At 51.1% G+C, this 57,671-nt stretch carries 40 protein-coding genes and 1 pseudogene (1 of these 41 running past the window's edge); 11 read left to right on the top strand and 30 right to left on the bottom strand.

The features are described 5' to 3' along the window. The 4 genes from BLQ82_RS22715 to BLQ82_RS22700 form a co-directional block, all read right to left on the bottom strand. A protein-coding gene (locus tag BLQ82_RS22715; RefSeq protein ID WP_062525352.1) for an OmpL47-type beta-barrel domain-containing protein crosses the window boundary here: on the bottom strand, window positions 1-2,447 show its 5' portion. The gene continues 2,080 nt to the left of window position 1, outside the view; the window shows 2,447 of its 4,527 coding nt (coding positions 1-2,447); the start codon lies at window positions 2,445-2,447; its stop codon lies off the left edge, out of view. A 69-nt stretch (window positions 2,448-2,516) separates the two neighbouring features. Then, entirely contained in the window at window positions 2,517-3,386 is an 870-nt protein-coding gene (locus tag BLQ82_RS22710) for a carbohydrate ABC transporter permease (RefSeq protein WP_062525354.1), read from the bottom strand. A 19-nt stretch (window positions 3,387-3,405) separates the two neighbouring features. Further along, the gene (locus tag BLQ82_RS22705; RefSeq protein ID WP_062525356.1) at window positions 3,406-4,305 is read right to left on the bottom strand and encodes an ABC transporter permease; all 900 of its coding nucleotides are present in this window, start codon (window positions 4,303-4,305) and stop codon (window positions 3,406-3,408) included. A 23-nt stretch (window positions 4,306-4,328) separates the two neighbouring features. Next, window positions 4,329-5,894: an extracellular solute-binding protein gene (locus tag BLQ82_RS22700; RefSeq protein ID WP_062525358.1), complete on the bottom strand. Its 1,566-nt coding sequence runs from the start codon at window positions 5,892-5,894 to the stop codon at window positions 4,329-4,331. 316 nt (window positions 5,895-6,210) lie between these two features. On the opposite strand from BLQ82_RS22700, the gene BLQ82_RS22695 reads away from it, so the two are divergent. Then, the gene (locus BLQ82_RS22695) at window positions 6,211-8,529 is read left to right on the top strand and encodes a helix-turn-helix domain-containing protein (RefSeq protein WP_074648520.1); all 2,319 of its coding nucleotides are present in this window, start codon (window positions 6,211-6,213) and stop codon (window positions 8,527-8,529) included. A 167-nt stretch (window positions 8,530-8,696) separates the two neighbouring features. Here the strand turns inward: BLQ82_RS22695 and aroA are convergent, their stop codons facing one another. From aroA to BLQ82_RS22665, 6 genes are all read right to left on the bottom strand, one after another. Then, on the bottom strand, window positions 8,697-10,067 hold the full coding sequence (gene aroA / locus BLQ82_RS22690) for a 3-phosphoshikimate 1-carboxyvinyltransferase (RefSeq protein WP_082722746.1): 1,371 nt from the start codon (window positions 10,065-10,067) through the stop codon (window positions 8,697-8,699). Beyond that, window positions 10,024-11,262, bottom strand: coding sequence for a Coenzyme F420 hydrogenase/dehydrogenase, beta subunit C-terminal domain (locus tag BLQ82_RS22685; RefSeq protein ID WP_062525361.1), 1,239 nt, complete (start codon window positions 11,260-11,262; stop codon window positions 10,024-10,026). The genes aroA and BLQ82_RS22685 overlap by 44 nt, the downstream gene beginning before the upstream one ends. Before the next feature lie 18 nt (window positions 11,263-11,280). Next, window positions 11,281-12,459, bottom strand: coding sequence for a glycosyltransferase family 4 protein (locus tag BLQ82_RS22680; RefSeq protein WP_062525363.1), 1,179 nt, complete (start codon window positions 12,457-12,459; stop codon window positions 11,281-11,283). A gap of 20 nt (window positions 12,460-12,479) precedes the next feature. Beyond that, on the bottom strand, window positions 12,480-12,914 hold the full coding sequence (locus BLQ82_RS22675; RefSeq protein WP_143013527.1) for an MBT domain-containing protein: 435 nt from the start codon (window positions 12,912-12,914) through the stop codon (window positions 12,480-12,482). A 188-nt stretch (window positions 12,915-13,102) separates the two neighbouring features. Continuing rightward, entirely contained in the window at window positions 13,103-14,245 is a 1,143-nt protein-coding gene (locus tag BLQ82_RS22670; RefSeq protein ID WP_062525625.1) for a DUF1611 domain-containing protein, read from the bottom strand. A 20-nt stretch (window positions 14,246-14,265) separates the two neighbouring features. Continuing rightward, complete coding sequence (locus tag BLQ82_RS22665; protein WP_062525366.1) at window positions 14,266-15,408, bottom strand: DUF1611 domain-containing protein; 1,143 nt, start codon at window positions 15,406-15,408, stop codon at window positions 14,266-14,268. Between the two features lie 198 nt (window positions 15,409-15,606). On the opposite strand from BLQ82_RS22665, the gene BLQ82_RS22660 reads away from it, so the two are divergent. Both BLQ82_RS22660 and BLQ82_RS22655 read left to right on the top strand, forming a co-directional pair. Continuing rightward, window positions 15,607-16,518 carry a LacI family DNA-binding transcriptional regulator gene (locus BLQ82_RS22660; RefSeq protein ID WP_062525368.1) on the top strand — a complete coding sequence of 304 codons (912 nt, stop codon included), beginning with the start codon at window positions 15,607-15,609 and terminating at the stop codon, window positions 16,516-16,518. A gap of 48 nt (window positions 16,519-16,566) precedes the next feature. Continuing rightward, on the top strand, window positions 16,567-17,832 hold the full coding sequence (locus BLQ82_RS22655; protein WP_062525370.1) for an MFS transporter: 1,266 nt from the start codon (window positions 16,567-16,569) through the stop codon (window positions 17,830-17,832). 600 nt (window positions 17,833-18,432) lie between these two features. Here the strand turns inward: BLQ82_RS22655 and BLQ82_RS22650 are convergent. The 5 genes from BLQ82_RS22650 to BLQ82_RS22630 all read right to left on the bottom strand — a co-directional run bounded on the left by BLQ82_RS22650 (window position 18,433) and on the right by BLQ82_RS22630 (window position 24,722). After that, on the bottom strand, window positions 18,433-19,275 hold the full coding sequence (locus tag BLQ82_RS22650) for a carbohydrate ABC transporter permease (RefSeq protein WP_062525372.1): 843 nt from the start codon (window positions 19,273-19,275) through the stop codon (window positions 18,433-18,435). 16 nt (window positions 19,276-19,291) lie between these two features. Further along, window positions 19,292-20,170, bottom strand: coding sequence for a carbohydrate ABC transporter permease (locus tag BLQ82_RS22645; protein ID WP_062525374.1), 879 nt, complete (start codon window positions 20,168-20,170; stop codon window positions 19,292-19,294). Window positions 20,171-20,243: 73 nt separating this feature from the next. Beyond that, complete coding sequence (locus tag BLQ82_RS22640) at window positions 20,244-21,563, bottom strand: ABC transporter substrate-binding protein (RefSeq protein ID WP_062525376.1); 1,320 nt, start codon at window positions 21,561-21,563, stop codon at window positions 20,244-20,246. A 233-nt stretch (window positions 21,564-21,796) separates the two neighbouring features. Then, window positions 21,797-22,906, bottom strand: coding sequence for a response regulator transcription factor (locus BLQ82_RS22635; protein ID WP_062525377.1), 1,110 nt, complete (start codon window positions 22,904-22,906; stop codon window positions 21,797-21,799). After that, window positions 22,884-24,722: a sensor histidine kinase gene (locus BLQ82_RS22630; RefSeq protein WP_062525379.1), complete on the bottom strand. Its 1,839-nt coding sequence runs from the start codon at window positions 24,720-24,722 to the stop codon at window positions 22,884-22,886. The genes BLQ82_RS22635 and BLQ82_RS22630 overlap by 23 nt, the downstream gene beginning before the upstream one ends. 190 nt (window positions 24,723-24,912) lie before the next feature. Here BLQ82_RS22630 and BLQ82_RS22625 point away from each other — a divergent pair, with 190 nt between their 5' ends. Together BLQ82_RS22625 and BLQ82_RS22620 are read left to right on the top strand one after the other, a co-directional pair. After that, a complete protein-coding gene (locus BLQ82_RS22625; RefSeq protein ID WP_062525381.1) occupies window positions 24,913-25,899 on the top strand; it encodes a LacI family DNA-binding transcriptional regulator in 987 nt (328 codons plus the stop codon). A gap of 94 nt (window positions 25,900-25,993) precedes the next feature. Then, the gene (locus BLQ82_RS22620) at window positions 25,994-28,291 is read left to right on the top strand and encodes an alpha-galactosidase (protein ID WP_074648518.1); all 2,298 of its coding nucleotides are present in this window, start codon (window positions 25,994-25,996) and stop codon (window positions 28,289-28,291) included. A 57-nt stretch (window positions 28,292-28,348) separates the two neighbouring features. Here the strand turns inward: BLQ82_RS22620 and BLQ82_RS22615 are convergent, their stop codons facing one another. Both BLQ82_RS22615 and BLQ82_RS32785 read right to left on the bottom strand, forming a co-directional pair. Next, window positions 28,349-28,696, bottom strand: coding sequence for a hypothetical protein (locus BLQ82_RS22615; RefSeq protein WP_062525385.1), 348 nt, complete (start codon window positions 28,694-28,696; stop codon window positions 28,349-28,351). A gap of 100 nt (window positions 28,697-28,796) precedes the next feature. Continuing rightward, entirely contained in the window at window positions 28,797-29,264 is a 468-nt protein-coding gene (locus tag BLQ82_RS32785) for a hypothetical protein (protein WP_244280949.1), read from the bottom strand. A gap of 113 nt (window positions 29,265-29,377) precedes the next feature. Here BLQ82_RS32785 and BLQ82_RS22605 point away from each other — a divergent pair, with 113 nt between their 5' ends. Continuing rightward, window positions 29,378-30,730, top strand: coding sequence for an outer membrane protein assembly factor BamB family protein (locus BLQ82_RS22605; RefSeq protein WP_062525390.1), 1,353 nt, complete (start codon window positions 29,378-29,380; stop codon window positions 30,728-30,730). Window positions 30,731-30,797: 67 nt separating this feature from the next. Here BLQ82_RS22605 and BLQ82_RS22600 read toward each other — a convergent pair whose 3' ends face one another. From BLQ82_RS22600 to BLQ82_RS22550, 11 genes are all read right to left on the bottom strand, one after another. Then, window positions 30,798-31,670 carry a hypothetical protein gene (locus BLQ82_RS22600; RefSeq protein ID WP_062525392.1) on the bottom strand — a complete coding sequence of 291 codons (873 nt, stop codon included), beginning with the start codon at window positions 31,668-31,670 and terminating at the stop codon, window positions 30,798-30,800. 91 nt (window positions 31,671-31,761) lie between these two features. Further along, window positions 31,762-32,895 carry a hypothetical protein gene (locus BLQ82_RS22595; RefSeq protein WP_062525393.1) on the bottom strand — a complete coding sequence of 378 codons (1,134 nt, stop codon included), beginning with the start codon at window positions 32,893-32,895 and terminating at the stop codon, window positions 31,762-31,764. Then, a complete protein-coding gene (locus tag BLQ82_RS22590) occupies window positions 32,877-33,434 on the bottom strand; it encodes an RNA polymerase sigma factor (RefSeq protein WP_244280947.1) in 558 nt (185 codons plus the stop codon). The genes BLQ82_RS22595 and BLQ82_RS22590 overlap by 19 nt, the downstream gene beginning before the upstream one ends. A 214-nt stretch (window positions 33,435-33,648) precedes the next feature. Next, a complete protein-coding gene (locus BLQ82_RS22585; RefSeq protein ID WP_062525395.1) occupies window positions 33,649-34,623 on the bottom strand; it encodes a glycosyl hydrolase in 975 nt (324 codons plus the stop codon). 112 nt (window positions 34,624-34,735) lie between these two features. Then, entirely contained in the window at window positions 34,736-38,305 is a 3,570-nt protein-coding gene (locus BLQ82_RS22580; RefSeq protein WP_074648516.1) for a glycosyl hydrolase, read from the bottom strand. Window positions 38,306-38,480: 175 nt separating this feature from the next. After that, the gene (locus tag BLQ82_RS22575; protein ID WP_062525397.1) at window positions 38,481-40,187 is read right to left on the bottom strand and encodes an ABC transporter substrate-binding protein; all 1,707 of its coding nucleotides are present in this window, start codon (window positions 40,185-40,187) and stop codon (window positions 38,481-38,483) included. A gap of 85 nt (window positions 40,188-40,272) precedes the next feature. Next, a complete protein-coding gene (locus tag BLQ82_RS22570) occupies window positions 40,273-41,211 on the bottom strand; it encodes a carbohydrate ABC transporter permease (RefSeq protein ID WP_025705256.1) in 939 nt (312 codons plus the stop codon). A gap of 14 nt (window positions 41,212-41,225) precedes the next feature. Beyond that, complete coding sequence (locus tag BLQ82_RS22565) at window positions 41,226-42,182, bottom strand: ABC transporter permease (RefSeq protein ID WP_062525399.1); 957 nt, start codon at window positions 42,180-42,182, stop codon at window positions 41,226-41,228. An 85-nt stretch (window positions 42,183-42,267) separates the two neighbouring features. After that, complete coding sequence (locus BLQ82_RS22560) at window positions 42,268-43,818, bottom strand: response regulator transcription factor (RefSeq protein WP_062525402.1); 1,551 nt, start codon at window positions 43,816-43,818, stop codon at window positions 42,268-42,270. Further along, window positions 43,811-45,595, bottom strand: a complete 1,785-nt coding sequence (locus BLQ82_RS22555; protein WP_062525404.1) for a sensor histidine kinase — start codon at window positions 45,593-45,595, stop codon at window positions 43,811-43,813. Before BLQ82_RS22555 ends, BLQ82_RS22560 begins: the two co-directional genes overlap by 8 nt. A gap of 115 nt (window positions 45,596-45,710) precedes the next feature. Beyond that, window positions 45,711-47,894: an alpha-galactosidase gene (locus BLQ82_RS22550; RefSeq protein WP_025705252.1), complete on the bottom strand. Its 2,184-nt coding sequence runs from the start codon at window positions 47,892-47,894 to the stop codon at window positions 45,711-45,713. 203 nt (window positions 47,895-48,097) lie between these two features. On the opposite strand from BLQ82_RS22550, the pseudogene BLQ82_RS32985 reads away from it, so the two are divergent. From BLQ82_RS32985 to BLQ82_RS22530, 5 genes and pseudogenes are all read left to right on the top strand, one after another. Then, a pseudogene (locus BLQ82_RS32985) lies at window positions 48,098-48,463 on the top strand (AraC family ligand binding domain-containing protein); the annotation flags it as partial. Window positions 48,464-48,472: 9 nt separating this feature from the next. Continuing rightward, the gene (locus BLQ82_RS32775; RefSeq protein WP_244280956.1) at window positions 48,473-48,994 is read left to right on the top strand and encodes a helix-turn-helix domain-containing protein; all 522 of its coding nucleotides are present in this window, start codon (window positions 48,473-48,475) and stop codon (window positions 48,992-48,994) included. Window positions 48,995-49,358: 364 nt separating this feature from the next. Continuing rightward, window positions 49,359-52,946 (top strand): M14 family metallopeptidase, encoded by a 3,588-nt coding sequence (locus tag BLQ82_RS22540; protein ID WP_062525405.1) that lies wholly within the window; start codon window positions 49,359-49,361, stop codon window positions 52,944-52,946. A gap of 294 nt (window positions 52,947-53,240) precedes the next feature. Next, window positions 53,241-53,849 carry an antiterminator LoaP gene (gene loaP / locus BLQ82_RS22535; protein WP_062525407.1) on the top strand — a complete coding sequence of 203 codons (609 nt, stop codon included), beginning with the start codon at window positions 53,241-53,243 and terminating at the stop codon, window positions 53,847-53,849. Window positions 53,850-53,928: 79 nt separating this feature from the next. Next, entirely contained in the window at window positions 53,929-54,651 is a 723-nt protein-coding gene (locus BLQ82_RS22530; protein WP_062525411.1) for a 4'-phosphopantetheinyl transferase family protein, read from the top strand. A 55-nt stretch (window positions 54,652-54,706) separates the two neighbouring features. Here BLQ82_RS22530 and BLQ82_RS22525 read toward each other — a convergent pair whose 3' ends face one another. Together BLQ82_RS22525 and BLQ82_RS22520 are read right to left on the bottom strand one after the other, a co-directional pair. Next, entirely contained in the window at window positions 54,707-55,285 is a 579-nt protein-coding gene (locus BLQ82_RS22525) for a GNAT family N-acetyltransferase (RefSeq protein ID WP_062525412.1), read from the bottom strand. A gap of 13 nt (window positions 55,286-55,298) precedes the next feature. After that, the coding region (locus BLQ82_RS22520) for a condensation domain-containing protein (RefSeq protein ID WP_244280945.1) at window positions 55,299-57,671 on the bottom strand (2,373 nt) is incomplete at its 5' end.

Here is a 57,671-nt window from a genome sequence, read left to right as displayed (position 1 = left end):
ACCGTCACCTGGACTTCGTCCTTTAATAGCGGGTTGTCTGCAGAGACTGCCGTGATGACAGCATTCCCCAGATTAACCCCCTTCAGCTTGCCGTCTGCGTCCACCTTCACTACAGAAGGATCGCTGGAGGTATACTGCAATTTATTATTTGTTGCATTCCAGGGAAGAACCGCCGAGTACAGGGTATATGATTTTCCGATCCCCAGGGTTATCGCATCCTCATACAGCACGACTCCTTTGACTGGGATCACATCCGGAGCCAGATAAGGACCGGCCTTGCCTATGATTCCCATCTCGCTGAAGGGAACCGTCTGGAAGCCGGGAATCTGCTGGAACACCTCGGCATTTGCCTTCAGGTTCAGATCGCCGCCAGCGAGGTTCACGAAGCCCGGGTCCCGGTCCGTCACCCAGTTGTTCGCGTATTGAACTAGTTTTAACTTATCGTAAGCTCCATTCTCATTTAGATTGGGCCCTCTCGTTTTGGTCGGATTGTAGATCACATTGTTCTGGAATGTGTTGGTGTCAGGATAATACCGGTTCTCCGTGAAGAAATCAGCCAGCTCCGGGTACTTGGTCAAATGCGGCATGCCGGCGAAGTTGTTGTATTTTTCGAACAAAGCATGCCACGGCTGCATATAGTTTTTGTTGATCTGCTGCTCCGGCCCGTCACCCAAGTACATATCCGAGTACTCATAAGGCACCTTGGCGTCGATAAACAGGTTGTTCTTGGTGCGGATGTGCGCGCCTCCGTTGTTCAGAATGGCGGAATTGCCCATCCGGTAGAAAATATTTTTTTCAATCGTCATCCCCATCGTGAAATTGTCCGGATAGACGCCCTGCACACCGGCTTTGCCTTCCCCGATGTTGTGGAAGTAATTCCCCCGGATAACCGAACCCCGCTCCTGCGGCGCAGCGCCCAGATTCATGTAGATAGCGCCGAGATCCGAAAAGGTTTTGCAGACATCATAGATGTTGTTGTACTCCACAACCTGGTCGTTCCCGAAGATCAGAATGCCGGGATGCGGGGCATCGTGAATTTCACTGTGGGAAATGCGGTTGCCTGCTCCCGTCAGAATCACAGCAGGGTTATACGCTTTATGGTAATAGGCAAAATCATGGATATGGCTGTTCTCCACCACATTATTGCCTGGCGCTAGCGTCAGTCTGTCCCCGCCGTTCAGAATGACTCCCGTCCCTCCGACATGATGGATATGCGTGCTGACGATCGCATGGTTAACCCCTGTGCCCTTGGCGAAGTCATTGTACAGCCAGCGGCTCTGGGTATTGATCCGTACGCCGCCTTCGGTGAAGTTGCGGATTTCGCAGTGCACCAGCCGGATACTGTCGCCGCCCATGATGACCGCCCCCGAATCCCGCCCATTCTCGAGAATCAGATCCTCAAAGGTGACAAAAGATGTATCGACCGTACTGATCATGGGGGCTTTCAGCATGGACACGGTAATTTCCGGGTTAGACGCCTGGAAGGCTGCTGTGGGCATGAAATACAGCTTGCCTTTGCTCCGGTCAATATAATACTCTCCCGGCATGTCAATCTCTTCCAGCAGGTTCTGGGCGAAATGGAAGTCCGGGTACCAGTTTTTAAAAAGTCCGCTCATTTCCCCGTAAGCCAGAGTGATGGACTTGTTCTGCGTATCAATCGAAGCGATTTTGTTATACGACCATTCCCAGCTGTAACCGAAGATCCCGTCCAGCCAGATATCATCCGCCTGGGTCCAAAGCTCAGGCCGTTCATAGGTGTACGTGAAGGTGCCTCCGCGTGTCTGCAGATCGGCATCCTTGCGGGTCGGCCCGGGATCAATAATATTGCCCATCTGGACCGTCCCTTTGTTGGGCCACCGGGCCAGGGTCATCCCTTCGCCTTCGATGTACAGCTCCATGGGCGGAGTCTGGCTAACATCGTTGGCTTTGTAATACCCATGGCGGCTCATGACCCCGTAATCGGTAATGCCGTGTCCCTTGAGGTCCACCTGCAGAACCTTGGATCTTGCATCTGTGCTGATGATCCGGTCCAGGACCGACGGGTCTGTCACCGGAGTGAACCACCCTTTCTGGAGCTGCCGGCCACCGCTCAGCCTCACGGATTCGCCCGGATAAGCCTTGTAGGTAACCGGTTTGTCTGCCGTCCCCGAATCCTGCTCCTCCAGAAGGAAGCTTCCGGTCCGGTTGTAGCTGCCGCCCCTCAGATACACGGTAACGCCGCCATTAGGCAGTCCTGAGCCCTGCTTCAGCTGGCGGATGGCATCTCTGGCCTTCTCCAGGGTAAGGAAGGGCCTATCCTTTGTCCCCGAATTGGAATCGCTTCCATTTTCAGATACGTAATAGACTGCTTCGGAACTGTGTGACTCCTCTGCTTGAATCGACGCGGCCGGGAAACATCCTACTATTAACGCAATGATCGATAAGACAATGAACGTTCTTTTCTTCATTTTATTTACATACCTCCTTATCGATTGGAGTATCTGAAAGGGAACCGTGAGGTTCCCTCGAAGCGGAGCTTACCCTTTCACTGAACCAATCATCGTTCCTTTCTCAAAGTATTTAAGCAGGAACGGGTATAACACGAGCACCGGCAAGGAGCATACGATCACTGACGCCATCTTCAGACTCTCCGGTGCAGGAGGGACCAGATTGGTTGCCGTCGTGAACGGGTCCAGCTTGTTCTCAATGAGAATCTGCCGGACAACTTGCTGCAGCACGTACTTCGACTGGTCGGTAACGTACAGCAGATTATCCATAAACGCGTTGATGTGGTGAACGAGCGACCAGAGCCCAATCGTCACCAGGGACGGGATGGAGAGCGGCAGCACAATGCGGAACAAGATCCGCATGTCCCTGGCCCCATCGATGCGGGCCGCTTCGATCAGCGCATCCGGAATAGACCGGAAGAACGACAGCATCACTAGAACCTGGAAGGCATTAGCTGCCGTAGGCAGCACATAGACCAAGCGTGAATCCAGCAGATGCAGCTCTTTGATCAGCAGATAATTTGGTACGATGCCCCCATCGAAGATCATGGTGAACAGTATTAGCATGATCAGGACACGCTTCATAGGAAAATCCGGGCGTGACAGCGGATAGGCAGCGCAGACGGTGACCAGCAGCGTCAAGAGCGTTCCCACCACCATGCGGAACACGGTATTGGCATAGCCCGACCAAATGAACGGATACTCCAGCAGCTCCCGGTATGCCCTCCATTCGAAGTCCCGCGGGAAAAAATGAAATCCGCTGCGGAGCGCCTCTCCGCGTCCGCTGAAGGAAACCGCCGTAACATGAATGAATGGGTACACGACGATCAGCGCGAGCAATGATAACACCAAATAGATGATAGCGGGTGTAATAAGATCCTGCCATTTTCTCGTCTTCATGACTGACTTCCTCCTGCTCCTACCATAATCCGTTTTCCCCTTTGCTCAGCTTCTTCACGGTCAGATTGGCACCCAGAATGAGCACAAGTCCCACAAGCGACTTGAACAAGCCGATAGCTGCTGTGTAGCTGTACTGGAATTGCTGCAGGCCGACCCGGTAGACGTAAGTATCAATGACGTCGCCCGTTTCAAAGGTGACCGGGTTAAGCAGATTGATGATTTGTTCAAAATTTGCACTTAAGAAACCGCCGAGACTCAGGATGAACATAATCGATACGGTAGGCATGATCGACGGAATATTGATCCGAATGATCCGCTGCCAGCGGTTCGCTCCGTCGATGATGGCCGATTCCTGAATTTCCGGGTTAATCCCCGACAAAGCGGCGAAATAGATGATGGAACCCCAGCCCAGGTCCTTCAGTATGGAGGAGCCTACGACGATGGACCGGAAATATTCCTTTTTGCCCATGAAGAAGATAGGCTCCTTTCCGAACCAGCCCATGATGTCAGCCATAATCCCTGTAGTCGGCGACAGAAAATAGATGAGCAGCCCCGACATGATTACCCAAGATACGAAATGGGGCAAATACATCGTCGTCTGAATGAATCTCTGGAAATACCGGGAGCGGACCTCGTTCAGCAGAATCGCCAGAATAATCGGAGCCGGAAATGCAAAGAGCAGCTGATAAAAGTTCAAAAGCAGGGTGTTTTTAAGAAGACGGTAAAAGTCGCTGCTCTGAAACAGCTCCTGGAAATGCTGAAATCCTACCCACGGACTCCCCCATATTCCATCCACGACCTTGAAATCCTTAAATGCAATGACCACGCCATATAGCGGACCATATTTAAAAACAATGAAAAACGCAAAGGCAAACAGAAACAGCGCCAATAATTCTCCATGCTTTCGTATGGTTTTCATCTTACACTCCCCTGAAACCCTATTTATTTTTTGAATTGAGCCTGGTACATCTCATTGGCTTCTTTGGTCAATTCATCGCCGCCTCTGGATTTCCATTCCGCAACGAACTTATCGAAATCTTCGAGCGGAATTTCTCCGCTGATAATTTGGGCGAAATATTTCTGCATCAGTGAAGTCAGATCATTTTTGTATTTCCCGTCGGAAGGCAGCGCCGAGAACAAGAGTGCATCGGTCTGTCTGGGAGCGGAGGAATAGGTTTTGATCGCTTCATTCAGAGCCGGATTGGAATACTTCTCGCGGTATGCCTGCGTCGTGATGTTGCCGAGCGAGAAGAGCCGGATGCCGGCCTGGTCGCGTTCCTCTGCCTTCTCGAAGCCGGCCTTAAACTGGGTGGCTCCTGAAGTGGCCCCGCTCTCCGTAAAGTCCCAATGGGTTCCCTTCACCCCGAGGCTGGTCATGTTGATGGTTTCTTCGTCCGTGCTCTCTGCCCTCAGAATCTCGAACAGTTTGTTGAGCTTCTCCGGCTGGTCCTTCACTTTGTTGCTGATCACGATAAAGTTGCTCTTCACTCCCCAATCCCACGAACCGTCGCCGCCGGGGCCCTTCGGATTCTTAGCGAACACCAGCTCCGCGCTCGGATTCAAGGACTTCATTTCCGTCACGGTCGCTGCATCCGGGAGCGCACCCTTAGCAATCTGCTCCTCGATCACGCCGATCCGGTTATTGTAGAGTTTTTTGCGGTAGGAATCCTGGGTGTCGGTGATAAATTCAGGATCAATAACCCCGTCAGCGAACCACTGCCGCAGCTTAGCCAGGGCTTCCTTCGTCTCCGGCATGACAGAGCCGTTCATGATCTCCCCGTTCTTCTCATGCCACATCGTTGGCTCTACACCGAATGCACCGAAGATGGAGTAGAAGCCGGATGACCAGGTGGAGGTTGCCGTACCTGTCAAGCCGTACGTATCTTTTTGGCCATTTCCGTCCGGATCCTTCTGTGCAAAGGCATAGATGGCCTTCTCGAACTCATCCAGCGTCTCGGGAGCCTTCGTTATGCCTACCTTATCCAGCCAATCCTTGCGCCAGAGCATTCCTAAATCATATGGTTTCAAATCGATGAACATGGGGATGGCCCATAGCTTATCGTCAATAGTCACCGTTTGGAACAGCGCATTGTTTTTTTCAATATCCGCGTAATATTCCGGCATCTTTTCCTTCAGCATGTTCTGGTCCAGGTTCATCAGGACGCCCTGGTTCTGATATGCCGTCACATTGGCGGGATCGCCAAGCATGAAGATATCGGGAACCTCACCGGAGGCAATACTGGCATCAGTTACCTTTACCGGCTTGATCTTTACATTGAACTTCTCTTCCAGCCACTTCTGGACTTGGGAGTTTTCTACAACCCCCGGAGCCTGGAGATGGATGCCCCAGGTAATTTCCATCGGAGCTTCAGCCTTTGTTCCGGCATTTGCGCCTGCGCTGGCATCCGGTGCCGCCGCATTGTTCCCGCCGTTGCCGCCGCAGCCGGCCAGCAGGCCCGCTGCCAACATTGCGGGTAGAAGGGTTTTGCTGACTTTCTTGAGTTTCATCACTGGTAGTCCCCCTATTAAAACAAGTATGTTCACCGCCATGTTCACTTCCGCCCGGCTTTGGTACGGGTGATGGTAGCGGTTACAACATTTACGATAAGCTTCTCCGCCAAAGTACACAATCCTCTGTTTCGATTCTTTTTATGTTTTTGGCCACTTCTGCGGCTGAAACCGCATTATGTTTTTCTGTTTTTTTAATGTTTTTCCGGCTTCCCCTTCCCGGAGGACACTTCTGTGATATAATCCCCGTATTGATGTTTTGTTTTTGCCGCTTGAATTTGAAAGCGTAATCATCTTAAGAAGTGGAGTGAGTGCATTGCCGGGATACCGCTCGATCAAACATAACACGATGTTCGTCAAGCTGCTTCTTTCCTTGACCGCGATTGCCGTGATCACTGTCATTCTCATCTCCACGGTCACTTATTCCATTTCGGCGGACAACAGCATCCAGAATGCCATCGCATACAACGAATCGATCCTGACACAACAGCAGGAGCTTATTCACAAGGAGCTGACCGCAATCAAATATGCCGCCTCCGGCATGATCACAACCCAGTCGTATCTGTACCATACTAATGGCAGCGGCAAGCTGAGTGTAAGCTCCATGATTGATTTATCCAATTTTGTGGAGGCGCAGAAAAAAATCAGTCCCTACATTGATTCCATCTATTTGTATTACGCTCCTTTGGAGCTTGTCCTGACATCGCGTCCCGAAATCCGGACCTCTCCTATCTCCACTTTTGCCGACCGCTCCTGGCTGGAAGTCTGGAAGCAGCAGTCCGACAACCGCACGCTCTGGTTAACCGGACGGATGGACGGCTTCGAGCCGGACCAGCCTGCCGCCAGCCTGCTGCAAAAGATGCCGTTAATCGGTCAGGTGAACGGCGCCATCGTTATGAATCTGAAGCTGCAGCTGCTGTTCGATGACTATTTGAGCCATTACCATAATAAAAAAGGCGCCACTCTTGTATTAGGGCCCCATTCTGAGCTGCTCTATTCCGATTCTGCTGACGGGGATTCCCTGCTGGCGCAGCTGGACCCTGCCCGCCTGACCGGCGGAAGCGGCTACTATATGGATGATTCCGACCGGATCGTCTCTTACACCACCTCGGAACTGACAGGCTGGAGATTCGTTGATATCACCAAACGCTCCAGCCTTCTGCAAGGGATGGACCGGATCAAGTTCATTGTCGTCACTGTTGCGGCTACCTACCTGACGGTGGCATTTGCAATTTCTTTTTATTTGTCCAGAAGATTGTACCGCCCGCTGCAGAGCGTGATCTCCTATATCGGCGGTTCCGAGGCCGGCCATAGGGGCGGATCAGGCGGCCCCCTTCCCGCCGGCGACGAAGCGGGCTTCATCCGTCATATCTATGATCAGCTGGTCCGCAACTGGGAAACCCTGATGACAGAGAAGCGGAAGGTGGATTCCCTTCTGACCGATAATCATACAGCGATCAAGGAGAAATATTTGAACGGCCTCATCCAGGGAGACAGCACGGATCAGGCAGCGGAGCTGCTGGGGCTCCGGCTGGATTTCACCCGGTTTGCCGTACTGACCCTTGAGCTGGAAGAGCCCTATCCGGTAAAAGGGCCTGACGGCATCCAGTTCTATCTGTTCCGTTACGGGCTTATGGAAGAGCTCGGAGCCGATATCGACGGCGAAATCTTCGCCAAGGATGACAAGCGGACCGTCATCCTGCTGAGCGTTCCTGCGGAGGAGGACGACTTCCCGCTGGAGCAGGCCAAGCGGCTGAAGCAGCTTCTGCTGACCCGCTACAGCCTGAACGTGACCATTGCCGTCAGCCGGAATTATAGCGGTGAGCAAAGCGTGTGCTCAGCCTACGAAGATACCCTGGAAGCACTCAATCTGAAAATGTACATCGGCAAGGGTGAAATTCTGCCATACGGCATCCTGGGCGACTGGAAGTCACAGGAAGAAGCTTATTATTATCCGTATGAGCTGGAAACGAAGCTGCTCCAGGCCTTGCTGCAGACAGACAAGGAGCAATGCTTTGGTGCCATCCGGCAAATCACCCGGACGGCGATTGACAGAAAGCTGGGGAAGGCGAATATCCAGCAGCTGTTTTTTCAGCTGAGCGGGGAGATCATGAAGACGCTTGTCCAGACCCGTGGCGACATGTCCGCCGTCTTCGGGGACAGACCGGCTTACGCAGATGTGCTGTCGCGTGCGGAAACGCTGCCGGATATGGAAGAGTGCCTGCTGGACATGTGCGGCAGAATCATCGCCTACCACAAGGAGAAACGTTCGAAGATGACGGATGTGACCCTGCAGCTGGCAACGGATTATATGGATGTCAATTTTAATAAAAATATTTCTGTAGACACGGTTGCTGAACACGTGCAGCGCAGCTCCTCCTATCTAAGCCGTATCTTCAAGGAGTCTACAGGGATGACGATTAACGATTATTTAATCCAGCTGCGGATCAAGCGGGCCATGGAGCTGCTGCAGCTCGACCTTTCCATCGAGCAGATCTGCCGGGATGTCGGGTATGCGAATGTAAGCTACTTCAACAAGATCTTCAAGGCCCGGACAGGGCAGACTCCCGGACAATACCGGCAGCAGCAGGCAGCAGACCGGCTGCTCTCCCAGGGGAAGGAACAAGCGGAATAACTGCTGGCCTGCTGGCATCACAGCCGCAGGGCTGCACCGTTCTTCACGGAACGGGCAGCTGCTTCCGGATTTCATCCTCAAGCGCCAAAAGCCCCCGGCACCGTATCTTTACAGTGCCGGGGGCTTTTCAGGCGGAATAGACGCTTTTCAAACGGAAACAGACCGCATCATTCTGCGTGCAAAACATCAATATCCGCAAACTGCGAAAGATCCTCTACGAAACCCGGATAGGAAACGTTGATGCAGCCGCAGTTGCGGATGATCGAAGGCTCATCCAGGCTGCTGGCCAATACTGCTGCGGTCATGGCGATCCGGTGATCACCACAGCTGTCTACGGTGGCAGGCGATAGACGCCGGCCGCCATGAACGATCATTTCGTCTTCACTGCAGGATGTTTCTACGCCAAAAGCTTTTAGCACCCCTGCGGTGGTCTGAATCCGGTTCGTATCCTTGTCTCTTAATTCCCTGCAATCCCTGATCACAGTGTCCCCTTCCGCAAATGCCGATACCGCAGCCAGCAAAGGAACTTCGTCAATCAGGCTCTGTATTCGCCCGTTGCCTTCAGCAACGACAGAGGACAACCGGGTTCCCGGTGTGCAATAGATATCCGCAATTGGTTCCCCGGATATTAGCTCCGTTTCCGCTTGCAGCGTCAAATGAAGTCCCATCTCTGCAAGCAGCTCGATAAATCCGCTCCGGGTTGGATTGACACCCACCCGCTTGATCAGCAGGCTGCCCTTGCGCTCCGCTCCCCGGATAGCATATGCAGCCAGCAGAAAAGCCGCCGAGGACATATCACCCGGAACCATTACATCCTTGGCGGAAAAGGCATTGCCTCCCTTCAGGAATGTAATGTCGTTGTCGGAGTGGATATCTATGCCGAAATAATGCATCAGGCGTTCGGTATGATCCCGGCTTTGACAGCGTTGCCGGTAACGTGTGATTCCCTCTGCGTATAATCCCGCGAACAGCAGGGCTGACTTTTCCTGTGCGCTGAATACAGTGGCTTCCATGTCTATGGGGGACAATGGGGAAGCTCCCTGAATCCGCAAGGGCAGGCAGCCTTTTGCCCCAAGATATTCGATCACCGCCCCCATGTCCGTCAGCGGCTGAACAACCCAGTCCATTGGCCTTGACGAGAGCAGTGCGTTCCCGGCCAGCTCCGCTGCAAAGGACTGTCCTGCCAGTATAGACAACATCAAACGGGCCGATGTGGCCGTATTCCCGATCTCAAGCCTGCCCGCGGGTGCCTGCAAGCCCCGCAGCCCTTTTCCATGCACAGACAGATCATCCCCGTTCCATGCAATCATTACACCTAATTGGCGCAGAATCGCGATGCAGCTCTCAATGTCACGGGAACGCAGCACATTGTACACCGTACCTTTGCCTTCGGCAATAGCGTTCAGGACAATGGCCCGCTGGGAGATGGATTTGTCTCCGGGAACCGAATGGAATTCGTAGGAGCACACCTCCCGCTTCGCCTTGATCTGCAAATCACATTTGGCCGGCAGGCCGACCCTGTTTCGAACCAATGCCAATTCTGATCACCTCGTCATCGGAGAGTATTTGCGAGTAATCCATATCTCTGCCGGGAGCCAGCGGAATCCGCCGGTCGCCCATCGCTGCATAGCTGCGGTACCGCTGCCGTTTCCGCTCCAGCCCAAGATTGTTATCAAAGGTGTAATCGACCAGCTTGGCCGCATTCCGGCGCACCGCAAGCTCAAGCAGGCGGGCCCCTGTCTTCGTTCGCACCATCACCGTGGATGATGCCTTGGCAGATATCCCTTCTCTGCTGGAATCAAAGATATTGGGATCTCCATCCGAAATCGAAATATCGGCGATCCCTGACCACCAATCCGGGCATGCGAGGCAGCGGAAGGTTTTGAACTTTTTGAATTCCTCCACCAGCCGGTAAAAAGGCAGATAATACTCCTGCCCCTGCCGGGTCCTGACCATGAACTGCCCCGGATATTGCCCTTCCCGGTAGCGCATCACAGCAACGTCAGCCAATTCGATCCCCAAGATCTCCGTAATCAGATGTTCGGTACCGCCCAGAGAGGTGTTGGAGGCGCAGCCCAGTTCAATCGTGAACGCTATTTTGTCTGCCAGCACAGAGGACGGCAAGTGCTCCGGCAGATTCAGCAGCTTGTTGATTCCTTGAATCTGGCAAGGCACGCCTATAATGCCGATCTTGTCATATCTGCCATCCTGCAGCAGATCCAGATTGGGGGTGATGCAATAGCTGGTCTGGGCACACTCGATAATCCGTTCCACTGAATCGGCAAGGTAAGCCTTTGGCACCCAGGGACGCTCCTCATCTCTCCCCACAACAATCACTGCGTCAGCAAGCTTCTCCTCCAGCGCAGTAACCGCCAGAATCGTTCCCGCCCCGCCGGCTGCCGCCCGGCCGAGAATTTCCGGGTCCGCCGCCGATAACTGATGGGTAGACAAGTAGATGCCAGTCCAGCGTTCAAGCTCAGAACGGTTGCGGCCGAAGATGCGCCGCTCGGATTCCATCACACCTGTATCATAACCCGGACACACCTCCGAGCAGAGATTGCAGCTTCCGCAGGTGTCCGCCGCCTGGCTCTCCAGACCCCGAAAGACCGGAAGCGAAACGGAATCGCCGTTCATCGCAAGCAGGCCTTGGGGACATACTGCGGCGCACAACCCGCAAGATGCACAAAGCGATAGATCAATAATCTCTTCCTTGAGCGTTATAAAAGATGTCATCCCGGCATCTTCCCTTCCTTATGATCTCACGCCGCTCAGCGTGGAATAGAGTTCTCCGGTTCTGTCCGCAATGGGCTGCCAATCATACCGCAGCAGAACTTCCCTCCGGGCTGCTTCCGCAAGCAGGCTTCCCTCAACAGGATCACGGAGCAGCTGCCGAATCCGGGCCGCCAGCATGCCAGGATCTCCAGGAATGCTGGTGAGTCCGGTCCGCCCATGCTCAACAATCTCGGCCAGCCCTCCCGCTTCAGACACAATTACCGGTGTACCGCTCCCCATCGCTTCCAGCGCCACAAGGCCGAAGGGCTCATACAAACTGGGAAATACACAGACATCGGCAATCTGGAGCAGATAGTTTTTCTCCAGGCTGTCCACGAAGCCGGTGAAGCGTATGCTGGTACCCAGCTCAGCCGCACTGGCCTCAAGCTCGGCGGACATCGGTCCCCGGCCTGCGATGATACAGGTGCAGTGCGGGAATTCGCGCAGCACCCCATGCATACTTTGCAGCAGCACCTGTATCCCTTTCTCCTTCACCAGTCTTCCAATGAACAAGACAATCTTCCCGCCATCCTGCGCGTAATGCTCTCTCCTGAAGGAATGTGCCGGAATCAGCTCCAATGAACGGAGGTCTATACCGCTGGGGATAATCTCCATCCTTGACTCATCAAGACCATGTACAGTGCAGACCTCCCGCTGCATATGCTGGCTGCATACAATGACCTTGCCCGACGAAGAGACCAGTTCATGTTCGATGTCATGAATCATGTGCTGCTGAGGTGTGAACAATCCCTGCTTCCTCCCGGACTCTGTAGCATGGATCGTTGTAACAAGTGGTAATTTCAGCTGCTGACGCAGCAGAAGGGCGGCATAGCCGACCAGCCAATCATGCGCGTGAATAAGATCGAGTCTTACGTTCCCGCTGAGCCGGGATGTAACGTAATCGACAATCGCCAGATTGAACTCAAGCACACAATCCTCGAAATCAGTCATGTTCTCATAAGAATTCACACGGTGCACATATACGCCGTTCTCCAGTTCCAGAACGGGCCGCCCAGGCGCGCTATTGGTGATTACATGGACCTCGGTCTGCCCGCTAGACAAATGCCTGGACAATTCATAGACATGCGGGGCCACCCCTTCAATCACTACAGGCGGATACTCCCAGGACAGGATTAAGACAGATGCTCTTGATTGCATAGGTTGTCCCTCCGAATCTCTCAATGTGCAGAAAGTGAATAACCCGTGAAGAATTCCCACCATGCATTATGCTCCAGCAGCGGAGGCGAAGCATGATATCTTTGGAAGGAGAACCAGTCCGAATACATCAGGCTCCCGTCATCACAAATAAATAACACATTAGATCTCAAAACCGGTACAAACGTTTGCACTTTTTTAATAATCCCTAAATCTGCGTAAAAGTAGCAGTTTTCCGGCCTGGGAACCCGTATTTCCAGCGTTTGCCCCAGCGGCCTGTCCACCGGGAACAGGAACTGTTCAAATTTGTTATCGGAAGAGAGGGTGGTCAGCCGGACTGCCTGCTGCAGCTCAAGCCAGCTGCTTTTGAAATGCCAGGCAATCAGTTGTCTCTTCTCTTCTTCCAGCGCAGTGTGAAAGGTCAGCTGTGTCCCGTCAAACTGCAATCTCTCATCCATATGCAGCATCCCCTTCGGACAATTGAATGGATTTTTGGCAATCTCCTTGCCACTCAACGATCATTTCGGATACCCCCTCCGCAGGCGTATGGAGGATATGAGCCTCTCCTTGCTCCAAGCGCACGATATCGCAGCCACTTCTAAGCAAAATTTTGAAATCGGTCCGGCAATCTGCCGGCAGGCTGATATCACAATACCAGGTTGGATACCGCTAGACGATTTGCTTCCTCCAGAAGAAGGTTCAGCGCAGCTTCCGCCTGTTCGATTAAGAGGACGTGAATTTGAAATTTCTGTTCCAGTTCAAGCTTCCGGGCCATTCTCCGTTCTTGGGGATAGACTTCGTATTGCCCATAAGAGGTTTCCAGCTTGTCCGGCAGCAGCAGGGCAAGCGGCCGCCTGGAGTAGATTCTTAAGATCTCAATCGCATCGTGAATGGCGCTGTCATCATCATAACCGGCAATCAGCAGAACATACTCCGGATCAAATGCCCGCAGCATCGCATATCTCAGGGAATTGAAAGCTATATTCATAGTGGGAAGAATGGAGCTTTGCCCCGCCATAATGATCCAGTCACTGCCGCTGTGCTGGGCCTGATGAATCACAGTATCGATATAATACGGATACTGCTCCAACGGGCGGTGCGCCAGGAACTTGAAGATATCCCCTTCAGGCTGCCTGAACAGGAACCCGGTTGGCTCTGTGATGAAAGCTGTCGCCGGAATACCCTGCGCTGCGAATTGCCGGTAGAGATTCATCTGCACGGTAAACTTCCCAATGCACCCCCGGGTGGCAAAAATCCCAACTCGCTTAATTGACCTGGGGCGGGAAAACATCAATGCTTCCTTTTCGAACTGTCCCAGATAGCGCTCAATATCCGTTCCGTCCGTGCCGTAGCGCTCATCCATCTCCTGAAAAAGCTGCTCCCGGGGACTGTGAACCACATCGATCCTGATCTGCTGCTCCGCCATCCAGTTCAGGGTATCCCGGTCATAAATTTCATGCACACTGACCACCCTTAAGCCCCGGCCAGAAGCAAATAAGACCAGTTTCCGCCATAATCCGGCAAGATCATGTTCGGCAAATACACCTGAATTCCCGCCAAAAGTGGTGCCCGGATCATTCAGAATCAGGGTGTCCGCGTCCTTCAGACCGTCTGCGATGGACGAATAGATCAGAATCCCCGAATGCTTCCCGTCCACCTGCGCTCCGGCATCTTGCCCGTCTTCCTCCACAAAGTCGATAACCGACACAATCTCAACGTCCAGCAGGTCACGGAAGCGCAGCAGACCCTGCGTGATTTTATTGAAGGGATACAGCACAACTCTTTCCATATTCGCCGCCTCCGCCCGGATCATAATCTGACAGTCTTCTTATAAAGAGCCAGCTTGCCTGCCAGTCTGCCAATGTCCAGCACCGATTCCACATGCCCGGCATCAAAGCGGCTGCGGATTTCTTCCTTGCGCTGCTCTATTTCTTCCGGAGTCTTCGAGATGTATTCTCCAAAATCAACCTCGTATTTATCCGGGACCAGAATGGCAAACGGCCGGCTGGCATTACCGTAAATGCGGAGAATATCGAGGCTGTCCCTGATCTGCTCATCATCATCATAGCCTGCAATCAGGATCGTCAAGTCCGGCTGCAAGGCCCGTAAATAAGAGACTTTGGTCGCTGCAATTACAAAATTCTCATTCGGGAGCAACGAGCCTTGACCTGACAGCAGGACATAATCACAGCCTTCGCTCTCCGCTTCCCGGACAGCTGCGTGAATGTAGTACGGATACTGGTTCAGCGGATTATGGGCAATAAATTTCATAATATCACCGCCCGGTTGGTTGAAGAGCGCAGCCGTAGGCTCGGTTATAATCGCCTGGACCTTCTCTCCTGCCTGCCGAAGAGCCCGGAACAATGACATTTGAGCCGTGAACTTCCCGAGGCATCCTCTTGTTGCGAATATCCCTAACTTGCATATATTGCGGTTATAAGCGGTTATTTGTGCGTCTATATCAAAATAGGATAAATAAGTGGCTACTTCATCACCAGGGGAAGGAAATACATATTCTGTATGAAGCCGGTGCTGCAGACTTGCGGGGATTTGCGGTAGAATCTCAATCGTAATTCCATTCCCAAGCAGCCAATCCAGGGTAGGGCGGTCAATAATTTCGTGCACACTGATGATCCGCAGCTTCTGCTCATGGGCAGAGGCAACCAGTAATCTCCACAGCTGACTCAGGTTATGCTCGCCATATACGCCTTCGTTATTCCCAAATGAAGTTCCGGGATCATTCAGAATCAGGGTATCCGCTATGCCGAACACCTCTTCATAATTATCCGTGATTGGGATTCCTGCCGCTTGGCCTTCCACCAGTTCAGCTGCGTCTTTACCCTTATGCAGGACAAAATCAACAACCGCCCTTACTGTAAAATCTGTTAAATCCCTGAACCTGATGATCCCTTGCGTAATCTTGTTGAAGGGATACAACACCACATTGTCCATGCATAACCGCCTCCCGTAATAGAGTAAAGGATAGACAACAATCGGTAGACTTAACCGATTAAGCTGATACTACAATAATTTACATATTATATCAATACCAAGAAATAAAAGGTTTTTTATGACATGAATTTCGAGGATTGACTCCTGGCCTAAGCTAATGTTAATCTTTAGGAAATTGACAGATAGGAGATTGAATTGTTGAAAAAAACAACTATGAAGGACATCGCTATCCGGGCCAACGTATCCGTTGCCACCGTAAGCTATGTGCTGAATCGTGTGGATAATCAGACCATTCCTGAGAAGACACGCCGCCAGATCCTGGAGCTGGCCGAAGAGCTGCACTATATTCCGAATCTGGCAGCCCGTTCACTCGCCAACCAAAAAACCGGCCTGGTAGGTGTATTGGTCCACAGATCCAAGCAGTTGCCTTACTGGAAGCTGCATGCCCAGCTCGCCTTCATTCATACTTTGGAGCAGCGGCTTACAGCAGCCGGCTATCATACGCTGCTCTATTCTCTGGATACCGACAACCCATCGCTGGATATTATTGTGGAACGCAAGCTGGAAGCCGTGTTTTTTATTGATGCACAAGACGCCTCCTTCTACTCGATTTCCAGACACTTTGTCGAGGGCATTCCCCTGATTCTGATCGACAGCATGATTGAAGATAAGCTGTTCAAGCAGGTGGTATTCAATTACCGCTCAGCGCTTGAAAAGGCTCTGCCGGATGATCTGTCGCAGGTCTGTTTGATTATGGAGGGCTTCAATAATTCACTCCTTACCCGCTATATCCGCAGCTGTGTTCCTCTGTCTGACGATGCTGTCTTCGAAATCCGCGAGCTTCAGGATCTGCTTCCGGCAATGGATCAACAACGCTTCAAGCAGGCGATTGTGATCAATGAATTCATTGGCAGCTATGTGGAGAAGTCTGGAGTCTTCGGGCATCTGTCCGTAATTTGCACCTGCAATGCTCCGCAGATGCTGGGTGAGCGTGTAGACAAGATTCTTTTTCAGGGGGACAAAGCGGAGGTTGCATTTGAACTCATGCAAGAGCTGTTGTACCATTCGGACTATTCCGAGCAAGAGAATAACTGTTATTATGTAGACTAAATTTTTTTGATGATTCACTTAAACGCTTAAGTTGAGAGGAGGATAAACATGACAGAACCCGTTATAGCCAGCCAGGCAGCGCCTGCTGCACACTCTTATCCAACACTGTGGGCCAACAAAAAATTCATGCTGCTGCTCTGCTCTTTTTCCATTTCCCTGTTCGGCAATACCTTTCACAGCATCGCTCTCAGTCTCTGGGTGCTTCAGACCACCGGCAGCGCCAAGCTGGTGGCTGTACTGACGATCATTAACCTGTTGCTGAGCTCGCTGCTCGGGTCCATTGGAGGAACGTTTGCGGACCGGACCAACCGCAGAAAAATCATGCTGGTTACAGATCTGATCAGCTGCTCACTGGTAGTGACCCTTGCCCTCGTCATCTCTGTTCCTTCCGCTTCCTTCATTATTGTTGCTGTGCTTACAGCGCTAACTACGGTGTCAGCCCTTTTCCAGTCCCCTGCCTATCAGTCCTCCATAATCACCGTTGTCGGCAAAGAGCATGTCCAGCAAGCTGTTGGCATGCTTAACCTGTCGGAGAACATTTGCCGGACGGTCGGCTTTTCTGTGGGCGGAATCTTTGTAGCGACCTTCGGGGCGGCGGATGCCATTTTATTCGATGGAGCCACGTTTCTGGTCTCCTTCCTGCTGGTTCTTGCTGTCCGTTCCCTGCCGATGCCGGCACGCGCCAATCCAGAGCCCCAGCAGAAAAAGAAATTTATTCAGGACCTTGGAGAAGGCATGCGTTATATCTGGAAATTCCCCTTTGCCAAGGCCGTCATCATTATGCTTCCAACGCTTACTTTATTCTTCATGCCCTCATTGATGCTGACCCAGGTCATGGCCGTCAACGTCTGGAAGGCCAGCCCCTTTCAGTTCGGACTCATGGAAGCCTGTATCCCGCTCGGCTATATGATCGGCTCAGGCCTGATTATGATCCTGGGTTCCAAAATCAGACGGCGGGGATTACTCATTATGACCGGCCTGCTCTGTCTGGGCCCGATGTATATCCTGTTATCCTTCATCACTTCTGCGGCCGCAGCCATTCCCGTTGTGCTGCTGATCGGATTCATGTTCTCGTTCTGCACACTCCTTATCAATATCATCCTCCGGCTGGAAATTTCGGAAGAGATCCAGGGCAGAGTCTTCGGAGTACTGGGATCGATTATGAGTGTAGCTCCATCAATCGGTCTATCCGTTGTCTCCTATCTCTCGGATCATTTCAGTCCCGGCCCTGTTATGGGGTCCATCGGACTGCTGCTGCTCCTGTTCGCCTTATATACTTCCACCAAGCTGAAGATCATACGGAGCTATAAATAAGTCATCAAGCAAAAGTAGATAGGCCCATTATAATTTCCTATACAACAACAAGTGGAAACGGCTACGCCGTCCTGGACTGGACGAGGTAGCCGTTTTGGATTTCAGTTTAGCGTCGCCTGGAGATCCCTTTTGGCATCCTTCGGTAATTCCAAGTGGAAAAAGGGGCACTAATTTGCTGGAGCACCCTGTTCTCCGCAGGTGGAGTGGAAAAGGATAACTAACTCAGCTCATTTTGCTCCTGACGAAGAAATATGAACCAATTAAGTTTCCTTTTCCACTTAAAATTCACAATTGTTGATTCTGGGGGGGGAAATAAGTTCACTTTTTCCAACTAGCACTGCTCACCCGTTTCTTCGCCAGCGCCAGTTGGAGAAAGGCTGTCGAGGCCGAGTGATCTCAACGCACCCCTTTGGGTGAATCCGCTGAATTCACGTCCACTTATCCCCCTCGGGATTACTCGAAATTACTTGGATCTCACTCAGAATTCCGCAGACTTTTATTCGTTCTGCTTAAGCCCAAAGCATATGGAGCTCAAGATTCTTCACTCCTTGAGCTCCAGGTTCTCCGTATTGGCCAGCAGAGCAGCTGCCCGGACGGCTGTCAGCCTTTTACCGCCGAGCCTACTGTCATGGCCCGCTCCACCTGATCGCTGAGAAGCAGATAGACCAGGACCATCGGAAGCGATGCAATGGTCATGACAGCCCCCATTGCTCCCCAGTCGGTGCTGTATGAGCCTTGGAAGAAAAGCAATCCGAGCGGCAGTGTCTTCATGTTCTCGTCCGAGATTAGAATGTACGCCAGAGTGAACTCATTCCAGTTGTTCAAAAACTGGAAGATGGCAATCGTTGCGATGGCCGGCAGCGCCAGCGGCAGGATGACCCCGAGAAACAACCGGTAAATGCTTGCACCATCGATGCAGGCCGCCTCTTCAATTTCCCGGGGAATGCTGACCAGGAAGCCGTAGAACACCATGGTTGAGAAGGGAAGGCCGATGGCAATGTAGGGAATGATAAGAGCTCCATACGTGTTGGTCAGATGGAAATCCCGGACCAGCAGCGCAAGCGGAATCATAATCACCTGCAGCGGCATAAACATGCCGACAAGCATATAAGTTCTGACAGCCGAGCGGAATCTCCACTGCATCCGCGCCACAGCAAAGGCGAACATAAGCGCCAGAAGCAGAATGAACAGCGTGGATATGATGGAAACGACAAAGCTGTTCCAAAAGTACCGCGGAATATTGAACTGCGTCCAGGCATTTACATAGTTTTCAAAGCGAAAATGGGTCGGCAGGCCAAACGGATTGGTGACGAAAATTTCGTCATTGTTCTTCAGGGAATAGGAAATCATCCAGAACAGCGGATAGATGGATACGGCAAAATACAGCCACAACGGAATTTGCAACAGGAACTGCCCGATGGACCGGAATGTTTTTGGGCTCATGTGGTTCTCCTTTCCATTATGCATTCTGTCCACGGTCGAACACCTTGTTGATTACAACCGTCGCTATAAGCGAGATCAGCACCAGCAATACCGATACGGCACATGCATATCCGTAGTTGCTCTCCATAAAGGCATACCGGTAAATCATGAAGGTCATTGTGTAGTTGGTGGTGCCCGGGCCTCCATTGGTCATAATCAGCATCTGTACGAACGCTCCGATCCCGGAGGTGATCGCGATGGTGAAGCAGAATTTATACGTCTCCCGCATGAGCGGCAGCGTAACATGCCAATGTGCCCGCCACTTTCCGCAGCCATCGATGGTTGCGGCCTCGAAGTAATCCTCCGGAACAGCCTTGACCCCGGCGTACAGCAGGGAAAACTGATAGCCCATAAACTGCCAGGCGTTCACAAAAGCGATAGCAATGATCGACTGCGTCGGTGAGCTCAGCCAGTTCTGCCGGTAAGGAATATTCAACAGCTCAAAAAGCTTGTTCACAAGACCGTTCGTCGGGTCGTACATGGCGATCCACAATTGGCAGACAACCGTGACCGACAGCACCACGGGGATGAAATATGCAGTCTTCAGCAGCTTGCGCCCGCGGGTCCGCGGATTGGCGCAAACGAGTGCCAGTACCGTACCGAGTCCAATCTGGAATGCAGCCAGCACCAGGGCAAAGATCAGCCCGTTTTTCAGAGAAGTGGATAGCAGCGGATCGTTAAACAGCTCACGGTAATTGGCAAATCCGGAGAAAGCCGCTGTGCTCAGCCCGTCCCAGTCGTAAAAGCTTCTTACAACGGTCTGCAGCACGGGATAGATAAGGATCACGCTATACAACAACAGGGCAGGGAGCAGAAACAGCGCCAGCGCCGATTTATTTCCCAGGTATTTATTCATGCGGTTCTTTCCCTCCTTGTTCCGTTACAGCCGAACCCCTGGGCGAAGGCCGCAGGGGCAGGGCAGATTCGGGCTACTGGTTTTCCTTGCCCAGCGTACGGTTCAGGTTCGTGATAAAGTTCTCGGTTGCAAAACCGTCCACCAGCAGGTTCTGTGTGTTGTCGTTGATGGCATTCTGAATTTGCGTATTGCTTAGCAGCTTTGCGTATTCTTTGGCGTTCGGCAGCAGTTCCGTGGCGATCCGCTGCATCATGACCGGCACGTCGGCAGCAATCGGCTTGTCCGTCTTCGGTGAAATGATCGGGCTGCCCAGTTTCGTATATTTATATTCAGCTGATTTTGCGGCGAGGAACGCTGCCACCTTCACTGCAATCTCCTTATTCTTACTGCCGGGCGAAACGGCGTAGCCCTGCGGGGATCCCGCCCCGTCGATATTATATTTGGTTTGTTCGTAGGTCGCTTCATCTTTGGCCGGCCAATACATCCAGTCAACCTGGCCGCCAAGCTTTTCTTCCGAGCTGTAGATTTCCCATTGGCCGTTGACGAACATCGCGGCCTTGCCTTGATAAAACTGGGAAGACGCCTGGTCATAGTTCGTGTTCGTCGCGTTGGCGTCGAACAATCCGGCTTCCTGAAGCTTCTTCATTTGCTCTGCTGCCGTGACAAAAGCCTGCGGCAGCTCCGTTACCCCCTGTGCCTCCAATGCGCCAAAGCCAGCAGCCTGTTCCCTGGTAACGAGACCGTTATAGAACGCGGCTGAAATCCATTTTTCTTTTCCGAAGATGGACATCGGGATGTAGCCCGCTGCCTTCAACTTTTTGGCCGCTTCAGCCAGCCCGTCAATGGTTTTGATCGGCATCGCAATGCCAACCTTGTCGAAGATCGACTTGTTATAATAAATCAGCTGAAACTCAATACCGGTATCGGGGTATGCGTACACATGGCCATCCGGGGCAATCAGACGGGATTCCACGCCCGGATTAAGACTGTCCTTGTACTGTGCGGTCGATTCATAATCGTCCAGCAGCTCTACATTTTTCGATTTGGCAAAGGTCTGCAGGGTCGGCCAGTCGGTGAAATAAACATCAGGCATATTCCCTGTGGCCGCATAAGTCTTGAGCTTCTGGTTACCATCCTGTACCGCGGAATCCAGCTCGATCTCGACATCCGGCATTTCCTTCTTCAGTTCTTCCACTGCATAGTCGAAGGGGCCTTTTGTATCTTCGTCAAAGTGCTGGGCGTAGACCTTCAGCTTGATCTTGCCGGTGTCAGGTGCCGCCGCCGGATCCTGATTTTTGTCAGAGGCTGTGTTGCCGCCGCCGCAGGCAGACAGCACCAGCATCATGGAAAGCGTTATCATTAGTGTGCTTAAACGTTTGTGTTCAATTTTCATTGTGTAGATCCCCCTCATGCGAGTATGTGTCTTTAAGCTATAACCTGCCGGCCACATTCACATTATAGCCTCCGTCCCGCCATAACATTAAGGGATAAAACGGGCATTACCCGTAAAAAACGGGACAAAACAAGTAGAAGGATAATATACGCGGAGCATACAAATTCTTATATTTAAAGCGGTCCCCGACCGGGAACCGCCTTCGTTATTGTATAGGAACTTCTGAAGCAGGGTTACTTCCTGACCAATTGCTCATATTCTGTCGGAGTTACGCCAAAACGCTTCTTGAAGCTTTTGCTGAAATAATTCGGGTCCGCATATCCGACACTCTCTGAAATATCGGCCAATTTACGGTTGCCTTCCAGCAGCAGCGCTCTGGCTTTTTTCATGCGGATATGCGTAATATGATCCACAATCGAATACCCGGACTCCTTGCGGAACACACGGCGCAGATAGCTGGGATCGACATAGACGCCGCCTGCCACCTGTTCGGCCGATAACTCTGCGTCCGCGTAATGCTGCTCAATATACTGGATAGCCGCAGCAAACAGATTAGATGCCTTCGTGGGTTTCACATCTTCTGTCAGTTGAATAACCCTGCGGTACAAGGCGATCAGCCACTCCTCAGCACCATCCCAGGACCCGCATGCCTTTAACCTCTCAAAAGGCGGCTTGTCGCCTTCGCTGTCCCACACTCTGCTGTAGGAGAAGCCCCGTTCGCCCGCAAAGGTTAACACCAGCGAGACAAGCCCCATCATCATTGCATCCGCATATTCGTCCCCCCACTTGCAGCCCCGGAGCCGGCGGATCGCCTTGCGGACTTCCTCCAGAATATCCGCATCTTTCATGCGGAGGCCAAGCACAATGACGTCGCGGATGCTGCTGAGATCCGGCGCCTCTTGTCCGGGTGGGCTTACCGGCCTGTTCCCCTCGGCCCCATCCTCCTCAGCCTCCCGCTCACGGGGCAGCTGCGGCAATTTCGGCCGGATACGGGCCAGCATTGCGGACATCTCCTCTTCGTTGAACGGCTTCAGCAGATAATCCTGTACGCCCGTCCGCACGGCTTTTTGCAAATACTCAAATTCGTTGTGTCCCGAAATGAACACAATCACGATGCGTTCAAAGCGTTCCTTCAGCTTGACCGCCAGCTCAATGCCGTCCATAAACGGCATGTTAATATCAACCAGCGCCAGATGGGGCTGATGCTTCTCCGCCTCAAGCAAGGCTTCCTGGCCGTTCCTGGCCTCGCAGCATACCCGGAAGCCTTGCCGCTGCCAGTCCATCTTAAGCCGCAGATAGTCGCGGAACAGCGGCTCATCATCAACGATCATCACCTTGTACATCCTGTTTATCCCTCTTTTCAGTTCCAAGCATAGGCAATGACAGCTCCACCACGGTTCCTTCATCAACAACGCTTCGCACAGTCAAACCATATTCTTCCCCGAAGTACAGGTTCAGCCGCTGCTGGACACTGTAGGTACCGATTGAACGGGTCTCCTCCTCCGGAGAATAACCGGACATGATGGCCTCTATCCGCTCCTCATCCATGCCAATGCCGTTGTCCGTTACTTGAACGAGCACCTTGCCGCCTGTGATGCCGGCTTGGATGCGGATGAAGCCCTTGCTCCCTTTTTTCTTCAACCCGTGATAAATAGCATTCTCAACGAGCGGCTGCAGCGACAGCTTCGGAATCGGCGTACCCGACAGCTCAGCCGGAATGTCAATCTCATAGCGGAACACATCCGGGTACCGGATCTGCATAATAGCCAGATAATCGTCTGTAATCCGCGCTTCCTTCTCCAGGATGATCAATTCCCTTCCCTTGTTGAGCACCATCCGGTAAAAATCCGCCAGCGCTTTGGTCGTATCCCGCGCCTCTTCATTGCGGTCAAGCTCATTCAGGACATATATGGTGTCTAGCGTGTTATATAAAAAATGCGGCTTGATCTGCGCGCTGATCAGGGCGAGCTCATACTCCCGCTTGCGTTTCTGCTCCTCGGTCACCTTATTTAGCAGCTCCCGCACGCGGCCGACCATGAAGTTGAAGGCCTCCGCGATCGTTCCGATCTCGTCTTCTGTTCTCGCGGCCACAACCGGGCGGAGATCACCGCTGACCACCTGCCGCATCGCTCTGGTCAGCCTCTCCAAGGGACTGGCAACCATCCGTGACAGAAAATTGGCGCCGAACAGGGAAAAGATCAGGCACAAAGCGCCTACCAGCGCGGTCAGCCGCACATTCTGCTGCACATCGGCTGTGAGCAGCTTAAGCGAAACCACGTTGATCAGCTCCCAGTCCATCGGCCCGAAACGGCTGACCGTAACCAGATTGCCGTCGTCCTTATAAGAGTAGCTGGCGGCTCTGTCCGATCTCTCACGCTCCCCGATTCTGGCTGCCATCGATGGCGCTATCGGCTGAAGCAAGCTGCTCTTATCTGCCGCCGCCACAACGCGTTTATGTTCATCCACGAAATAATAGGCCTTGGAGGCTGCGGGATCGCTGGACTGGAGAAACGCCGACAGCTGTGCTTCTTTGACCATCAGGAAAAGTGTGCCCAACGGCTCGCCGGTATCGATATTGATGACCATCTTCCCCAGTGTAAGCACAGGAGAGTCCGGATCGGAGGTCAGAACATTCCGCTTCTCCATGCCGAACCAATGCGAGTTTCCGTAGCTCCCGGCCTCCCTCACCGTATCCAGCATACCGCTTGCAGCAATGCCCTTCTCCTCTTCCTCCCCGCCGGATGTATAGGAAGAATAGACGGTTCCGTCTTTGCCGACGAACACAGCGGCATCTACCTCCCGGAAGATCGACAGGTCGATGGACAAGCGGCTCTGCATCAGGTTGGCAAAGCGGAACTGCTCCAGCGGAACCGCCTGAACAGCGGGATACGATTCGTAAAGACGGTTAATGTTGGTAACCATAATATTTGCCGCAGTCTCCGCGCTGCGGAGGATATAATCGGTACGGGAGAGGATCAGCTGAGATTCATCGGCTACGTTGCTTGTAGTCCGTTCAATCAGGGAGCGGCTGAACAAGTGGCTGGACAGGGCGCCCAAAATAAGCAGAGAAATAATCAGCAGAGGCAGAAATATCGCAATGACCTTGCTTTTGAACCGGAGCCGGCCAAACCATCTCCGGATAAGTGCTGTAAGTTTCAAGCCTGTTCCCCCCGCCCTCCTATGAATATTCAACATGGTATCACAATTGCCCGGGGTTTAGAAGCAAGCCGGGGCAGACCCTATCTGGGTGTATATTCCAAAAATATAACCACTTGAAAGTACGGAATGTGGATGGTAGGATAGAAGCGATATTTAGTAAATTTATTAACTAAAAAAAGGCGTGAGCGGCTTGCCAACGATTAAAGACATCGCCCGCGAGGCCGGCGTATCGGCCGCAACGGTATCGCGAGTGTTAAATAATGACCTGTCCCTCGCCGTCAGCGAGGTTACGCGGACCCGTGTGTTTGCCGTCGCCGAGCGGCTGGGCTACAAGCCCGCCCGGTTAAAGCAGCTAAAGCGGAATACCGAGCGGAGCGGCAAGACTGTCTCGCTCCTGCTCACATGTTCGGTCGAGGAGGAACGGGATGACCCGTATTACGGCTCCATTCGCCGGGGGATTGAGCTGCGCTCCGGGGAGCTGGGCATTTCGCTCGGGCAAACCCTGCGCGGGCATGCACAGCTTTCTGCCCTGCGGGCCTGCGACGGCCTTATCGTCGTAGGCGGTTTCGATCCCAAAGAGCTGGTGAGCCTGCATGCTGACCAGAGCACGATTGTGCTTGTCGACCAGTATGGGGAGCAGACAGACTATGATTCTGTGCGGACGCATTTTCGCCAGGCGGTCGATCAGGCGCTTGGCCATCTGATCGCTCTGGGCCACCGCGACATTGCATTTATCGGCGGCGGAGGGGACGGGGAGCGGCGGGCGCATCATTTTGAGCGGATCATGCTGGAGCGGGGCTGGTATGACGCCCGGCTGGTCCGGACGGGGGGATGGAGCAGCGCCGACGGCTACCGGATGATGAAGGAGCTGCTGGCCGGTGCGAAGCGGCCGACAGCCTGCTTCGCGGCGAGCGACCCGCTGGCGGTCGGCGCCCTGCGGGCCCTGCACGACCAAGGCGTGCGGGTGCCGGAGGAGATGGCCATCGTCGGCTTCGACGATATCGAGATGGCCGCCTACGTCCAACCGCCGCTGACAACCGTACGCGCCTATCCCGAACAGATGGGCAAGGCGGCCGTCCAGCTGCTCGTCGAGCGGTTTGAAGGCCGTGAAGCGCCTTCTCATACGATCACCGGAACGAAGCTGATCGTCAGGGAGAGCTGCGGCGGCACGCCCTGATTAAGCTGCCGCGATGCACAGATCCCTCGCATCACCTAAGCAAGGACGGTCCTCCCTAACGGACCGGATCACATTCACAAGGAGAGTAATGAGCATGAATATTTACGCAGACGAAACGCTGGGCCTGTTTCACCTTCAATCCAAAGATACCAGCTATATCATTCAGCTGGTTGAAGGCTACCCTTCTCATGTATACTGGGGCGCACGCCTCCGGCACGACAACAGCCTGGCTGGCGTGCTGGAGCTTCGCGGACGGTCCTCCTTCTCCCCAACCCCGCTGCTGTCGAACCCTTCCCTCTCTCTGGATGCTCTGCCTCAGGAGTACCCGCAGTACGGGACGGGCGATTTCAGACGGCCGGCCTATCAGGTTCTGCTGGCTGACGGCACCCGGACCACCGAACTTAAATACGCGGGCTACAGAATTACTCCCGGAAAACCTGCACTTGAAGGGCTGCCTGCACTCTATACAGAAGAGGATCACGAAGCCAAGACGCTGGAGCTTACCCTTAATGACGACTATAGCGGCCTGACCGTTAAGCTGCTGTATACAGTCTTTGCTGACCACAGCGCCATCGCCCGCTCTGTCCGGTTTGAGCATAACGGGCAGGCGCCGCTCCGGCTTGAGCAGGCACTCAGCGCCTCGGTTGATTTTGCCGATTCGGCCTACGATACGCTTCACCTGAGCGGCGCCTGGGCGAGAGAGCGCCATGTTCAGCGCCGCCGCCTTACCGCCGGGGCCGCAGTTTCGCTGGAGAGCCGCCGGGGCTCGAGCAGTCATCAGGCCAATCCCTTTCTCGCGCTTCTCCGCCCCGGAGCGGACGAAGACCAAGGAGATGTCTATGGCTTCAGCCTTGTGTACAGCGGCAGCTTCGCAGCAGTTGCAGAGGTCGAGCAGTTTAACCAGACCCGCGTGTGCATTGGCATTAACCCGTTCGATTTCTCCTGGCTGCTGGAGCCGGGCCAATCTTTCCAGACCCCTGAGGCTGTGCTCGTCTACTCCGGCGAAGGACTGGGCGGTATGTCGCGTACCTATCACCGACTTTACCGGACCCGGCTGTGCCGCGGTGTTCACCGCGACAAAACCCGTCCAATTCTCGTCAACAACTGGGAAGCGACTTACTTCGATTTTGATGCCGACAAAATCGCAGCCATCGCCAAGGAAGCGGGGCCGCTGGGCATCGAACTCTTCGTGCTCGATGACGGCTGGTTCGGCAAACGTGACAGCGACAACAGCTCGCTTGGCGACTGGTTTGAAGACCGGCGCAAGCTGCCCGGCGGACTGGCTGACCTCGCCGGCAGGGTAAACGCCGAGGGCCTTCAATTCGGACTGTGGGTCGAACCGGAAATGGTGTCACCCGAGAGCGATTTGTACCGTAAACATCCAGACTGGTGCCTGCATGCCGAAGGTCGCCGCCGTACGGAAGCGCGCAACCAGCTCATTCTGGATCTCTCCCGTCCCGAAGTATGCGATTATCTGTATGAGACATTAAGCGCTGTTTTTTCCAGTGCGCCGATTACCTATGTCAAATGGGACATGAACCGCAATATGACGGAGATTTCCTCCGCCGCGGCCAGCCCGGAGCGGCAAAAAGAAACCGCCCACCGCTATATGCTGGGCCTGTATGATTTGATGGAGCGCTTGACCTCACGTTTCCCGGACATTCTGTTCGAGAGCTGTTCCGGCGGCGGCGGCCGGTTTGACCCGGGAATGCTGTTCTATATGCCTCAGACCTGGACCAGCGACAACACCGATGCGATCGAGCGGCTGGCGATCCAATACGGCACCAGTATGGTATATCCCGCCAGCAGCATGGGCGCCCACGTCTCTGCGGTACCAAACCATCAGGTGGAACGGATCACTTCTCTCGCTATCCGCGGCGACGTGGCGATGAGCGGCAATTTTGGCTACGAGCTGGACCTTACCGCCTTCACCGGGGCAGAAAAGCGTCTGGCAGCCCGGCAGATCGCCCAGTACAAGGAAATACGCGAACTGGTGCAGCAGGGCGATATGTACCGGCTGCTGAGCCCTTTTGAAGGAAGCGGCGAAACGGCCTGGATGTTCGTGAGCGAGGACAAAACAGAGGCATTTGTGGCATATTTCCGCGTGCTCGCGAAGCCTAACGCGCCAATCTCGCGTCTTTCGCTTAAAGGGCTGGACCCTGAGCTGGATTACGTGATTGAGACAGGCGCCGGATCTGATGATGGCGCGGCGGATCACAGCGGAGCGGAAGGTTCCGCGACCGCAGAAGCCTCTGGCTCCGCTCCGTTTCAAGAAGGATACGGCGGCACGCTCCACGGCGGCGACCGCCTGATGCGTATCGGACTTGTCGTTTCCGATCTGCACGGCGATTTCGCCAGCTGCACCTACCGTCTGAGAGCCGCGCGGCGCTGATCCGGCGCTTCGTGCATTCAGCTGCGAGGGCATGCCCGCAAGGGACTGCCCTCCATCCTAAATGTTCGTGCCCCCGGTTGACACGACCCAAAAATAGCCTCCGGCTCCCACAATAAAGTGGAGCAGGAGGCTATTTTTTTCAGCCATAACGGTACCCGGAAGGCCGGTGGGCAGCCGGAATCGAACAGACGCCGCATCAGATTGGTCGGTAAGCATCGGATTGGCGGTGAGCATCAGATTGGCGGTAAGCGTGAGCTTGGCGGTGAGCATCAGATTGGCGGTAAGCGTGAGCTTGCCCGGTCCGTCACCCGTAAACCATAACCGGAGCCGCTCCGCTTTCCGTTTGGCTTCCGGTACAGCCGCCTTTGGTTTCATTCGTCGGCTATCCGTCACTTGCACATTCACCTGGCCTCTCCTTCATTTCGCTTGAAGTGGTTCCAGTGTCCATGCCACCCCTGATCAGGCGGTCGCTCCATGGCATGATTCCAGCTAGCTGCTGTGCAGCCTAATTTCTACGCCAGAACAATAACAAACCAGCCTCCGGCTCTTTAACAACGGCACTTTTGCCGTTGTTTCCGGGCACACCAGCCTCCGGCTCCTCTACAACGGCATTTCTGCCGTTGTTTCCGGGCAAACCAGTCTCCGGCTCTTCTACAACGGCATTTTTGCCGTTGTTTCCGGGCACACCAGCCTCCGGCTCTTCTACAACGGCATTTCTGCCGTTGTTTCCGGGCAAACCAGTCTTCGGCTCTTCTACAACGGCATTTCTGCCGTTGTTTCCGGGCACACCAGCCTCCGGCTCTTTAACAACGGCACTTTTGCCGTTGTTTCCGGGCACACCAGCCTCCGGCTCTTCTACAACGGCACTTTTGCCGTTGTTTCCGGGCACACCAGCCTCCGGCTCTTTAACAACGGCACTTCTGCCGTTGTTTCCGGGCAGCCGACGTTCAGGCCCGCCCCGGCGGGCTGCCAAAGTCTGAATCCTTAGCATCCCAGATGTAACTTTTTTACAAACAATGAGTCTATATAGTAGCGGTTCCAGAATATGCACCGTGGTTACAATTCATTAGAGATGGAGGATTCGCAATGGGAAAAGGACAAAACTTCAAAAAACTCAGCTGTGCCATCTGTGTTGCACTGATGCTGCCGCTCGGAGAGGGCGGAGTGACGGTCCAGGCGGAAGAAGCAGCAGTAAGCACAAGAAATCCCTATTATCAGCAGGTGGAGGCACCGGTAGTACAGCCTGCCTGGTCCCTGCCGGTCGCTAAGGCCAAGGTGGTTGATAACGTGGAGCCGGTGACAGCTGTCGCAGAGAACGGCAAGGTATTTATGTTGCAGCCAAACGGCAAGCTGGCCGCACTGAAAGCGGCAAGCGGCGCCAAGCTCTGGGAATACGGCAGCCAGCTGGCTCAGCGAATGGTGTACAACAACGGCGCCATTTACGGGATGACCACTGCGGGTGCACTTTATAAGGTCAAAGAAGACAACGGAAGCAAAGTTTGGTCTGCCGCACTCGGCTACGGGGCTGCGGATAGCATTAAGGTAACCGGGGGAACGGTGTATGTGACCCAAGGCCAAAAAATGGCTGCAGTAGACGCGGCAACCGGGAAGATCAAATGGCGGATTGCCGAAGATCCGAACAATTATTATTTTGGCTCAGAAGCGCTGGAGGCGGAGGGGGTTGTCGTTAGAAATTATGCCGTATCCGGCGCAATAACCGTCTCCCTGCTAGCTGTCTACGATAAAACGACCGGCAACAAGCTGTGGGAAGCTTCCAGACAGCTGGCTCCGCTGGCCATCAAGGATGGCGTTCTCTATTCAGAGCGTGAGTTATTCATGCTGGACGATGATCCGGTGAACCGCAAAATTCAAATCGCCGCCTTCAATCTCCGTACCGGAGCACTCAAGGGGGAACGCACTTACAGCTGGACAGACAAGGCGGCAACTGACGGAGTGTATCACGGGGGCGGCTCTTATAGCTCCGCCTTCCTGAACGGGAACGATCTGTACATTCACCAGGGTCAACGCCTGGTTCTATATGATTTCCGGAACTATGTGTCCGGTGCAGAGCCGTTGAAGAAATGGGCACAGGAGAGCTATGATCAGCGGATTCCGCTGAACCTTGTGCATCAGGACCGGATTTATTACACCGATGAGCACAGCCATGGCCTGATTGCCATGAAGCTGGCTAACGGACAATATGCACGCTTCGATCAGGGAGAGAACAATACGGTACAAGCCGCTATATTCGGCAAAGGGGTTTATGTTGGACAATCAGACGGACTGCTGCATGCCTACGATCTTATAAGCTCCAAACCTGTATTCACCGTCCGCACCGGATCACCCGAATTTGCCCCGCTGCTGAAGACTGGCGGCATGCTTTTGATTCAATCAGGCGGCAAGCTGCATGGCATTAAGCTGCCCGCTTCACTGAAATAAGGGGAGGCCACAACAAAGAGCCTGCTTATGCAGGCTCTCCTTATTAAATATATTTCTTCATCCGTCCCTAGGCCGAGGCTTCAATAATCTGCCCTGCCAAAGCAAGCAATTCCTCCTTGGACAGATGCCCGCGGGTTTCCCGGATAATGTAATTGACGCGGGTCTGCGGATTCATCCATGCTACCGACTTGTACTCCATTTTATCTATAACTGTGTACATCACCTCTTGGCCGCCCACCTCAAGCTTCTCCGACTGCGCCGTTGCCGGCTCGGATTCAACCGTCTTGTCATTGGGTCCTGCAGGTTCGGCAACGATGCCGAGAACTCCTGTTATTCCGTTCTTCTCTGTGGCCATTTTATAGATTATGTTTATAGCAGTACGCTTCTCCTGCAGCTTCTTGACATATATTTTTTTGCCTGATGCCTTCCCCTCAGCGATCACTTGCTGGTATATCTTATTCTGTTCTTTTTGCGTCATATATGGAGTAATATTTGCCATGAAAAAGTTATAGCCTTCCGGGGCCTGCTGCAGCCGCAGCGGCATGGAGGTATTGCCCGCAGCATACTTCTCCACGTATTCATTGTACGTATTATACCTAATTGAATACGTTGCACCCGAAATGGATGATCCGGCAGAACTGGCTTGATATTCCTTATCATTGATATACACATATCTGATTTCTCCGGGCTTAAACTTTTCACTTAATGCTTTCTTTTCCATATCTTTGAGATTCTTGAATTTCTTCATTTCTTGCTCCGCTTTCGCTTTCGCAGAGGCTTCGCTGGTCTGGGCTATAGTTGTGAATTCCGCCTTGATGGCGGGTTTTGCCGCAGACGGAGCACTGGAATTCTCAGCGGCAGCCTCACCCGCGGGGCCGTACCCTAAGCCAAACAGCAGGGCCGTACTGGCCATAGCGATGAGCGCTTTTCTATAATGCATATTTTTAAATACCACCTTCCTGGTTGTGTAAGTCCCTTATAGAACATATATGCTGCTGTATTCTTGACATCTTTATTTCTACCTTTGGCTCTTAGTTCATCATGCCGGCAGCAATATGGATAATCTCCTCTTTAGTCAAGGAAGACTCCGGTGAGGTAGTCAAATTGTATAACATATGTTGTTCGGGGTCCGCCCAGACAAGTTTGTATTTATAGCCCAATTTTACTTTCCCGTCTCTTGAGTGATCCATATAGATCAGTTGGGTTCCGTTGACCAGGATGTTCTCTACGATTGTATTTTTGGTCCACATCAAGCTTTCTATGATTCCGGTTTTTTCCTTGAGGCGTTTGACCGAAATATTCACTATAGCCTGACCTTTTTTATAGCTCAACCCCGAGTTATCAAAATTTATGCTACCCAGAGGCTCTTTTCTCCAGGGGACCCGGTAGCCGCCTTCCAGCTTGATTCCACCGGTCAGGGCAAGCAATTCCTTTTCTTTAATCTCAAAGTAAGGTCGAATCACCGCCTGGTCAAAAACGTACCCTTCCGGCATATACTCCGGCTGTTTCAAATCCGGTGCTTTGTACTTTTTTGCCTTGGCAACATAGCTGGAATAGTCATTAAATAACATCAGGCGGTTAACAACGCCAATCACGGGAAGCTCACCCCCGGCCTTTTCCTGTCTGAGCACGTATGAAGCGAACTCCTCGGGCAGCAGCAATTTTTCTACAGCCTTGTATGCCTCTGAATATTTTTCGCTAAACAGCTTATCTTCTTTGCTTTCCTGCCTCTGGGGAATTTTTTTCTCCGAAAGGAATATTGGTTTGTTGGATCTTACAACCTGCCCCCCTTCCTCCGTTACCACAAGCGGCTGGTAGGGCAGCACTTCATACTGGAATTTAGCGGCTTGCCCAGGGCTTTCAATAAATAAGGAATAGCTGCCTCCGAGCAAGGCAATCAGGATCAGCGCCGCTGCCCATCTCCCCATATGCCGCCTCAACGTTCGCTTGCGGTATCGCTCTGCCTCGACTACCGGTTCCATACTCTGCATAACATTTGGGGTGTTCCCCGCTTGTAGCTGAGATGCATGCTCCATCATAAGGCGGTCATTGCCAAGCCCGATGGCTTTCATTACAGAATCATGAACATCAACCAGCGGAAGCTGGGCAGAATGATCTCCCTCCTTCAGAAATAACTCGTCAGAAGTCAATTCGTCCTTGCACATAACTGTTTCTCCCTCCTCACAATGGATTCTCTCAGCTTGCTCCTTGTACGCTCGTACTGTTTCCTTACAGTAACCGTGCTTTTACCCAGAATTTCAGCAATTTCCGCAAATGATTTATCTTCAAAAATGCGCAAAATCACCAGATTCCGTTCCTCGATGCTAAGCTTCTGCAGGGCTGCGGCGACAGACTCGCTGAACAGCCGGTTCTCTACCACTTGTTCCGCGCTCTTAGCCGTTACATCCTGTCTGAGCAGCCTTCGCAGCTGATTCTGGAACTTTTGCCGCCGCAGTTGGTTTAAGCAATGATGATAGGACACCCTATAAAGCCACGAGGTAAAATTAGCCTGCAGTTTGAAATCCCAGATGTTCTGATAAGCCTTAATGAAGATGTCCTGAACCGCATCCTCCGCCTCTTCCCTGCTGTTCAGCAAACGAAAGCAGTAGACATAAATCCGTTGCTGGTAGAGTCTGATAATATCTGAAAAAAGATAGACCTCTCCCGCTTGTATCCGCTTTATCTTCTCTTCTATAGAATCCACAACTGTCTCCTTTCTGCTATCAATACAGGTATAACACTTGAGCCCCCTGTTGCGTGACATTTTTTTGTGTTTCCGTCTCCATCCTGAACAACGGGTGTATACCCCAAAAAAAACGCCGCTTCATTTCCCTTAGGAAGTGAAGCGGCAGTTTCTGAAGGGTAGAACTATGAACTTTTGTTCACCACACCCTGGTGGACTTCGGGGTTATTGTCCCTTAATACAACCGCGGCAGTTGGTCTAATGTAACTGCATAGGGGTGGTCATATGCACGCCGCAGCTCCTCATTTGTCGTCCATTCCCCGGATGCGCCGTAATCATTGGACCATATCATGTACCAAACCCAGGGAATGCGCGTCTCGGCCAGCATTGAGAGGCTCGGGACCACACCAATCTCCCCCAGTGCCGTCAGCTTATTGGCCGGCGTAATTCTCACCAACTCGTTGTATTCTATCGATAAATCAGTATGGGTATGTTTAGGAGGATACAAATCCAGGGAAATAACGTCACAGACATCGTCGCCCACATATCCTTCCGGAAGCGGAGAATTCCAGACCCATATGAGGTTATTCAAACCATGATGATTCGTATACCGCTCATACATTATACGATAGAGCTGTTTGGCAACTTCCGGCCCTTTGGCTCCCCACCAGAACCAGTCCCCCTCGGATTCGTGGAAGGGACGCCATAACACCGGAATCCGCTGCTCGCAGAAAGGTTTTAGCAATGCTGCCATATGATCCATGTCAGCAATTAGCATCTTATTCTCTTCTGTTCCTCCGATAATTGCCCGGGAAGCGTCAAACGTGGTGTTCTCAGTATAGAACCCTTTGTCCCTGCTGCCAAACGGTGAGAACCAGTGCCAGGTAAAGGTTATCAGCCCACGCTTGTTTAACGCCCAGTCCCATGCATTGTCCAGCGTATTTTTATTTTCCTCTACCTCCATTAAACAAGCTTCGCCGGCATCCCCGTAGTTGATGTTAGGGGAATATGCGAGAAGCTCAAAGCCGCATAAGGCCGGCAGTTTCCCGGTTATGTCTTTGATATACCGCAGTTCCTTCTGTACGGTAGTTTGGGTGTGTTGTCCGGTAATGATCCCCTTACCGGACAATTCGCTTAAATAACGGAGAACATTTTTGACTTCCTCAATTGCGTTTGGATTGCAGGGTGTAGCATTAATAAATTTGTTCATTTCCGAGACTCCAATCATTAAAATCACACGACTGGAACCGTATCTGGAAAGGGTGTCCCAGTCGTGTGTCATGTATTAGAACTGATAGGCAAATCATCTTGATATAGATATATTAGGAGTTTATAAAATTCAAGTAATTCAGTAAACGCTTTATCACGACGGCGGCTTGTGCGCGGTCTACCCAAACCTTGGCTGCAAACTGATCATCAGCCAAGCCCTGTACAAGCCCCGCAGCCAACGCTTCATTAACGCTATCCGCTGCCCAATTACTAATAGAAGACGAGTCATGGAACTGTCCCAGGACATCATGTGCCGCTGCCGCGTTTTGACCTGCGATTGCTGCAGCGCGAACAATCAGAACCGCCATTTGCTCACGTGTAATCAAAGCGTCCGGCCGGAAGGTCCCGTCCGAAAATCCGGTAATTAAACCCGATTCACCGGCAGCCCCAATCGCCTCCGCGTACCACTTTGTTACCGGAACATCAGAGAATTTGACTGCTCTCGATGGAGTGGTGAAACCCAGCGCTCTGGTTATTAGCATTGTAAATTCAGCCCGCGTAATTAACCGGTTCGGGGCAAAGTGATGGTCATCGGTTCCATGAACAAGCAATTTATTCGCCATGAATTCGATATCCTTCTTGGCCCAGTGGCTGCCGAGATCGTCAAACGTTCGGTTAAACTGACCTATGGTATAAATACCGCTGCCGTTCCGCTTGATCGTTACAACCGTTTTGCCATCTGGTGATGTATTGAATACAGCTGGAATAAACGACAGCTCTCCTGTGGCCGGATCGACCCTTACGGCTGTTAATCCGTTGCCCGCTACCTGGGGAATTGTAATTGTGTGGGATACATACCTGCTGCCAAAATGGTTGATTTGGACGGAGCTTGCGTCCGAAATTGCAAAGACGCTGAATTCATACATGTCACTGTCTAACCGGGCGCCTGGGCCCTTTGCCTGTATGCGGATTTCCCTGGCTTGACTGTTGGTGAGCTTCCTCAGGTTGACCAAAATATGAATTTTATCAGCCTCCGCCCCCAACCGGCCGGAAATTGCGTCAACATCGGCGAGCGTAACCGGGAGACTGTATGACCCCGTATCCGATTGAATTACAATTCTTGCTTTTGGAGTGATGGCAGCTGCTTGTGCTAGAGCCGACGCCGGGAAGCTGAACTCTGTAACTTCACTGCCGGCAGCATTAATCACAAACAACTGCGATTCAGCAGGATAGCCAATCTGTTTCTTCAGCGCGGCAATCAGTTCTGCCCCATCCACCTCGATACGCTGCGGTCCAAAACTATGCGTAATCCCGCTGTTCCCTTTGCTTCCGGAACTGCTGGCTTCGGACACGGTTTCAGCAGACGGCATAAGACGCGTTAACTTAATATAATCAATATCTGTTCCGCCTTCGGCGCTGATGATATCAACCGTATTCTCTCCTTTTTGCAGAATGTAAGGTCCGGTTACCGTATCTGTCCACTCGGCTGTATCTGCAAACGTATATTCAACCGCAGCAGCGCCATTTACCGAAATGCTATTCTTTGTCTGCACATTGTCCGTCTTATAACGAATCAGCAGTGAGTAAGTACCTGGTGACGCATTGGCTTTAATCCGCAGCCTTCCCCCTTGAGCATCCATCCCTGTAACATAACCGCTTCCCGAGTATACACCCTGCTCATCACTTATCACTAATCCTGTGAGTTCTCCTTTCTCTGCCTCATACTTTAGTGAGGAGTACAGGTCAGCCGGAAGTTCATCAAGAGTGAGGACATAGTCGTGCTTATAGATTCTCTGCAAATGTTCAGCAGAGTTGGTAGTTCCATCCTTGATAAAGTTACCGGTCCAGGTGGTGAAGAAGCTCCAGTCGGCGCCATAAGCCTGCAGCATTTCCGGATCAGGGATAGGCCCGTTTTCCGCCAGTCCGATTACCTTTTTGCCGTTCACCAGGGATACCAGCTTCTCATACTTTGCGATGCTGGGGTTATAGTCACCTGCAGGATTGTAAATATCGGCACTGGCGATATCTACCACATCATCTCCCGGATACCATTCCGGATTCTCGGAGTTCCATACCCAAACCAGGTTGTTTAGGCGGTGATAGTTGGTCAAACGGTCAACCATCAGTCTCCATAATCGCTTCGCCGGCTCAGGCCCTTTAGCTCCCCACCAGAACCAACCGCCTTCCGCCTCATGAAGCGGCCGCCATAACACCGGAACACCTGCATTCTGCAGGCGTTTTAACTGAGCTGCGATTTCATCGATATCCCGGATGAGCAAATGATAATCCTCCGAATCCGGATGGTCGAGCGCATATTCCACATCAAAGGTTGTAAACTCCGTGTAGAAGCCTCTCCACCATTCGTAACCTGGCTCCTCTCCTCCAATCCCCTTTGGCGCATTCCAGTGCCAGCACAGGGACACAATACCGCCCCGGTTGTACCAGGCGATCATTTTCTCGATTTCAGTTGACGAGGCGCCGTTCTCAACACGCGAGGGGGAATAGTCCATCAAGTCGGTGGCGAGTATTGCCGGGTATTTTCCAGTCTCCTGACCGATCCACTCTGCGTCCTCAGACGTTTGCTGCCCCGAGATAATCTTTTGGCCATACTGGCTATCCATAAAGTTCATGAGTGCCCGTGCTTCGGACGTTGCATCCGGATTAATTAATGTGCTTGCCACCTCTCGTTGCTCCGGCTTGGCGGCAGCTGTCAATTTGACGTAATCGATATTGTACCAGCCCCAGTTAGCCTGAAACACGATGGTATTATCGCCCTGATTCATCCAGGCTTTCCCGGCAGGGATTTCAATAAAGCCGGTGGTCTCCGGCAGTGTAATCTCCGAAGTATGCCCGTTCAAGACTATACTGGTCTTCTTCTCCCCGTTTGGTGCACTGTAACCTACAAAAATGTCATATGTCCCTGCCAAAGGAGTTTTGTAAGTCAAAGCAAGCGATCCCGACTGCTGAAAGGTCACGTATCCTTCACCTGAGTATCCTTCCTCTGAGGCACCTATCGAGACACCGCCGCTCATCACGCCGTCCTCTGCCTCAAGCAGGCTTCCAGCCGGCTGGTCTTTGGCCGGTTCCAGCTTGATATGCTCGATTCCATAGTAGCCCCAGCCCCGTGTAACCTTAATCGAATTTTTGCCAGCGTTCAACAGCACTTTGCTCACCATTTTTTCAGCCCGTACGGTACCTGCAGCAGGTGCATCCAACATTAGCTCCCCGGTGCCTATGCCATTAACTTGTATACCGGTTGCCTTTCCGCCATAACCTTCAGGAATATAGTAGCCTATACTCATCTTGTACAATCCGGCCTCTGCGGCATCCACCGTAAAGGTTGCATTTCCGGCTTCATCCGGAAAGGAAGCATCTTCCGCGAAAAAGAAAGAGAGATAGCCCTCGCCATCGTAGAGCCGATCCTTATCCTCATAGACAGGACCCCGTTTCTCGATGCCATACCCATTTAATACTGCCTCTGCATAAGTGACCTTTATGACGCTCATTTGATCAGTATCCGTCCGCCGATCTCCCATCATCCCTCCCTGGGAATTATAAACAATGTCTGAGATGCCTGTGAAAGCAGCAGCCTTTGCGCCGTTCGCTCCAACATTTGATAACATAGAAAACAACATAATTAAACACAGCGAGCCTAATAGACTTCTTTTGGTTTTCAACCGCATCTACTTACCTCCTAGCAAATCTTGATAGCAGTACGGTGTTTATCACAAGATAGAGCGCTTACATAACCATCGTAAATTCTCTCTCACACGTTTGTGTCTAATTATTTATTTCATTAAAAATGGGCCCGTTTCCGTTCTAAATAAAGTTGGAAACGAGCCCGCTGGAGCAAACAACCTACTTAGTGGACCACAGCTCAATACGGTTTTGGATATGCTCGGTATAAGCTTCTTCCATTTCCTTAACTCCGGCCTTATCCAGGTCTGCCATATAGGCGTCCCAAATTGCATCAAATTCCTCCGGCTTGGACATCACTGCTTCAGGTATCCGCTTCCAGGTAATATCCTTCATTTTAGCCCCCAGGATCACAGCAGGATCGTCACTGGCGAGTGACATCGTGTAGGCTGCACCGTAAGCTCTTGGTTCAAATTCCTCTTCTGCAGGAAAAAGATCTTTCCAATGTTCCGCACCGTAAGCCTTCAGGGTTTCCTTCTCCGGTTCACTGTAACTCGCTGTCAACTGCTCAGGATAACTGCGTGTGAAATAGTTCCCGGTTGAATCTTTAATCCCGTCCCCATAGTGGACCATCATATTCCAGTAAAGTCCAACACCCGCTTCTTTTTGGAAAGCCGCGTTGTCATTGTCCATGCGTTCCTGTACAGCTGGTATAACTACCCGTTTGCCGCCTTCAACCGTATAGTGTTTTCCTTCAATTCCCCAGTTGTTCAGAATTTGCCCCTCTTCCGATGCAAGGAAGTCGAGGAATTGAATGGCACGTACCGGGTCTTTACACTTGCTGGAGATCGAGATTCCGTACCCTCCGTCAAAGCCGGCCGGCCAGAAGCTGGTATCCTTGTATTCTTTACTCAGGGTAACCGGATAATGACCATAAGTCTGATCGACCTTTCCTGCAGCCTTCAGCGCATTCTGTGCGTCACCATAATCCCATTCCGGATCAGCCAAGCCGAGGACCCGGCCCGAAGCCACTTTAGCCTTGAACTGGTCGGTCTTTTGCACAAAGCTTTCCGGATCAAGCAGCCCGATGTTGTTCATGTGATTCAACCAGCGGAAATATTCTTTTTCCTCCGGACGGCGGAAATGATAAGTCGCCTGATGTGTTTCTTGATCAATGTAATATTCGCCGTCGTCAGGCCCTCCGGTTGTCTGGAATCCTGCATTAGTGACCTGGTACATATGCCAATCGTCCCCATTCAGCGAAAGCCCGACATTTTTATTGCCGTTTTCGTCCGTAGGATGCTTGGTGATATAATCCTGAATGACTTTTTCAAAATCCTTGACCGTCTTTATTTCCGGATAACCGGCCTCTTTAACGACACGGTGCTGAAGTTCAAATCCTCCGTCGGCTTTGAATTTCTTCTCATCAACGGCGGACCAGGTTGGAATGGAGTAAATCGATTGATCCTCCAGGCTGTATTTGGTCCGGACAAGCTTATCTCCTAACATTTTTTTGATATTCGGTGCGTGCTTGTCGATCAATTCCGTCAAGTCGATAACAGCTCCGGCGTCGACAAGCTTACCGACATCCGCCTTAGCGGCGATCAGATCCGGATAGTTGCCTGTCGCGGCAATCAAGGAGATTTTTTGCACCGGATCACCGACGGCAAACTCAGCATCCAGGGTCACTCCGGTTTTTTCCGTAATAATCTTTCCGACTTCATCCTTCATGTTATTCCAGTTTGTGCTGGAATCTTCCGAAAAATAAGTAAGCGTGACCGGTTTTAACTCTGTCCCGGATGAAGAATCTCCCGCATTGTTTCCCTTGCCGGCAGCAGGGCCGTTATTTCCGCTGCACCCCGCGAGTGTCGACGCTAAAGTCAGTGCCAATATGGAAGAAACAATCAACCGGTTTTTTTCTGGCTTCATGAAGCTAACCCCCTAGATTAATGAAATAGATAATAGCTTGTATGAGACAGGCTGTTCGCCTGGGCACACCATAGGCCGGGACACTCTAGCTCTTCACAGCGCCGAGCGTCATCCCTTTGACAAAGTATTTTTGCAAAAAAGGATAAACGATAAGAATCGGAACGGTGACCACAATCGTAATTGCCATTTTTACCGACTCCGGCGAAATCTGTGACATACGTTCTGCCATATTCGCAGCGTCTTGGGAATTGCTTGCGCTTGTTGTCGTACTTTGCAGAATTTTCATTAATTCATATTGCAGCGTGGTCAAAGATTCGTTCGACCCGTTAAAAAGATAAGTATCGAACCAGGAGTTCCATTGGCCTACTGCCAGGAAGAGAGCCACGGTGGCTAATGCGGGTTTGCAAAGAGGAAGAATAACGCGCCAGTATATCGTAAAATCGTTGGCGCCATCCAGCTTGGCTGATTCTTGTAATGCATAAGGAAGACCGTCTATAAAAGAACGGATCACGAAAACATTAAATGCACTTACAAGGCCTGGCAAAATGTAGACAGCAAACGTATCAATTAAATGCAGGTCCCTCATCAGAATAAAACCCGGAATCAATCCCCCGGTGACGTACATAGTGACAGCAAGAAAAATTGAAATAAATCTTCTCGCTTGAAAATCACTTCGCGCAAGCGTGTAAGCCAGCATAGAACCGCTGATTAAGCCTGCTATGGTACCAATGACGGTCCGCAAAAAGGAAATTTTGAACCCGGTAATCAGGCTTCCATAGGTAAAAATCAGACTATAGTTATCCAGCGTAAATTGCCTTGGCCAGACGGTGATTCCTCCTCTAACGGTATCTACTGAATCGTTCAGGGATATGGCCAGTACGTTTAAGAATGGATAGATCGTCAGAACGGTTACGACAGTCATTGAAAAATATACGATTACTTCAAGGATTCGATCTTGTGGCGCTTTTGCCTGAAGGGTCTGTTTTACCCGGCCGGCCGGCGCATTGCTTTTAACAACCCCCATGTCACCCTTCCTCCTTACATGATACTTTCATTTGTAAAGCGCTTAAAAATTCCGTTAGCCGCAAACAACAGCATCAGGCTTATCACCGAGTTGAAGATGTTGATTGCCGTTCCGAAGGAGTACCGTCCCATAGCCAGACCGTAATTAAGCGCATACAAATCAAGCACCTCAGAGTAATCGATGACCAGGTGATTCCCCAGCAAAAATTGTTTCTCAAAGCCCGTACCCAGCAGATGGCCAATGGACATAATCAAAAGGACGATCATTGTCGGCCGGATACCCGGCAGCGTAATATGCCATATTTGTCTCAATCTGCTCGCACCGTCCACACGTGCAGCTTCATATAATTCAGGACCAATGCCTGATATGGCAGCAAGGTATATAATCGCATTCCAGCCTGTTTCCTTCCAAATATCCGCACTGGTTACAATGCCCCAAAACAAGTGTCCTTGAGCCATAAACTGAATCGGCTGATCGATGAGATTCAGGCCAAGGAGTATATCATTCACTACTCCGCCGTCCGTCGAGAGCATTTTGGTGACAATCCCTGCAGCCACCACCCAGGATACAAAGTGTGGAAGATAAGATACGGTCTGGACGAACCTTTTCATAGCCTGTACGCGGACCTCATTTAGGAGCAGCGCAAAAACGACCGGTACGATGAAACCGGCGATCAGTCCCATAAAACTCATAGCCAGCGTGTTTCGCAGCACCTGGTAGAAGTGCTCATCCCCGAATAAGGTGCGAAAGTGATCAAAGCCTACCCATTTCTGTTCAAAAAAACCGACTCCAGGCTTATATTTCTGGAAGGCCATCGTCCAGCCCCACAAAGGCAGGTACTGGAAGACAAAGACCCAAAGAACGAACGGTATAGACATGTAGTAAAGATACTTCTGATTTTTTAACTCCTTCCAGGCACTCTTTTTTCTTTTTTTGTATGCGTTTTCCGCACTTGTTGTTATCGTTTTCATACTTCCTCCCCTCTCTCGCTTACCATCATAAATCAGAGGAGAGGCGGAACCCATCCCAAGGATTTCGGGAAAAATCATCTAATAATTATGGATTTTTATAATCGGACGGCGAACGGGCTTCATACTTTTTGAATTTGCTGAAAAAGTAATTTACGCTCGTGTAACCGACAAGCTCGGCCACTTCGTACACTTTCATCCCTTGGGCCAGCAGCTCTTTAGCTTTTTGGATACGTACCTTATCCAGGTAAGTGTTGAAGTACTCTCCTGTCTTATTTTTGAACAGCTGACCTAAATAAGGGGTACTATAGCTCAGCAGGCCAGCCAATGTTGAGAGCCTTAAGTCTTCCGCATAATGTCTATGAATAAAATCGATCATTTTCTTAATTTCCTGCTCCTTGCCCTTTGGCCCGGAGTCCTCCGCAAATTCCAACAGGAAACGGTGAGTCTCTCCCAAAAGATCCGATAGATAATCATGCTGGTAAATCCCGTTCAAGAAACGCGAAACTGTCTCCGTTTCTTTCAGATCAATACGGGATGCGGCGGCGAGTTTATGAATGATAGCATTAGAAAGAAAAAAGAAGGATTGTTTGACGGACTTCTCATCTTGTCCGGATTTGAAAAATAATGCGGCGGCTTCATTCAGCAGCGGCAGGACCATAGCTTTGTTTCCTGCCTCCAGACTGTAATACAAGCGAAAGATTAGATCCTCCAGTGTGCCTTCATAACTGGCACCCGGCTGCCGTGGAGATTCCGGCGAAGGAATACAAGCAGGTTCCGGCTCCAACAGACGATCTTTACCGCTAAAAAAAGCTAATTTTGCCGCTTCCCGGGCTTTTAAATAAGAGCTGCAAATATGTTCCGGTCCGGCAACGGCGCCCCCGGTTGCGGCAATAAATCGGATATCGCCTGCAATGTTCCGGATCCCGCCGTACAGATGTTCACGCCGCTGCGGTCCACGCAGCGGCGCGTTGAGCAGAAGAATAACATAAGGGGAGATTATGGTGACAGCCCCCATATTCCGTTTCTCTATCGCCTGTTTCAGTCCGGCCGATAGTTGATTTAATGTTTCCGGAAGATCGGCGTCGGAAACACGCGGAAAAATAACAATGACTTCGTAACTGCCCCACAGCAAATCCATTTTCTCGATCCTGCCTCTAAGCCTTGACGGGTCCTCCGTCTTCTCCTGTGGAACAAGCAGGCTGTGCAGGTACAAATCCCGGTTGATCCCCTCTGGCTGGCCCGTTCCCCCCCGAAGACGCTCTTCTTCAATCCGCTCGCGCACCAGCTTCAGGCTGGCCGACATCTCACTGATATTCACTGGTTTAAGCAGATATCCGGCAACCCCATACTTAATCGCTTGTTTGGCATATTCGAAATCCGCATATCCGCTGAGAATAATGCAATGCAAAGGTTGCCGGGCCGATCTCAAATGCTGAATCAGTTGCAGGCCGTCCATAACGGGCATGCGGATATCTGCAATTACGACTTCGGGGGTTTTTTCCTCGATGGCTTTTAATGCTTCTTTACCATTGCTTGCTGCAGCTACAACTGTAAAACCAAGACTTTCCCACGGAATCAGCGTTTGAAGTCCTTGCCGAAGCTTTGGTTCATCGTCCACGATAACTACCTTAATCATTGGTTGCACCTCCTGGAATGAAAAACGTGATGTAAGTACCTTTTCCGGGTTCGCTTCCGATACTCAAAGCACTGGATGTTCCGTACAGCATGACCAGCCGATCGTTTACATTTCTCATACCGATCCGCTGGCTTTCCTGTTCATGTACGGATACGGCAAGTTCCGCTCGAATACTGGCAAGCCGCTCCGCCGGGAACCCTGCCCCGTTGTCACATACCTTGACCTGAACTCCCTGCGGGATTCTCTTCACTTCAATTTTAATGACAGCTCCTTCTTCGCGGTTATCAAGACCATGAACGATGGAATTTTCCACTAATGGCTGAATAATAAACGGAGGGACAGGATGCTCCTCCAGACCCGGATCAACCGTCAAACGATATTCCAGACGGTCTTCATACCGGAACTTTTGCATTTCAAGATAACAGCGTACACGCTCAAGTTCTTCTCGCAATGGAATGTTGCCGTTACCGGCCTCCAGACTGCTGCGCAATAACGTGCTCAGAAGCCAAACTGCCTCCGCGATATCGTCTTGCCTGCGAATGTGGGCCTCCATGCGGATGGATTCCAAAGAGTTAAAGAGAAAGTGCGGATTAATCTGGCTCGCCAGCATTTTGAACTTGATTTCGTTTTGTCTTTGCTCTACAAGATTTTTCTGATGATTCGTTTCCTGGACTTCCTGGACCAAATCGTGCACGCTTCTGAGAAGCGCATTAAATTGCTTGGACAACAAACCTACTTCATCTTTACCGTCTATTTGGAGATACGTTTCCCAAGCTCCCGATCCCACTTTAGACATATGCTTGCTCAGACGAAGAAGCCTGCTGGATAATAGCGAAGCGGAAGCATAGATAAGCAAAACTGCAAAGATCAGGCTAACCGTTATTACAACTGCGCCGAGCCGGATCACTTGGTTGGCATCACGCGTAATCTCGGAAACAGAGAAAATGGAAATGATCCGAAGGCCATTCCAGCTATTCTCCGGATTCAGATTGGCGATAATGACTTTGGACGCTTTTCCGTTAACGACAGTGTCATAACTTCCTTCCTGACGGGAAAGTATCTTTTCATCTCCATCAATTTCGGATAGATTCTTCCCGAAAAATTCCGCTTCATTGGATCCGACCACTCGATTCCGGTCATCCACGATCAACGTAGTGAACGACTCCTGGTCCAAGATCGATCTTAGCTGCTGTTTATCTACATTAATGGCCAGAACTCCTTTCTCCCCTAAGGAGTCCACAGGAAATGAACGTATCAGACTTAACTGCTGGGAACCGTTCCGTTCATCCTTGATAAGATTCCATCCGGCAAGCCCTTTCTGCTCTATGGCCTCTTTATACCAGGCCTCGGCCATAATGGTATTGTCCGGCTGGATAAATTCCCAGTTATTAAGTGCTCCTGAATTAACGACATATACGCGAATGCTCGATATTTCCTTGTACAATTGGATGTAGTCGCGAATATCCGTATACTCCCGGTATGCCTGGATGACTTCGGCATAACTTTCATATTTTTGGGCAGCCACCATCTTCATTCGGTTATCAATGGTTAGCCGGTAGGAAATGTTAAGCGGCACCTTAATCAGTTCTTCCGTACGCTTCCGTACGCGCTCGACATTGTTAGCTAACTGTATAAAGGCGTCATTAATGACAATCTCCCGAAGCTTCCCGGTCAGAAACAAGCCGGATAACAGCAAAGGCAGAACAGCTGCAGAAATGAACGTTATCGCCAGTTTCTTTTTCATTTTCATGTCATTCATCATACGGATAAAAAACATGGATCATCCTCCCGGGCCTGTTTGGCCGCTGCTCGCAAAATGCCCCTATTCCACAGAAAGGGGCAAAGATTTGTTGAAGATATTTTCCTCTTTCGGGCGTTGACGATCCTTTACATCAAACAGTGACGGGCTTTACTGCCCGGACCCTGAACCATCCGCTTTCATAATCCTTTTGTTCATAGGCCAGGGGCAGACCCAACTGCATCAGTCTGTCTCCCCCATGGATAAGCTGTTCTCCGCTGTATCCCGAATGGATCTCGTATTCGAGTTCCGGATCAAGTCCGGCCAGACGCAAAAATCTCTGAGGCGCATTTGGTACAGCCATCACTTGGAAATAGTAGACAAGCGCTTCCTCTTTGTCTTCGGAGACAAACATCCAAGCCGACTCATTTCCTTCGAATGGGCTCTGCAAACGGAATAGATCTCCCCGCTGTACTAATCCGCGAACCTCCTTGTAGGTTAGGATTTGGCGTTTGACCCTCTCCTTGTCCTCTTCAGTAAATTTCGTCAGATCAAGCTCATAACCAAAGTTTCCGGACATAGCGACATCGCCCCGGAAATCAAGCGGGGTTATCCTTCCCACTTGATGGTTTGGCACAGCCGACACATGTGCTCCGATTGCGCTTACGGGATAAACAAGACTGGTGCCGTATTGAATCTTAAGCCGTTCCACTGCGTCGGTATTATCACTGGTCCAGGTCTGCGGCATGTAGTAGAGCATACCAGGATCAAACCGGCCTCCTCCGCTGGAGCAGCTTTCGAACAGAATGTGCGGAAATGCGGTGGTGATACGCTCTAACAGCTCATACAATCCAAGAACATAACGATGTGCGGTCTCGGATTGACGTTCCGGCGGCAGATCAGCCGAGCCTATTTCCGTCAGGCACCGGTTCATATCCCATTTCACATACGAGACTGGCACACTGGAAAAAATGGCAGAAAGCGAGTCATAGATAAAATCACGCACTTCTTGGCGGGTGTAATCCAGCACCAGCTGCCATCTAGCTTCGGTACGTCTCCGCTCTGGAACATGCAGGCACCAGTCCGGGTGCTTCCGGTACAACTCGCTGTCCGGCGAGATCATCTCGGGCTCAACCCATAGTCCGAATTTAAGGCCCAGCCGGTTGATGCGTTCCGCAACATCCTTAAGGCCGCCGGGAAGCTTCCGCCGGTCCTCAACCCAATCGCCGAGAGACGAATTGTCAGAATCCCGTTTCCCGAACCAACCGTCATCCAATACAAAAAGCTCGATCCCCAGCTTGGCTCCCTCTTCTGCTATGGATACCAGCTTATCTGCATTGAAATCAAAGTAGGTAGCCTCCCAGTTATTGACCAATATCGGCCGTTCTTCATCCCGGTATTTCCCCCGGCAAAGCCGGGTCCGGTACAAACGGTGATATGTCCGGGACATGTCCCCCAGTCCTTGTCCAGAGTAAACCATCACGGTTTCCGGTGTCTGGAAACTCTCCCCCGGACTCAGCAGCCATGCAAAATCAAAGGAATTTATACCGATGCTAAACCGCGTAGAGCCGAACGAATCCACTTCCGCAGCGGCTTCGAAGCCGCCGCTGTAGACAAGGCTAAAGCCAAAAGCCTCCCCTTGGCTTTCCGTCGTCTCCGGAGTAACCAAAGCTGCAAAAGGGTTGAGCTGATGGCTGCTCATGCCCCTTTTACTATCGATTCGGGTCTCACCCTGATGAAGCGGTGTGCGGGTAATATTACCTTCCCGCGCCCAGGCACCTGAAAGGTACGTGAGCTCAAAATCGCGTTTGCCCGGAAAATCGACACTGGTACTCAGAGCACGGCGAAGCCGTAACTTTTTTTCTCCCTGATTGCCCAGGCGGGCCGAGCGAACGATGGCGTTCCGATCCGCGAAAATGCTGTAACTCAGCACAACTTGCAGATCAGAATAGGCATCCGTTAATTCTAATTCCAGCGTATCCGCTTCGGTTTCATCCCCGGTATACACGGCTGGAAGCCCGGTTAAGGATGGCTTTCCCTTAATAAGCCGGTAACCCTTATATTTCAGCTCAGTGATACGTGTTCCATCCTCCAGTTCAACCTGGTACGCGGGATTCCGGAAGTCTCCGCTCCCGTATTGCGGGTATTCCTGCGGCAGCCGATCCAGACCGGCATTTTTCGGGGTGTGAATCAGCAGATCTGTCATGGGTTCCCGGTGTTTCAGTCTGCTCCCCCAATAGACATGTACGGGGTACCCGTCTACGATCTGAAAGATATAGCTCATGCCGGACGACTGCAGATGAAACAGCCCTGCCTGCTCTTGTACGATTATGCCCATTGCAAAATATCCCTTCCTTCTAGTTCATACTGTTCAGAATTTGCTGCGTTCAAACACAATAACATGGTTTAATACTTGATAAGTTCATACAGTATTGTAGTCAGTACTATAAAAATAATATATAAATTAAGATGAAGAGTACATGGCATGGCACTTAGCAAATATGGTATAATGCTGGATATTTTACATGAAGGAGACTTGCTGTGATTGAGTATTTACCACGTAGCAAACAGCACACGGAATTGCACCTCACCCAATTCGGCATTGAGGAATGTATACCGGGTCACTTTTTTGGGCCGGCTGTGAGAAATCACTATTTACTCCATTATGTTTTGAGCGGGGAAGGACTTTTTGAAGTCGGTGGTAACAGGTACCGGTTGCGGAAGGGGCAGGGGTTTTTAATTTTTCCCGATGTTATCACTTATTATCAAGCCGATACAGCTGATCCCTGGTCATATTGCTGGGTTGGTTTTAACGGGACAGCGGCGGAATTGCTCCTTAAGCAAGCGGGTCTAACCAATACCTCCCCAATCTTCCACTATGGCAGAGATGATATGATTTACCAGTGCTTGCAGTTGATGAATGAATCAAGAGGATTCCATAAAGCCCGGGAAACCAGACTGACGGGATTGCTGTATTTATTGTTATCGCTGCTCGTCGAGTTCGGTCCGGTGACGTCCCCTGAACTCAAAGAAACCCGGACGGAGATTTACGTTGAAAAGGTACGGGATTTTATCGAAATGAATTATCCTCAGAAAATTACCATTGAGGATATTGCGCAGTTTATCGGACTCAATCGAAGCTATTTGTGCTCGTTATTCAAACAGCGAATGCAGATCAGCATTCAGGATTATTTGATTCGTTATAGAATCAATAAAGCATGTGAAATGATGGGGAACGCGGAGCTTTCGATAGCTGACATTTCCCGGTCCGTAGGCTATAACGATGCTTTACTTTTCTCCAAAATGTTCAAAAAAGTAAAGGGCTCCGCCCCTAAGAATTACCGGGCACAGATCCAGGCCCATTTCCAGAACGACTCCGAGGAGTCCATTCTGCAAATTGAAGAAGAGCATCTGTTTTATAGCGGATTTTTGCCATGAACAGCTATCTGTATGTAATGGAACACGCAGGTTAAATAAACCTTGCGGGTTCTTCTTTTTTGTGCGGGAAAAACATTAAAGTAACCATGCTAAACTTTACTATTTTTAATGCCTGAGTCAAATATTTTTTTGAATCTAATCTATGAAAAAGCTTCCGCTTTTGAATAAAATGCTATATTATATTGTTCAAATGTATATTAAAAAATATTTATGTATATTAATTCGTTACATGTGATGTGAATCTGAGATATTCATCGTAGCATTGCGCGCGGATTTATTGGAGGGATGCATAAACTTACAGACACTGGAGCAGTCCGTTTTACTAGGAAATCTATTCATAGAGAGAACTACTGGGAGGTAAATGATGTCTAAGAAATTATTATCCTTATTAATCGCGTTAACCCTGACGCTGTCCGGAATCCTTCCGGCAGCCTATGCCGGTGAAGTTGCAGCTGAGGCACAGCCACAAGTTCAGACCGCCCCTGCATCTGCGGCTTCCGGCGCTTCGTCTACGGTTACGGCAGAAGTCTATCAACCAGCTGCACCTACAGTATCTACAGAAGTCTACCAAGCCTCGATGACCGAGGCCAGAACACTGCCCATTACGCTGGCCCTTCCTGAAGGGGTAACAGCAGACCAGCTTACCTGGAGCTTTGGCAGAACAGCGGAAGAGATGAAGCCGCTGGCACTGTGGAAAAAATGGAACAACGCTTCCAGTGTTAGAGCGTATACGGGAGATCCCTTCGTAAAAGTAAGCTATGCACCTGCTTCACCTTCTACGGTAACGGCTCTGGTATACTTCGATATGCCTTTCGGCGTCAATCTGTCGATTAGCGGCATCCGCGCCGAATATGTGAAGCTTGCAGGCGTATACAAGCTGACGGCAACCGCTCCTGACGGTCATGTGCTGGTACAGCAGCAAGTGAAGCTGAACCCTTATGATACCTATCATACATATGATGAGATCAAACCGGCGATTGATAGAATTACCGCCGGCAGCAACAATAAATACGGCCGTTATGTCGAATATCAGCAGATCGGAACGTCCACGCAAGGACGGGCGATCCACTTCTCCATCGTAGCCAAGGACAAAGCGTCCGTAGACCAATATTTGAACGAAACGCTGCCGCTGATGAACAATGACCCTGCTGCATTGCAGGAGATGATCAAAACCGGCCAGCTGCAAAATTATAAAGTGCCGGTCTGGCTGAACAACATCCATGCGGATGAAGCCAATGGTGTAGATGTAATTATTAAGTTTTTGGATACACTGATGACCCAGAAAATCGTGAACTATAAAACGACTGATGCCAAAGGCAATGTTGTTCCGGTTGCACTGGATATCGACAAGGCGCTGGACAACGTGATTTTCCTGCTTGATTATGTGGAGAATCCGGATGGCCGTGCGCTCAACACGCGTGCAACTTCGACGCTGCTTGACCCGAACCGCGACAACTCCTACCAGACACAACCGGAGACTCAGGCAGTTACAGCGCAAATTGCCAAATGGACACCGCTGAGCTTCCTGGATATGCACGGCTTCGTGAGCGGGTTCCTGATTGAGCCTTGTACACCGCCGCATGATCCGAACCTCGAATACGATCTGGTTATGGACAATATGCTTGAACAGGCCACAGCAATGGGGAATGCCGGAATCGCTAATACTAAATACAATGCGTATCACATTCCTTATCTGGAAGCCGAGAAACTGAAGAATGATCCGGATTATGCCAATCCTTACGGCAATGCTACCGGATGGGACGATGCTTCGCCGGCATACACCGCAGTCTATGCGATGCATCAAGGGGCGCTTGGACACACCATTGAGGTGCCGGAGCTGAACGAGGATTCCCTGGATGCTTTCTACTATGCAGCACTGGCTGCTACCCATTATGTGCAGGATAACAAAGAGAAGCTGTTCCTGAACCAGCTGGAAATCTTCAAACGCGGCATGAACAATGAAGACCACAAAGAGGTTGACAAGTATTTGGTAAATGCCAAATATGAATCCATCGGCCGTGAGCGTGCAACGGAAACAACGAACTTTTTCCCTGAATATTATGTGCTTCCAGTAGCCAGGGATCTGCAAAAGAACGAACTGGAAACGTACAAAATGGTGCAATACCTGCTTCGTAACGGAGTGAGGGTAGAGCAGACTACTACGCCAGTAACCGTAGATGGAGTCACTTATCCGCCAGGGACCTATGTAGTGAACATGCACCAGGCCAAACGCGGCTACGCCAACCTGGTTCTGTACGACGGGCTGGACGTATCCGACTTCAATGAAATGTATTCCGACACTGTACAAAATTTTGCCGACATGCGCGGATTCGACCGGTACATCAGCCGTACAGCCGGCGCATTTACCGGGAAGACGCAGCAGGTCAGCAGCATCGTCATTCCAACGACAGATCTGAATCAATACCGTTTTGAGCAAAATTACGTCATCCGCAACAGCAACAACGATGCAATCAAAGCGGTTAACGAATTGCTTGCGGACAAAAAAGCGGTAACCCTGCTCGCGAACGGCGGACCCGGCTATGAAAAAGGCAGCTTCCTGGTCTCCAGATCGAACCTGAAAACTGTAGCGTCCAAATATCTTTTGGACCTTGTGCCGTTCAGCGCATCAGCGGACAAAACAGGCAAGCTGCTCAAGCCGGCAAACGTAGGCATTGCCGGAGCACCTTCATTCATCCTGGCCGATCTTGGATTCAAGGTGACTACCGATACGGCTGCGGCTGATGTGCTGGTCAATGCAGGCACCAGCCTGATTGCCGGCGGTAAACCGTTCATCGGATATGGGCGTACGATGCTGAGCAGTATTAAAGCCCTGAAAATTTTGCCGGGCCTGGATTACTCCAATCCGGTCAATAAATCCAATACCCCCTCAGCACATGAGGGCTTGTTCAAAGCAACCGTCTCGCAGGACAGTGTAATTACGGCTCCTTATGGGGACAACGAATACCTGTATACCGTGTCCGCCGCTTATATTACAGCTGTGCCGGAAGGCGCTGAAGTGCTGGCGAAATACGGAACGGGCGAAGATTTCTTCAAGGCAGGCTGGTGGCCAAACAGCGATGCCGCAAAAGGCCAAGTCCTGGCCCTGAATTATCAAAAGGATAATGTCCATGTAACCTTGTTCGCAAACGATCTGCTGAACAAATATCATCCGCAGAACCAGTTCAGATTGCTGGCGAATGCGATTTATGCATCGTCTCCGGCAGCTACGGAAGCTGACGGCATGGATAACGGTGCACTTGAGCCTGAACCGGCTTCACCGTCGAATCCGGGTTCAGGTGCACCTGTTGCAACCGCAACGCCAGCGCCAACCGCAACACCGGCACCAACCGGAGCTCCTGCTTCACCGCAGCCAACCGCAACAGCTGCACCAGCTCCGGCGGTCCACTTCACGGATCTGGGCAGAGTAGCATGGGCAGCATCTGCTATCGAGGAATTGACGGCTAAAGGTATCCTTAACGGCGTTGGCGGCAATGCGTTCGCACCGCTCAAAGAAGTAACCCGTGCCGAATTCATTACTATGATTGTCCGTGCCTTTGACCTTCAGACAGCGAATGCTTCGGCAGCTTTCAGTGATGTTTCAGCAGCGGATTGGTCTTACAGCTATATTGCTGCCGGTGTCAGCAATGGCCTGATCCGCGGTGTAGGCAACGGGAAGTTCGAGCCCAAACGCTCCATCACGCGGGAAGAGATGGCGATCATCGCCGCGAACGCACTGACGAAGTTCAAAGGCAAATCGGTTACCCATGCCGATGCTGCACTTGCGCACTTCAAAGACAAATCGAGCATAGCCTCCTACGGTAAAAACGCGGTAGCGCTGCTTACCCAGGAAGGCGTTGTGAAAGGTATGACAGCTAGCACCTTTGTGCCAAAAGGTATTGCCAACCGCGCGCAAGCCGCTGTCATGATCAGCAACATCATCAACCTGCAATAATCCGAACGGATGACAGGCAGTGAACGTGAACAGGGATGCCCCCGCCGCAAAGGCTGAGGGGCATCCCTGTTTGCCGTAAAACCGGCTTCACCTTATCCATGTTTTCTTATATTAAAAATACGACACTTTTCGACATTTTAGTGCAATATGACTATTTATTGATAAATTATGATAATTATTGGAGGATATTCACTGCTTTCGACGAATTAATACCACAAGTTTATTATTTTCAAAAAATCCATTTATAGACTTTACTCATTCAGATGATCCTCTCTATACTGAAAGGAGTCGGTTATGAACTGGTACATTTTTTTTGTGAAGACAGGAGATGAACTTTGTGTAAAGGATTGGTTGAACAAAACTTTTGACAGAGAAACACTGTATTCTATCGTCCCAAAGAGAATAGTTCCCGAGAAAAAGAATGGAAAGCTTCTATACGTGGAAAAGAATTTGTTTCCAAGCTACATTTTCGTAAAGACAGTCATGGATTTCTCCACCTACTACTTAATCAAAAGGAATTCCAAAATTATTAAGATGCTAAACTATCTGAACAAAGAAGATTTAACCTGCCACAGAACAATTTCCGCACACAATAAACAGTCTGCTGTGCCTGCCACAGATACAGAGGAGCTTTACTTCAAGAAGATTCCCGAGGAAGAAATGTCGATTATTTTAAAGCTTTTGAATCAGGAGGAAGAGATTAATTTCTCCAAGGTCTACACCATCGAATCTAAGGTCTATGTGGAGTCCGGACCGTTAAAGGGACTGGAAGGCATTATCAAAAAAATTAATAAGCATACACGCAGGGCGAAAGTCCTGGTATCACTCATGGGTGATCAGCGTATCATCGAACTCGGTATTGAACTCATAGAACCTGTTGGCAGCAGAGAACTAATCCTGTAATCTTGTGATGAAGCAGATACTGCCTTTCTCTATGCGCTTAGGCGAATGCCGGAAGGCTACCCTTAAGGGAGGACTATCCTTGTTGCAAATCTATGCAGTCGCTATATCCCATTTCCCAAATACTCAGCTTATCCCCCTGCTCTCCTGTGTATCCAGAGAAAAAAGTGACAAGCTATCCAGGTTTCATCACCAGGAAGATCTGATTCGGGGGCTGGTTGGGGACCTGCTTGTCCGCAAAGTGATTTCAGAGACATTGGCTGTGCCGGTAAAAAGGATTGTTTTTGGGACGAATTCATACGGCAAGCCCTATTTGGCTATACCTGACAACAACAGCTTTCATTATAATGTATCGCATTCTGGAGACTGGGTGGTCTGTGCCATCGATGACAGTCCTGTCGGTATTGATATTGAAAGAATACAGCCCGTCCAACTTGAGATTTCGAGGCGTTTTTTTGCCCGGGAGGAAGTTGAATTTATTGAGCAGGCCCCCTCGGATGACCAAAAACAAGAACGTTTTTTTGCGGTTTGGACGGCAAAAGAAAGCTATATCAAGGCGATCGGCCAAGGGCTCTCCCATTCCTTGAACAATTTTTCTACCGTCCGGGAAGGAAGTGTCGAAGGATTGCGGGTATTTGACCATTGTGACTGGTATTTGAAGGCATACAGCCTTGATGACAGCTACGCTCTTGCTGTTTGCGGACAGAAACCCCAGGCTTGCGAGACGGTCAGGGTGATTTCGCCCGATGACATTATCGGGTACTTTCTGGATGATCACGGGCAGCAAAATGTCCATGTCCATTAGGGCTGCCGGACGTTATAACAGGCTCCGTCGAAGTTATGACGGAGCCTGTTCACTGTCATCTTTGCTCTTTTTTATAATCTTCCTGCAGTAATCCATAGATCTCCACATCAATGATTCCTTTACCGGACCATAACGTAGCCTGCCTTAATGTGCCTTCATACTTGAAGCCATTCTTCAATAATACGCGTTTGGAGGGTTCATTTGCCGGCATCACTTCGGCTTGAATCCTGTTCACTTCCACCTCCTGAAACAGAAAGCGGACAACCCGGCTGACTGCCTCTGAGGCAATTCCCTTTCCCCAATGCGCTTCCGCTAAAAAATAGCCGATGGTGATCATATCTACTTTTTGATTGAAGTCAAAAGCTTCTATGATCCCGGCTAGTGTATCCTTGTCGTTATTGGCAAAGATGCCCCACTTCACTCTCGATCTTTTAAGAAAGTCTCTTTCAAAGTGCCCAATCATGGTTGCTACGGTAGCTTTATTGTGTTTGGGTATAATACCGCAATACTCAAATACTGTATCGTTGTCATAGATGCCAAAAACCTCTTCAAGGTGGCTCTCTTCAATCTTTCGGAGTGTTAACCCCTCGGACACAAGCACTGGAAATTGGCTGAATAAATGCTGTGTATTCACTGCTGTTCCCCTTTCATGATGACGGAAGCACGCTCTGTCTCTTCAATAAATCTCCCAGACCTGTTCCTGGATTGCTGGTAATAAGCTGTACTATTTCTATAAAGCCGCTAACCATCTCATCGATAGTTTCTTCTGAAAACAACGATTCGAAATACGTTATTTCCAGCCCCAGGCTGTGACTCTCCTGCACTACGATGAAGTGAAGATCGAATTTGCCCGGCACATTGTCGTGCCCGAACGGAACCATGTCAGCACCGTCAATTTGTTCTGCTGCATCCATTTCGGCAAATTGAAACATTACATTGAATAATGGCTGCCCCTGGAGATTGCGGGAACCATTCAGTTTCTCCACCAGACTGTCAAGCGGATAATCCTGATTTTCATAGGCTTCAATCAGCTTTTCTTTCACCTGATGCAAATATTCCTGAAACGACAGATTGCGGCAGGCCAAGAAGCGGACCGCCAGCGTGTTGACGAACATTCCCACTATATTTTCCAAGCCCTCATGATGTCTTCCCGATGTAGGCATGCCTACAACGATATCCTCGCAATCTGACAGCTTAGACAGTAAAGCGGTGAATGCAGCCATCAGCACCATAAACAGTGTTGATTCTGTTGTTTGCGCCAGACGGTGCAATTCACAGGCGATTTTGTCATCCACGGCAAAATAGGCCGTCCGGGAAGGAGCTTCCCCTGCCCGGTGTTCTGTCCGGCGGTCAGTCCATGGAAGCGCGGGGACAGGCTCATGGAATACTCCAAGCCAGTACTCCTCCTGCCTGTTCCATTCCTCAGTGCCCGCCAGTTGACTCTGCCTAATCGCATATTCTTTATATTGGAGCTTCAGGACATCCGGTTCCCTGTTCTCATACAGCGCCGCCAGGTCCTTTAGCAGTATGCTTACAGACGCTCCGTCTGTTATGATGTGATGCATATCGATAATCAGTACGTTTTCTTCCCGGTCTGTAAGACGTATGAGTGCGGTCCGGAAAAGGGGCGGCTTATCGAGACGGAACGGTCTGACAAAGTCTTGGATCAGCAGTACCGTTTCTGTTTCGCTTAGCTCATATACCGGAAAAGCAAAAGACACGGCAGGGTGGATCTTTTGCCCCAGCATGCCGCTGCCCGCGTCCAGTTCGAAAGTGGTCCGTAAAGATTCATGCCGGTTGACAAGTTTCTTCAGGGCCCCGCCAAGCCGCCCGGCGTCAAGCGTACCCTTAATTCTGCGGATGACAGGAACGTTGTAAGCCGTGCTTCTCCCCGACAGCTTATCCGCCATAAACAATCTTTTTTGTGCCGGTGAAGCTGGATAATAACCACCCTGAGGACTCTTTGCCTGTTCAGGCAAGCGGTCCATTTTTGTGTTCCAGGCGGTACCCTTCCCAGAGGAAGAAGGGATCGATGGATCGTTCCCTTCATGAACCAGCCGCTTGCGCTCTGCTCCCGACAGCATATCAACCTCCGACAGCTGCCGGTCCAGATTACCCGCCATATGCTCCACGATATTCATATAATGCTGAAGGAACCGCTCCATCGTGTCTCTGCAGAACAGTTTCGTGCAGAACTCCAGGTTCAGTTGGAGGCTGCCGTCTTCTTTCTCCGCGGCTTCCAGCGTAAGATCGAATTTGGCAATGCCGTTATTGACCGGGTAAGCCGTCATCTGCACATTTTTGATATCCGGGGTATACCCTTCCATATTCTGCAGGACAAACATGGTGTCAAACAACGGATTCCGGGTGAAATCCCGGGGCAGCTGCAGCTGCTCAATCAATTGTTCAAACGAAAATTCCTGATGCTCATAGGCTTTCAGACAGCTGTCCTTCACTTCGGCCAGGAAGCTCCGCACGGTTTTGTCCTTGTGCGGGAAGCTCCGCAGCGCCACGGTGTTGACGAACATCCCTACTATGGGTTCAAGCTCCGCATGCCTTCTTCCTGCAAACGGCGATCCCACGATGAGGTCCTCTTGCCCCGTATATTTGTGCAGCAGCACATCATAGGCGGCAAGCAGCACGATAAACAACGTCGTGTCCGTTGCTTCCGCGAGCTTCTTCACCTCTCTGGTCCGCTCTGCATCCAGCCGGGCGCTTAGCTTATCCCCTTCGAAGCTCTGCACCACGGGCCGGGGGTAATCCGGCGGCAGATCCAGCACCGGCAGTTCACCTTGGAACAGCTCCAGCCAATAGCGTCCCTGCTCCCGCACCGTCCCGCTCTGCCCGGATTGCCAGCTGGCATAATCCTTGTACTGCATCCGCAGCGGCTCCAGGGCCGCACCTTCATAGAGCGCCGCGAACTCCTTCAGCACAATATCCTGGGACACGCCGTCGGTGATCAGGTGATGCATATCCAGCAGCAGGAGATGCTCCTCCCGGCCTGTCCGGACCACCTTGAC

Source organism: Paenibacillus jilunlii, from assembly GCF_900102965.1.
GTDB classification, from domain to species: Bacteria; Bacillota; Bacilli; order Paenibacillales; family Paenibacillaceae; genus Paenibacillus_AQ; species Paenibacillus_AQ jilunlii.
Note: the sequence above shows the minus strand (reverse complement) of the source record. Positions and strands in the feature narration are given on the sequence as shown.

Coding starts and splice junctions, on each gene's coding strand:
- BLQ82_RS22710 (WP_062525354.1), bottom strand. CDS start 3,386: ATGAAGACGAGAAAATGGCAGGATCTTATTACACCCGCTATCATCTAT.
- BLQ82_RS22705 (WP_062525356.1), bottom strand. CDS start 4,305: ATGAAAACCATACGAAAGCATGGAGAATTATTGGCGCTGTTTCTGTTT.
- BLQ82_RS22700 (WP_062525358.1), bottom strand. CDS start 5,894: ATGAAACTCAAGAAAGTCAGCAAAACCCTTCTACCCGCAATGTTGGCA.
- BLQ82_RS22685 (WP_062525361.1), bottom strand. CDS start 11,262: ATGACATCTTTTATAACGCTCAAGGAAGAGATTATTGATCTATCGCTT.
- BLQ82_RS22680 (WP_062525363.1), bottom strand. CDS start 12,459: ATGCAATCAAGAGCATCTGTCTTAATCCTGTCCTGGGAGTATCCGCCT.
- BLQ82_RS22675 (WP_143013527.1), bottom strand. CDS start 12,914: ATGGATGAGAGATTGCAGTTTGACGGGACACAGCTGACCTTTCACACT.
- BLQ82_RS22670 (WP_062525625.1), bottom strand. CDS start 14,245: ATGGAAAGAGTTGTGCTGTATCCCTTCAATAAAATCACGCAGGGTCTG.
- BLQ82_RS22665 (WP_062525366.1), bottom strand. CDS start 15,408: ATGGACAATGTGGTGTTGTATCCCTTCAACAAGATTACGCAAGGGATC.
- BLQ82_RS22655 (WP_062525370.1), top strand. CDS start 16,567: ATGACAGAACCCGTTATAGCCAGCCAGGCAGCGCCTGCTGCACACTCT.
- BLQ82_RS22650 (WP_062525372.1), bottom strand. CDS start 19,275: ATGAGCCCAAAAACATTCCGGTCCATCGGGCAGTTCCTGTTGCAAATT.
- BLQ82_RS22645 (WP_062525374.1), bottom strand. CDS start 20,170: ATGAATAAATACCTGGGAAATAAATCGGCGCTGGCGCTGTTTCTGCTC.
- BLQ82_RS22640 (WP_062525376.1), bottom strand. CDS start 21,563: ATGAAAATTGAACACAAACGTTTAAGCACACTAATGATAACGCTTTCC.
- BLQ82_RS22635 (WP_062525377.1), bottom strand. CDS start 22,906: ATGTACAAGGTGATGATCGTTGATGATGAGCCGCTGTTCCGCGACTAT.
- BLQ82_RS22620 (WP_074648518.1), top strand. CDS start 25,994: ATGAATATTTACGCAGACGAAACGCTGGGCCTGTTTCACCTTCAATCC.
- BLQ82_RS22605 (WP_062525390.1), top strand. CDS start 29,378: ATGGGAAAAGGACAAAACTTCAAAAAACTCAGCTGTGCCATCTGTGTT.
- BLQ82_RS22600 (WP_062525392.1), bottom strand. CDS start 31,670: ATGCATTATAGAAAAGCGCTCATCGCTATGGCCAGTACGGCCCTGCTG.
- BLQ82_RS22595 (WP_062525393.1), bottom strand. CDS start 32,895: ATGTGCAAGGACGAATTGACTTCTGACGAGTTATTTCTGAAGGAGGGA.
- BLQ82_RS22585 (WP_062525395.1), bottom strand. CDS start 34,623: ATGAACAAATTTATTAATGCTACACCCTGCAATCCAAACGCAATTGAG.
- BLQ82_RS22580 (WP_074648516.1), bottom strand. CDS start 38,305: ATGCGGTTGAAAACCAAAAGAAGTCTATTAGGCTCGCTGTGTTTAATT.
- BLQ82_RS22575 (WP_062525397.1), bottom strand. CDS start 40,187: ATGAAGCCAGAAAAAAACCGGTTGATTGTTTCTTCCATATTGGCACTG.
- BLQ82_RS22570 (WP_025705256.1), bottom strand. CDS start 41,211: ATGGGGGTTGTTAAAAGCAATGCGCCGGCCGGCCGGGTAAAACAGACC.
- BLQ82_RS22565 (WP_062525399.1), bottom strand. CDS start 42,182: ATGAAAACGATAACAACAAGTGCGGAAAACGCATACAAAAAAAGAAAA.
- BLQ82_RS22560 (WP_062525402.1), bottom strand. CDS start 43,818: ATGATTAAGGTAGTTATCGTGGACGATGAACCAAAGCTTCGGCAAGGA.
- BLQ82_RS22555 (WP_062525404.1), bottom strand. CDS start 45,595: ATGTTTTTTATCCGTATGATGAATGACATGAAAATGAAAAAGAAACTG.
- BLQ82_RS22550 (WP_025705252.1), bottom strand. CDS start 47,894: ATGGGCATAATCGTACAAGAGCAGGCAGGGCTGTTTCATCTGCAGTCG.
- BLQ82_RS32775 (WP_244280956.1), top strand. CDS start 48,473: ATGAATGAATCAAGAGGATTCCATAAAGCCCGGGAAACCAGACTGACG.
- BLQ82_RS22540 (WP_062525405.1), top strand. CDS start 49,359: ATGTCTAAGAAATTATTATCCTTATTAATCGCGTTAACCCTGACGCTG.
- loaP (WP_062525407.1), top strand. CDS start 53,241: ATGAACTGGTACATTTTTTTTGTGAAGACAGGAGATGAACTTTGTGTA.